Source organism: Vannielia litorea (assembly GCF_018424695.1).
Lineage (GTDB): Bacteria > Pseudomonadota > Alphaproteobacteria > Rhodobacterales > Rhodobacteraceae > Vannielia > Vannielia litorea_A.
Window position 1 is genome coordinate 1 of sequence record NZ_QTNQ01000030.1, and the last position, 43,133, is coordinate 43,133.

46 protein-coding genes and 1 tRNA gene are annotated in these 43,133 nt (G+C 65.4%); 24 read left to right on the top strand and 23 right to left on the bottom strand.

What is annotated here, in order from left to right; all coding sequences use genetic code 11:
- Both DYI42_RS11870 and DYI42_RS11875 read left to right on the top strand, forming a co-directional pair.
- Positions 1-344 (top strand): hypothetical protein (locus DYI42_RS11870; RefSeq protein WP_213546153.1); only part of this gene is annotated, 344 nt, incomplete at its 5' end.
- 4 nt (positions 345-348) lie between these two features.
- Positions 349-558, top strand: a complete 210-nt coding sequence (locus DYI42_RS11875) for a hypothetical protein (RefSeq protein WP_213546154.1) — start codon at positions 349-351, stop codon at positions 556-558.
- Positions 559-1,068: 510 nt separating this feature from the next.
- On the opposite strand, the gene DYI42_RS11880 is transcribed toward DYI42_RS11875, so the two are convergent.
- Positions 1,069-1,144 (bottom strand) — tRNA-Ala (locus tag DYI42_RS11880).
- 78 nt (positions 1,145-1,222) lie between these two features.
- The gene (locus DYI42_RS11885) at positions 1,223-1,552 is read right to left on the bottom strand and encodes a TIGR02300 family protein (protein WP_213546155.1); all 330 of its coding nucleotides are present in this window, start codon (positions 1,550-1,552) and stop codon (positions 1,223-1,225) included.
- Between the two features lie 130 nt (positions 1,553-1,682).
- Here DYI42_RS11885 and DYI42_RS11890 point away from each other — a divergent pair, with 130 nt between their 5' ends.
- Both DYI42_RS11890 and DYI42_RS11895 read left to right on the top strand, forming a co-directional pair.
- Positions 1,683-2,375, top strand: a complete 693-nt coding sequence (locus DYI42_RS11890; RefSeq protein ID WP_213546156.1) for a M48 family metallopeptidase — start codon at positions 1,683-1,685, stop codon at positions 2,373-2,375.
- A 45-nt stretch (positions 2,376-2,420) separates the two neighbouring features.
- Positions 2,421-3,110, top strand: coding sequence for a GntR family transcriptional regulator (locus DYI42_RS11895; protein WP_213546157.1), 690 nt, complete (start codon positions 2,421-2,423; stop codon positions 3,108-3,110).
- 15 nt (positions 3,111-3,125) lie between these two features.
- Here the strand turns inward: DYI42_RS11895 and DYI42_RS11900 are convergent, their stop codons facing one another.
- The 13 genes from DYI42_RS11900 to sucC all read right to left on the bottom strand — a co-directional run bounded on the left by DYI42_RS11900 (position 3,126) and on the right by sucC (position 16,616).
- The gene (locus DYI42_RS11900; protein ID WP_213546158.1) at positions 3,126-3,962 is read right to left on the bottom strand and encodes a TerB family tellurite resistance protein; all 837 of its coding nucleotides are present in this window, start codon (positions 3,960-3,962) and stop codon (positions 3,126-3,128) included.
- A 155-nt stretch (positions 3,963-4,117) separates the two neighbouring features.
- Complete coding sequence (lpdA, locus tag DYI42_RS11905) at positions 4,118-5,512, bottom strand: dihydrolipoyl dehydrogenase (protein WP_213546159.1); 1,395 nt, start codon at positions 5,510-5,512, stop codon at positions 4,118-4,120.
- Positions 5,513-5,630: 118 nt separating this feature from the next.
- Entirely contained in the window at positions 5,631-5,999 is a 369-nt protein-coding gene (locus DYI42_RS11910; protein WP_213546160.1) for a nuclear transport factor 2 family protein, read from the bottom strand.
- Entirely contained in the window at positions 5,996-6,421 is a 426-nt protein-coding gene (locus DYI42_RS11915; protein WP_213546161.1) for a hypothetical protein, read from the bottom strand. The genes DYI42_RS11910 and DYI42_RS11915 overlap by 4 nt, the downstream gene beginning before the upstream one ends.
- Complete coding sequence (locus DYI42_RS11920) at positions 6,418-7,020, bottom strand: hypothetical protein (protein ID WP_213546162.1); 603 nt, start codon at positions 7,018-7,020, stop codon at positions 6,418-6,420. The genes DYI42_RS11915 and DYI42_RS11920 overlap by 4 nt, the downstream gene beginning before the upstream one ends.
- Positions 7,021-7,082: 62 nt before the next feature.
- Complete coding sequence (gene odhB, locus DYI42_RS11925; protein WP_213546163.1) at positions 7,083-8,645, bottom strand: 2-oxoglutarate dehydrogenase complex dihydrolipoyllysine-residue succinyltransferase; 1,563 nt, start codon at positions 8,643-8,645, stop codon at positions 7,083-7,085.
- 3 nt (positions 8,646-8,648) lie between these two features.
- Positions 8,649-11,615 (bottom strand): 2-oxoglutarate dehydrogenase E1 component, encoded by a 2,967-nt coding sequence (locus DYI42_RS11930; RefSeq protein WP_213546164.1) that lies wholly within the window; start codon positions 11,613-11,615, stop codon positions 8,649-8,651.
- A 3-nt stretch (positions 11,616-11,618) separates the two neighbouring features.
- Complete coding sequence (locus tag DYI42_RS11935; RefSeq protein WP_213546165.1) at positions 11,619-12,764, bottom strand: hypothetical protein; 1,146 nt, start codon at positions 12,762-12,764, stop codon at positions 11,619-11,621.
- Between the two features lie 120 nt (positions 12,765-12,884).
- Positions 12,885-13,766 (bottom strand): succinate--CoA ligase subunit alpha, encoded by an 882-nt coding sequence (gene sucD, locus DYI42_RS11940; RefSeq protein ID WP_213546166.1) that lies wholly within the window; start codon positions 13,764-13,766, stop codon positions 12,885-12,887.
- A 64-nt stretch (positions 13,767-13,830) separates the two neighbouring features.
- On the bottom strand, positions 13,831-14,391 hold the full coding sequence (locus DYI42_RS11945) for a hypothetical protein (protein ID WP_213546167.1): 561 nt from the start codon (positions 14,389-14,391) through the stop codon (positions 13,831-13,833).
- Positions 14,392-14,394: 3 nt separating this feature from the next.
- Positions 14,395-14,907 carry a hypothetical protein gene (locus DYI42_RS11950; protein WP_213546168.1) on the bottom strand — a complete coding sequence of 171 codons (513 nt, stop codon included), beginning with the start codon at positions 14,905-14,907 and terminating at the stop codon, positions 14,395-14,397.
- On the bottom strand, positions 14,908-15,411 hold the full coding sequence (locus tag DYI42_RS11955) for a hypothetical protein (protein WP_213546169.1): 504 nt from the start codon (positions 15,409-15,411) through the stop codon (positions 14,908-14,910).
- 11 nt (positions 15,412-15,422) lie between these two features.
- Positions 15,423-16,616 carry an ADP-forming succinate--CoA ligase subunit beta gene (gene sucC / locus DYI42_RS11960; protein WP_213546170.1) on the bottom strand — a complete coding sequence of 398 codons (1,194 nt, stop codon included), beginning with the start codon at positions 16,614-16,616 and terminating at the stop codon, positions 15,423-15,425.
- Positions 16,617-16,846: 230 nt separating this feature from the next.
- Between sucC and DYI42_RS11965 the strand changes: the two genes are divergently transcribed.
- Positions 16,847-17,926 carry a glycosyltransferase family 2 protein gene (locus DYI42_RS11965; protein WP_213546171.1) on the top strand — a complete coding sequence of 360 codons (1,080 nt, stop codon included), beginning with the start codon at positions 16,847-16,849 and terminating at the stop codon, positions 17,924-17,926.
- Between the two features lie 9 nt (positions 17,927-17,935).
- On the opposite strand, the gene DYI42_RS11970 is transcribed toward DYI42_RS11965, so the two are convergent.
- Positions 17,936-18,799, bottom strand: a complete 864-nt coding sequence (locus DYI42_RS11970) for a putative nucleotide-diphospho-sugar transferase (RefSeq protein ID WP_213546172.1) — start codon at positions 18,797-18,799, stop codon at positions 17,936-17,938.
- Positions 18,792-19,754: a malate dehydrogenase gene (gene mdh, locus DYI42_RS11975; RefSeq protein WP_213546173.1), complete on the bottom strand. Its 963-nt coding sequence runs from the start codon at positions 19,752-19,754 to the stop codon at positions 18,792-18,794. Before mdh ends, DYI42_RS11970 begins: the two co-directional genes overlap by 8 nt.
- A gap of 146 nt (positions 19,755-19,900) precedes the next feature.
- On the opposite strand from mdh, the gene DYI42_RS11980 reads away from it, so the two are divergent.
- Complete coding sequence (locus DYI42_RS11980; protein WP_213546174.1) at positions 19,901-20,653, top strand: sulfite exporter TauE/SafE family protein; 753 nt, start codon at positions 19,901-19,903, stop codon at positions 20,651-20,653.
- 20 nt (positions 20,654-20,673) lie between these two features.
- Here the strand turns inward: DYI42_RS11980 and DYI42_RS11985 are convergent, their stop codons facing one another.
- Positions 20,674-20,982: a hypothetical protein gene (locus tag DYI42_RS11985; protein WP_213546175.1), complete on the bottom strand. Its 309-nt coding sequence runs from the start codon at positions 20,980-20,982 to the stop codon at positions 20,674-20,676.
- A gap of 332 nt (positions 20,983-21,314) precedes the next feature.
- Between DYI42_RS11985 and DYI42_RS11990 the strand changes: the two genes are divergently transcribed.
- From DYI42_RS11990 to DYI42_RS12045, 12 genes are all read left to right on the top strand, one after another.
- Complete coding sequence (locus DYI42_RS11990) at positions 21,315-22,181, top strand: HpcH/HpaI aldolase/citrate lyase family protein (RefSeq protein WP_213546176.1); 867 nt, start codon at positions 21,315-21,317, stop codon at positions 22,179-22,181.
- Between the two features lie 42 nt (positions 22,182-22,223).
- A complete protein-coding gene (locus tag DYI42_RS11995) occupies positions 22,224-22,784 on the top strand; it encodes an NnrU family protein (RefSeq protein WP_213546177.1) in 561 nt (186 codons plus the stop codon).
- Between the two features lie 4 nt (positions 22,785-22,788).
- Entirely contained in the window at positions 22,789-22,992 is a 204-nt protein-coding gene (locus DYI42_RS12000) for a DUF1737 domain-containing protein (RefSeq protein ID WP_213546178.1), read from the top strand.
- Positions 22,992-24,026 (top strand): MaoC family dehydratase, encoded by a 1,035-nt coding sequence (locus DYI42_RS12005; RefSeq protein WP_213546179.1) that lies wholly within the window; start codon positions 22,992-22,994, stop codon positions 24,024-24,026. Before DYI42_RS12000 ends, DYI42_RS12005 begins: the two co-directional genes overlap by 1 nt.
- Before the next feature lie 283 nt (positions 24,027-24,309).
- Entirely contained in the window at positions 24,310-24,696 is a 387-nt protein-coding gene (gene sdhC, locus DYI42_RS12010) for a succinate dehydrogenase, cytochrome b556 subunit (RefSeq protein ID WP_213546180.1), read from the top strand.
- Positions 24,697-24,708: 12 nt separating this feature from the next.
- The gene (sdhD, locus tag DYI42_RS12015; protein ID WP_213546181.1) at positions 24,709-25,083 is read left to right on the top strand and encodes a succinate dehydrogenase, hydrophobic membrane anchor protein; all 375 of its coding nucleotides are present in this window, start codon (positions 24,709-24,711) and stop codon (positions 25,081-25,083) included.
- 63 nt (positions 25,084-25,146) lie between these two features.
- Positions 25,147-26,952, top strand: a complete 1,806-nt coding sequence (gene sdhA, locus DYI42_RS12020) for a succinate dehydrogenase flavoprotein subunit (RefSeq protein ID WP_213546182.1) — start codon at positions 25,147-25,149, stop codon at positions 26,950-26,952.
- Positions 26,953-26,994: 42 nt separating this feature from the next.
- Positions 26,995-27,750 (top strand): hypothetical protein, encoded by a 756-nt coding sequence (locus DYI42_RS12025; protein ID WP_213546183.1) that lies wholly within the window; start codon positions 26,995-26,997, stop codon positions 27,748-27,750.
- The gene (locus DYI42_RS12030) at positions 27,750-28,565 is read left to right on the top strand and encodes a sulfotransferase domain-containing protein (protein WP_213546184.1); all 816 of its coding nucleotides are present in this window, start codon (positions 27,750-27,752) and stop codon (positions 28,563-28,565) included. Before DYI42_RS12025 ends, DYI42_RS12030 begins: the two co-directional genes overlap by 1 nt.
- Positions 28,562-28,879: a succinate dehydrogenase gene (locus DYI42_RS12035; protein ID WP_213546185.1), complete on the top strand. Its 318-nt coding sequence runs from the start codon at positions 28,562-28,564 to the stop codon at positions 28,877-28,879. The genes DYI42_RS12030 and DYI42_RS12035 overlap by 4 nt, the downstream gene beginning before the upstream one ends.
- 11 nt (positions 28,880-28,890) lie before the next feature.
- Positions 28,891-29,670: a succinate dehydrogenase iron-sulfur subunit gene (locus DYI42_RS12040; protein WP_213546186.1), complete on the top strand. Its 780-nt coding sequence runs from the start codon at positions 28,891-28,893 to the stop codon at positions 29,668-29,670.
- A 173-nt stretch (positions 29,671-29,843) separates the two neighbouring features.
- Positions 29,844-30,494 carry a hypothetical protein gene (locus DYI42_RS12045; RefSeq protein WP_213546187.1) on the top strand — a complete coding sequence of 217 codons (651 nt, stop codon included), beginning with the start codon at positions 29,844-29,846 and terminating at the stop codon, positions 30,492-30,494.
- 9 nt (positions 30,495-30,503) lie between these two features.
- Here DYI42_RS12045 and DYI42_RS12050 read toward each other — a convergent pair whose 3' ends face one another.
- On the bottom strand, positions 30,504-31,028 hold the full coding sequence (locus DYI42_RS12050; protein ID WP_213546188.1) for a hypothetical protein: 525 nt from the start codon (positions 31,026-31,028) through the stop codon (positions 30,504-30,506).
- 207 nt (positions 31,029-31,235) lie between these two features.
- Here DYI42_RS12050 and DYI42_RS12055 point away from each other — a divergent pair, with 207 nt between their 5' ends.
- A complete protein-coding gene (locus DYI42_RS12055) occupies positions 31,236-32,123 on the top strand; it encodes an urea carboxylase-associated family protein (protein WP_213546189.1) in 888 nt (295 codons plus the stop codon).
- A 47-nt stretch (positions 32,124-32,170) separates the two neighbouring features.
- Here DYI42_RS12055 and DYI42_RS12060 read toward each other — a convergent pair whose 3' ends face one another.
- Genes DYI42_RS12060 through DYI42_RS12075 form a run of 4 tightly spaced genes read right to left on the bottom strand, consistent with a single transcriptional unit; the run spans position 32,171 to position 36,435 of the window.
- A complete protein-coding gene (locus DYI42_RS12060) occupies positions 32,171-33,154 on the bottom strand; it encodes an aldo/keto reductase (protein WP_213546190.1) in 984 nt (327 codons plus the stop codon).
- Positions 33,155-33,166: 12 nt separating this feature from the next.
- Positions 33,167-33,874: a purine-nucleoside phosphorylase gene (gene deoD, locus DYI42_RS12065; protein ID WP_213546191.1), complete on the bottom strand. Its 708-nt coding sequence runs from the start codon at positions 33,872-33,874 to the stop codon at positions 33,167-33,169.
- A gap of 60 nt (positions 33,875-33,934) precedes the next feature.
- Positions 33,935-34,414 (bottom strand): H-NS histone family protein, encoded by a 480-nt coding sequence (locus DYI42_RS12070; protein WP_342344652.1) that lies wholly within the window; start codon positions 34,412-34,414, stop codon positions 33,935-33,937.
- A 41-nt stretch (positions 34,415-34,455) separates the two neighbouring features.
- Positions 34,456-36,435 (bottom strand): protein meaA, encoded by a 1,980-nt coding sequence (locus DYI42_RS12075; protein WP_213546192.1) that lies wholly within the window; start codon positions 36,433-36,435, stop codon positions 34,456-34,458.
- A gap of 188 nt (positions 36,436-36,623) precedes the next feature.
- Between DYI42_RS12075 and DYI42_RS12080 the strand changes: the two genes are divergently transcribed.
- The 5 genes from DYI42_RS12080 (at position 36,624) to DYI42_RS12100 (ending at position 43,028) form a co-directional block, all read left to right on the top strand.
- Positions 36,624-38,078 (top strand): 1-acyl-sn-glycerol-3-phosphate acyltransferase, encoded by a 1,455-nt coding sequence (locus DYI42_RS12080; RefSeq protein WP_213546193.1) that lies wholly within the window; start codon positions 36,624-36,626, stop codon positions 38,076-38,078.
- A 109-nt stretch (positions 38,079-38,187) separates the two neighbouring features.
- Positions 38,188-39,477: a crotonyl-CoA carboxylase/reductase gene (ccrA, locus tag DYI42_RS12085; protein WP_213546194.1), complete on the top strand. Its 1,290-nt coding sequence runs from the start codon at positions 38,188-38,190 to the stop codon at positions 39,475-39,477.
- A gap of 416 nt (positions 39,478-39,893) precedes the next feature.
- A complete protein-coding gene (locus DYI42_RS12090) occupies positions 39,894-40,610 on the top strand; it encodes a helix-turn-helix transcriptional regulator (protein ID WP_213546195.1) in 717 nt (238 codons plus the stop codon).
- 117 nt (positions 40,611-40,727) lie between these two features.
- Entirely contained in the window at positions 40,728-41,366 is a 639-nt protein-coding gene (locus DYI42_RS12095; protein ID WP_213546196.1) for an acyl-homoserine-lactone synthase, read from the top strand.
- A gap of 135 nt (positions 41,367-41,501) precedes the next feature.
- Entirely contained in the window at positions 41,502-43,028 is a 1,527-nt protein-coding gene (locus DYI42_RS12100) for an AAA family ATPase (protein WP_213546197.1), read from the top strand.
- Positions 43,029-43,133: the final 105 nt, after the last annotated feature.

The window sequence follows — 43,133 nt, forward strand, 5'->3', positions numbered from 1 at the left end:
GTGTCGCGGGGGCGGTGGGGCGCGGCCTTACACTCTTCGTGTTGTCGTCTATCGGTGCGATCTATCGCGTCAGCCTGAATGCCCTCCGCAACATGGGACCAGATGGCATTTTGCCAACGGAAGCAGTGGTCGCTGCGATTATCACCGGTGAGGATCGCATCATATCGCTTCCTCAAGTAATCGGTGCCGACGCTTACTTCCAGATACGCACCTACCTGCGCGAACACCCTGAAGCCATCCAGCTACAAGATGCCGAGTTGCAAATGATGCAGGCCGCAATCAACGGTTTCTTCGATTTCATCGCCGATCCGCGTGGTTTTATCAGCAACAACGCACCGGATTGATGAGATGAAGAATATCGGTCTTCTGACGGCCATGGCGGCCCTGCTTGTCGTGATGGGTGTGGCCGTGCCGGTGCTGGTCTTGGCAGGTATCGGTCTCCTGGCGTCGGGCCGCTGGGTGTTCGGGACACTGAGCCTCGCCGGTGCCGTTGTGCTTTTCTATCTCTTCGAATGGATGCGTGCGTTGCGGGCGCGTCTGAAGAGCCGGAACCAATGAGAGTTACTCTCGGCTGATCACTCGGTTGCGCCTACAGCGGTCCAATCCAAGAGCCTTGCCGTCACGCGGCTCAGCGACCCGCAGGCAGATGACCTGCTCCCCTGAAAGTCCGCAGCTTGAAATTAGCCTGTTCTCTACAGAACACGCGCGCCCGCGGCGATGCCCCGCCTACTGACCTCGTTGTGCAGCCCTCGGGCTAAGGGCCCAACTACGTGCTGGCCTGCACCGAGCGGGCCGAGTAGGGGGAGGCTCCCGTCTAACCACTTCGGAAGACGCAACACGAACCAGTCCAACAGCTTCCGCATGACGGGGCGTCTTCTCGCTTGCCGTGGCTGTCTTCATTGTCTTGGAAAGCGGCGGCGCAGTGGTTGCAGACGGTTCAGCGCGGCTAGAGGCGAAGGAGGCCGGGACTCATTGGCGTCCTCACTGCCATGCGCAAGCGTGACAACCCGCGAGAAAACCACCACAAAAAATCAGCAGGTTGCCGATCTTTTTTCTACCAAGGGGAAATGGTGGAGCCTAGGGGAGTCGAACCCCTGACCTCTTGCATGCCATGCAAGCGCTCTCCCAACTGAGCTAAGGCCCCGGTGAGGCGGACGTTTAGGGAATCGCGGCGGGGGGTTCAAGCGAAATTTTCGCCGCCCGCCGCTTTTCCCGCCGCGCCTCAGCTTTCGTCGTCGTCGGAGGCGACGTCGGCGATGTCGTCGAGCGAAACATCGTCATCATCGTCGTCTTCAAGCACGTCGTCGCCGAGATCGACATCGCTGTCATCATCATCGTCTTCGAGCACATCGATGTCGGCGTCTTCTTCCTCGGCCTCGACAGACTTCGGATCGGGCTTGTCGCCCTTCAGGGCCGAGCGGGCCTTGTTGCCGGTATCCAGCTCCACGACCTCACCGGTGTAGGGGCTCACAACCGGGTCGCGCCCCAGGTCATAAAACCGCTTGCCGGTGGTCGGGCAGACGCGCTTGACGCCCCATTGTTCCTTAGGCATCGAAATCCTCACATGCTTTAGGGTTCGAGCGGGGCCAATGCCACGACAACACAAGGCTGTAAAGGGGGTATCGGCCTTTCTTGCGGTGTTGCGGCAGGCTACTCTCGGGCGAGGCAAAACAGGGCAGGCCATGGGCATCATCACGTTACCGGGAAAGCCGGAGGTCGAGGTCACGCTGCGCCGCTCGGCGCGGGCGCGGCGGCTGTCGCTTCGGGTGTCGGGAGTTGATGGCCGGGTCACGCTGACCATGCCGCGTTTCGCGCCCGAGCGGGAGGCGCGCAACTTTGCCGCCGAGAAGGCCGGGTGGATCCGCGACAGGCTGGCCGAGCAGGCTCCCTTCGTGCCGGTGGAGCCGGGCGCGGAGATCCCGGTAGAGGGCGTGCTGCGCCGGGTCGAGGCCGCACCGGTGCGCCGGATTGCCCTTGAGCCACAGGCACTTCTGGTGCCCGAGGGCGCCACGCGTCTGCCTGCACGGCTTGGCGCCTTCCTGCGCGAGATCGCCCGCGAACGATTGGCCGAGGCCTCCGCGCGCCACGCCGCCGCGCTGGGCCGCCCGCACGGGCGCATCACCCTGCGCGACACCCGCTCGCGATGGGGCTCGTGCAGCCATGAGGGCAACCTGATGTATTCGTGGCGGCTCATCCTGGCTCCGCCCGAGGTGCTCGATTACGTCGCAGCGCATGAGGTGGCCCACCTGGCCCACATGGATCACTCCCCCCGTTTCTGGGCGGCCTGCGGCAAGCTCTGCCCGGGCTACGAGGCGCCGCGCCGCTGGCTCCGGCAGCACGGTGCGGCGCTTCACCGCTATGGCTTCAAGGGGTGAGCCTTTGCCGTTGACGGATCGCAGATTCGTGATCACGCTGTCGCCATGCTGATCCAGCCGCCGCCCACTGATGCCGCTCCGCCCAACCGCGAGGCTCCCGCCCCCGCCGGGGCTACCACCGCTGCGCATGACAGGGTCTACCGTGCGCTCCGCACCCGCATCATGCATGGCGAGCTGCTGCCCGGGCATGCGCTAACCCTCAGGGGAGTCGGCAAGGATTTCGGAGTTTCCATGACCCCGGCGCGCGAGGCGGTGCGGCGGCTGGCGGCGGAGGGCGCGCTGACACTCTCCGCCTCGGGCCGGGTGTCCACCCCTGTGCTCTCGAACGACCGGATCGAGGAACTGGCGGCGATTCGTGCGCTGCTGGAGCCGGAGCTGGCCACCCGTGCGCTGCCGAGGGCCCACATCGCGCTGATCGAGCGGCTGGAGGCGGTGAACGCCAACATCGCCGAGGTCACCGCGCGGGGCGATGCGGCGGGTTACATCCGCGCCAACCTCGAGTTTCACCGCACGCTCTACCTGCGCGCGCAGGCTCCCGCGATGCTGGCTCTGGCCGAAACGGTCTGGCTCCAGCTCGGCCCGACCATGCGGCTTCTCTATGACAGGCTCCGGCGCACCGAGGTGCCGCGCCATCACCGGCTCATCGTGGCCGCGCTGAAGGCGGGGGACGAGCCGGGGCTGCGGCTGGCGGTGCGCTCGGATGTCACCGGCGGGTTGCGGATGCTGGCGACCTAGGCGTGCAGGCGGCGCTCAGAGGCTCCGCAGCATCCCCTGCATCTCGATGCCGGAAATCTGAAGCGAGGCGGCCAGCCGGGCCAGAAAGCCCTTCTCCGACTGGCTGATCGTGCCGTCAGACACTGTCACCATCAGGGCCCCGCGCATCAGGGTTTCGCGCTGGTGGGCATCCAGCCCCGTGCCGAAGGCCTTGAACTCGGCATCGGTCACCTTCGTGGCGGCCATGCCGATGAGCCGTTCGATCTGCGCGGCGGAATAGGCGGTGCCGGTCAGCTTTTCGCTGGCGAAGGCAATGAGCTTCACCTCTTCGGGATCCACCACGCCATCGGCCTTGGCGGCATGGCACATCACGTCAAGCACGCGCTGGGCAAAGCTGTTTGCGCCGGTCATGGCCTTGCGACGCTTGCGGCGTCGGCCAGCGGCCAGAAGGCTGGTGAGGCCGAAGAGGCCGAGCGTCGCGCCAATGGCCGCCGAGCCGGCGAATCCGCTGACGAGCTGCGCCACCTGCATCCTGGGCTCAACCGGCAGGTCCGCAGGCACTTCGCCCGCTGCAACCAGGCGGGCCATGCGCTCGGACGACAGAGGCACGTATTGCGCGCCGGTGCACATCTCGTAAGACAGCGCATAGCTCTCCATCTCGCGCCAAAGGCCGATGCCGAAGAAGTGGTGCTTCTTGGTCAGGTGGCAGAGTGCCATCTGCCCGCCCGACCCATTGCCAACGCGGGTCGGTGCCACGAAGTGCAGCTGCTCGCTGACCATGACCGCCCCACCGCCACGGCGGGCTTCTGCCTCATGTGCCGTGGCCGAAAGCGCCACAAGGGCAACGGCTGCGGCGACTCCGAGTTTCTGCATCGGTTCGTCCTCTCGCTTTCCTCAACAATCCGGGCTCTTCGGCCCAATCTTTAAGAAAGCGTTAACAACCGATTGCGGCGCGCCTTTGGCACAACTGGCGCACGAAAAAGGCCGCGACATCTCTGCCGCGGCCCACTGTAACCTTCACATTTGAATCAAACGTGAATGGCCCCGTCGCCGCAGGCCAGCGCGCTCTCGCGCACCGCCTCCGAGAAGGTCGGGTGAGCGTGGCAGGTGCGGGCGACATCCTCGGCGGAGGCGCCGAATTCCATCGCCACGCAGATCTCGTGGATCAACTCGCCCGCCGCCGGGCCGATGATGTGGCAGCCGAGGATCCTGTCGGTCTCCTTGTCGGCCAGCATCTTCACGAAGCCCTCGGCCTGATGCACCGACTTGGCCCGCGCGTTGCCCATGAAGGGGAACTTGCCAACCTTGTAGGCCTTGCCCTTCTCCTTCAGGGTTTCCTCGGTTTCTCCGACACTTGCGACCTCGGGGGCGGTGTAGATCACGCCGGGAATGAGGCCGTAGTTGATGTGCGGCTTCTGGCCCGCCAGCATCTCGGCCAGCGCGGTGCCCTCGTCTTCGGCCTTATGGGCGAGCATCGGGCCGGGGATCGCGTCACCGATGGCATAGACGCCCTTCACCGCGGTCTGGAAGTGTTCGTCCACCTCGACCTGCCCGCGCTTGGTCATCTTCACGCCAAGCTCTTCGAGCCCGAGCCCTTCGACGTAGGGCTTGCGGCCGGTGGCGACCAGCACGGTGTCGGCCTTCAGTTCGTGGGCGCTGTCATCCTTGCGCAGCTTGTAATGCACCGTGGCCTTGCCACCCTTGGTTTCCACCTTGTTCACGGCGGCGCCCATAACGAACGCAAGACCCTGCTTTTTCAGGATCTTCTGGAAGTTCTTGGCCACCTCGGCATCGGCGCCGGGGGTGATCGCATCGAGGAATTCCACCACCGTCACCTTGGAGCCAAGCCGGGCATAAACCGAGCCCAGCTCAAGCCCGATCACCCCGCCGCCGACCACGACCATCTCGCCGGGCACCTTGCCCAGCTCCAACGCGCCGGTGGAGGTGACCACCACCTTCTCGTCGATCTCGACTTCCGCACCGGGGATCGAGGCCGGTTCGGAGCCGGTGGCGATGATGATGTGCTTGGCCTCATGCACCTCGTCACCCACCTTCACCTTGCCCGCCTCGGGGATGCTGCCCCAGCCTTTCAGCCAGTCTATCTTGTTCTTCTTGAACAGAAATTCGATGCCACCGGTGTTCTGGCCAACGGTCTTGTCCTTGTAGGCCTTCATCTGGTCCCAGTCGACGCTCGGGCTCTTGCCCTTCAGCCCCATCTCGGCAAAGTTGTGCTCCGCCTCATGCAGCAGGTGCGAGGCGTGCAGCAGCGCCTTGGAGGGAATGCAGCCGACGTTGAGGCAGGTGCCGCCAAGGGTTTCGCGGCCCTCCACCACGGCGGTTTTCATGCCGAGCTGGGCGCAGCGGATGGCGCAGACGTAGCCGCCGGGACCGGCGCCGATGATGATCACGTCATAAGAGGACATGGGCTCTCCTTTACCAAGATTCGGGGCATGCAGAATCGATACACAATCCATGCACAACCCATGCACATGTCATCCGACATGCGCGATTTTCGGGTGAATTCGTTAACGCGCCGCCCCGTCATGGCCGATGCTCCTGCGGCAGCGGCGTGCCCTGATGGAAGCGGGCCTGCCAGCCCTCGGGCGTTTCGGCCCAGAGGGTGGAGCGGGCGGCCCATTGAGTCTCGTCCGGGTAGCGGGTTTCGGAGGTGTAGGTGACGAGCGCGACGCCGGGCGCGATCTCGCGCGCCTCCAGCCCGTGCAGCGCCACCTTCGAGGGGCGGCCCTCGGAGGTGTCGGTTAGCAACTCCTCGCGGGTATAGCGGCGGCCCGAGCGGGCGAGCTCGAAGAAGTCGGGCGCCAGCAGCCGCTCGATTTCGGCGCGGTCATAGCCCGAGGCAGCGGCCCAGATCGCCTCTTCCAGCGGGGGGAGAGCGGCCAGATCGGTCATCCCGGCACCCGGGCGAAGGCACCCTTGCGGAAGAGGTGCCAGGCGAACCAGGCGAGCGCGACTGTCCCCGTCACTTCCAGCGCAGCGGCGAGGCTGACGAGCGGCGCAAACCAGAAACCCGCAGAGGCCGCGACCATGGCGCGGATCAGCAGCAGAGCAAAGCCGCAGAGCGCCCATGTGAGCGGCAGCGCCGCCACGTTCCGGGCGGGCAGGGCGGCGGAGAGGCCGAGCAGGCAGAGGGCGGGCAGCATGGCCAGCACGGCGAAGATGAGCAACCACGGCTGAAAGCCCCCGCCCGAGAAGGTGCCAAGCGCCAGCACGCCCGAGGTGGAGACCAGCCCCAGCGTAAACCCGCCCCGCCGCAGCGCATCTGCGGTGTCGGGTGAGAAGGTGAGGGTTTCTGCGCGGGTGATGAGGGTCATGATGAAGACCTGTCGCCAAACCCCTCGCGTTCCGGCAAATAGCTCGGAATAAACTCAGGGTAGCTCTTCGTATGAAGGAGCACGTTTATTTCATGCCTGTGAAGGTCTAAGCCCACAAGCATGCAACAAAGGCTGTATCTTTCGCGCCGGTCTTCAGACTCCGTTGAAGCATTAAACCTCTCTCCTAGCTTTTGATAAAGATCGTCTACCACGTCCTTTATGCGTGGATCGTCAAAACGAGTTGTAAGTTCGTGGGCGAACGTATTCCGCACTTTGGCTATGGAGCGCAGAGCCCTAACATCTTCGTCGTTTAGAATCCGCAACGCGCGGCAACATTCGAGGCGAGCTTTGAATGTTCCCAAGCCGTTCGTAGCTTTGAGTAGATCCTCTGCCTCCTTTGTTTCTGCAAAGTAAGATCGCAGGCAATCGGCCAAAAAGTTCTCAAAGTAAGAGCCAACGCATAGAACCAAACCGCGATCAGATTCGCTGTCCAATCCGTCCCAGAAAATGCTGTCCCTCCGATACATGGCCTTCATTGCTTCCTGCAATTGATCGTCGGAACCAAAGAGAGCAGCTTTGAGACTTGTGATCTTGGCCATAGTTAAGACGCTCGGCGGTCGATTGGCGCAGAACTGGCCAACGCCAGTTCTGCGAAGTTGTTTCACAGGTCCATCAGCAACCGGCGCGGGTCTTCCAGCGCCTCTTTCACCCGCACGAGGAAGGTCACGGCGCCTTTGCCGTCGACGATGCGGTGGTCGTAGCTGAGGGCAAGATACATCATCGGGCGGATCTTGATTTCGCCGCCGACAACCATCGGGCGGTCCTGAATTTTGTGCATGCCGAGGATGCCCGACTGCGGGGGGTTCAGGATGGGCGAGGACATCAGCGAGCCGTAAACGCCGCCGTTGGAGATGGTGAAGGTGCCGCCCTGCATCTCGGCCATCGAGAGCTTGCCGTCACGGGCGCGCGCGCCCTTTTCGGCGATGGCCTTCTCGATCTCGGCGAAGCTCATCGCGTCGGCGTTGCGGATCACCGGCACCACGAGGCCCTGTGGCGTGCCTGCGGCGATGCCCATGTGGACGAAGTTCTTGTAGACGATGTCGGTGCCGTCGATCTCGGCATTCACTTCCGGCACCTCACCCAGCGCGTGCACGCAGGCCTTGGTGAAGAAGCTCATGAAGCCGAGCTTCACGCCGTGCTTCTTGAGGAAGAGATCCTTGTACTCGTTCCGCAGCGCCATCACTTCGGTCATGTCCACCTCGTTGTAGGTGGTCAGGATCGCGGCGGTGTTCTGGGCGTCTTTCAGGCGGCGGGCGATGGTCTGGCGCAGGCGCGTCATCTTCACCCGCTCCTCGCGGGCCTCGTCCTCGGCGGCGACCGGGCCGCGCGGCGGGGCGGAGGGGGCGGGCGCAGAGGCGGCGGAGACGCCGGCCTGCACCGCCTTCATCACGTCTTCCTTCATGATCCGGCCATCTTTGCCGGTGCCCTTCACGTCAGACTCCGAGAGCCCCTTCTCGGCCATCATCTTGTTGGCGGAAGGCGCGTTTTCCACATCGGCGCCCTTGGCGGCGGTGGCGGCATCGGGGGCCTTGGGGGCGGCCTCATCCTTGCCGCCTTCGGCAGGCTTGGAGACGCCAGCCCCGCCAGAGGCACCGCCCATGACGGCGAGCTTGCCGCCCGCTTCCACGGTGGCGCCCTCTTCGGCGAGGATCTCGGTGATGGTGCCTGCGGAGGGGGCGGGCACCTCGACGCTCACCTTGTCGGTTTCAAGCTCGCAGAGCATCTCGTCGGCCTCGACACTGTCGCCCACCTTCTTGAACCATGTGGCCACGGTGGCCTCGGTCACGCTTTCGCCCAGGGTGGGTACCATCACGTCAACGCTCTCGCCGCTGCCGCCGGAGCTTTCGGCAAGCGCTTCGGCGGGGGCCTCATCGGCTTTCGGCTCTTCGGGCTTGGGCTCGTCCTTCGCCTGGGCCGCGCCTTCGCCGCCCTCGGAGATGGTGGCGAGCAGGGCGTCAACGCCCACCGTGTCGCCCTCGGCGGCGACGATTTCGCCCATCACCCCGGCAGCGGGGGCCGGCACTTCGACGGTGACCTTGTCGGTCTCCAGCTCGCAGAGCATTTCATCGGCGGCCACGGCATCGCCCGGCTTCTTGAACCAGGTTGCGACGGTGGCCTCGGTGACGCTTTCGCCCAGGGTGGGCACGCGGACTTCGGTGCTCATTGATCAGTTTCCTTCGATTCCGAGCGCCTCGTTCACGAGCGCTTCCTGTTGTGCCTTGTGCTGGGAGGCGAGGCCCGTCGCGGGAGACGCCGAGGTGGCGCGGCCGGCATAGACCGGGCGGCCATGCTTGGCCCCGATCCGGCCCAGCACCCATTCGATGTTGGGTTCGATATAGGTCCAAGCGCCCTGGTTCTTGGGCTCTTCCTGGCACCAGACCATATCGGCCCCCTTGAACCGCTCCAGCTCCTTCACGAGGCTGATGGCGGGGAAGGGGTAGAACTGCTCGACGCGCAGGATGTAGACATCGTCGATCCCGGCGGCGTCGCGGGCTTCCAGCAGGTCGAAGTAGACCTTGCCCGAGCACATCACCACGCGGCGGATCTTGTCATCTGCCACCAGCTTGGTGTCGGAGTTGCCGTGCTCCGCATCGTCCCAAAGCACCCGGTGGAAGCTGGAGCCGGTGGTGAATTCTTCCTTCCGGCTCACCGCCAGCTTGTGGCGCAGCAGCGACTTGGGCGTCATCATGATGAGCGGCTTGCGGAAGCTGCGGTGGATCTGGCGGCGCAGGATGTGGAAGTAGTTCGCCGGGGTCGTGCAGTTGGCGACGATCCAGTTGTCCTGCCCGCACATTTGCAGGAAGCGCTCAAGGCGCGCGGAAGAGTGCTCGGGGCCCTGTCCCTCGTAGCCGTGGGGCAGCAGGCAGACGAGGCCCGACATCCGCAGCCACTTGCTTTCGCCCGAGGAGACGAACTGGTCGAACATGATCTGGGCGCCATTGGCGAAATCGCCGAACTGGGCTTCCCACAGTGTCAGCGCGTTGGGCTCGGCAAGGCTGTAGCCATATTCGAAGCCCAGCACCGCGTATTCCGAGAGCATCGAGTCGATCACCTCGTACCCGGCCTGCCCGCTGCGGATATGGTTGAGCGGGTAGTAGCGCTCTTCCGTCTCCTGATGGATGAAGCCCGAGTGGCGTTGCGAGAAGGTGCCGCGCGTGCTGTCCTGCCCGGCAAGGCGCACCGGATAGCCCTCGGTGAGCAGCGAGCCGAAGGCCAGCGCCTCGCCGGTGGCCCAGTCGATGCCCGCGCCCTTCTCGATCATCTCGGCCTTGGTGCCCAGCATCCGCTGCACCGTCTTGTGCAGGGCATAGCCCTCGGGCGCGGTGGTGAGTGCCTTGCCGACCTCATCGAAGGTCTCCTCGGCAATGGCCGTCTCGCCGCGCTGATATTCTTCGCCGCGCCGGTCGAGATGCGACCAGCGTCCATCGAGCCAGTCGGCCTTGTTGGGCTTGTAGTTCTTCCCGGCCTCGAACTCGTCATTCAGGTAGGCCTGGAAAGCCGCCTTCATGTCTTCGATCTCGCCCTCGGGGATCAGCCCGTCCTTCACCAGCCGCTCGGTGTAGAGGCTCAGGGTCGTCTTGTGGCCCTTGATCCGCTTGTACATGATCGGGTTGGTGAACATCGGCTCGTCGCCTTCGTTATGCCCGAAGCGGCGGTAGCAGAAGATGTCGATCACCACGTCCTTGTGGAACTTCTGGCGGAACTCGGTGGCCACCTTGGCGGCATGCACCACGGCCTCCGGATCGTCGCCATTCACGTGGAAGATGGGTGCCTCGACCATCAGCGCGATGTCGGTGGGGTAGGGCGAGCTGCGCGAGAAATGCGGCGCGGTGGTGAAGCCGATCTGGTTGTTCACCACGATATGGATGGTGCCGCCGGTGCGATGCCCGCGCAGGCCGGAAAGGCCGAAGCACTCGGCCACCACGCCCTGACCGGCAAAGGCTGCATCGCCGTGCAGCAGAATCGGCAGCACCTGGGTGCGCTCCTTGTCGCCCCGCTGGTCCTGCTTGGCGCGGGCCTTGCCCAGCACCACCGGGTTGACCGCCTCGAGGTGCGAGGGGTTGGCGGTGAGGCTGAGGTGCACGGTGTTGCCGTCGAACTCGCGGTCGGAGGAGGCGCCGAGGTGGTATTTCACATCGCCCGAGCCATCCACATCCTCGGGCTTGAAGCTGCCGCCCTGAAACTCGTTGAAGATCGCGCGGTAGGGTTTGGCCATGACGTTGGCCAGCACCGAGAGCCGGCCCCGGTGGGGCATGCCGACCACGATATCCTTCACGCCCAGCGAGCCGCCGCGCTTGATGATCTGTTCCATCGCGGGCACCAGCGCCTCGCCGCCATCAAGACCGAAGCGCTTGGTGCCCATGTATTTCACATGGAGGAACTTCTCGAAGCCCTCGGCCTCGACCAGCTTGTTCAAAATCGCCTTGCGCCCCTCGCGGGTGAAGGCAATCTCCTTGCCCAGCCCCTCGATGCGCTCCTTCAGCCACGAGGCTTCCTCGGGGTTGGAGATGTGCATGTACTGCAGCGCGAAGGTGCCGCAGTAGGTGCGGCGCACGATGTCGATGATCTGGCGCAGCGAGGCGAATTTGAGGCCCAGCACCTGGTCGATGAAGATCGGCCGGTCCATATCAGCATCGGTGAAGCCGTAGCTCTTCGGGTCCAGCTCGGGGTGGGGCGTCTGGTCCTGCATGCCAAGCGGGTCGAGATCGGCCACGAGGTGGCCCCGGATGCGGTAGGCGCGGATCAGCATCAGCGCGCGGATGCTGTCGAGCACGGCGGTGCGGACCGCCTCTTCGCTCACAACAGAGCCCTGCGCGCCGGCGGCCTCCTTGATCTTCTTTGCAGCCCCCTTGCCCTCGGGCGTGGCCTCGGCGGGCCACTCGCCGGTGAGCGCGGCGGTCAGGTCATCCCCGGGCACCGGCGGCCAGTCCTTGCGGGCCCAACTCGGCCCCTTGGCCTCGGCCTTCACATCGGTATCGCCATCGCCCAGCTGCCGGAAGAACTCCGCCCACGCGCCATCGACCGAATTCGGGTCATCGGCGTATTTGGCATAGAGTTGTTCGAGATAGGCCGCGTTGTGCCCCTGCATGAAGCTGGAGGCGTGGAAGAGGTCGTTGGGGCTTTGGTCGGTCATGGTTCAGTTCTTCGTAAGGGCCGAAGTGGTGAGGAACGCGCCAACATCTTCGCGGCCGGGCCGGGCGGTATTGAAGATGGACTGGTTGACGTGGAAGGTTGTGGCGAAGGCGCCCGCAACAGAGAAGGCAGCGGGCTCGACGTCGTGCACCCGGAGGATGGCGTGACCATCGTCGTGCCGCCGATCGTAAGGGCCAGCCGGCAGGGTGAACACGGTGCCTGGCTGGGCGACGAGAGTGCAGGCGATGTGGCCGTGGCGGCTCTCGATGGCCAGAACTTGGCCGGCGGGCGAGGTCAGCAGCGTGGCAGCCTCGGCGCGGGACTGCCCCTGTGCGCGGCTCTCCCGGTAAATCTCCGCCATCCGTGCGGTGACCTCGTCGCTGTTGCGGTCGGACTGGTAGACCGAGGCGATGGTGAGCGCCTCCTCCGCCCGCGCCACATTGCCGCCGGGCGTCCAGCCAAGGGCCTCCAAGGCGGCGGCGGGGTCGGGCGTGTCGGCGGGCGCTGCGAAGCAGAGGTCCATCACCGCGGCGACATCGGCGGCCGCGCCGCTCGGGCCGGGCGGCGCGGCATTGACCGTCATCTGATAGCGCACTTTCGGCGGGAGCCCGTAAAGTGCTTCGAATGCATCCGGCGCGATCCGCATAGACAGGCTGACCCCGCCGTTTTGCATGGCGCCCGCATCGGCTCTCTGGTCGATCCAGCCTTCGGGAAATTGGTATGGCCCCGCATCGGGCAGGTTGTCGTGCAGCGCGGCAAAGGTCGCGCCCTCCGGCAGGGCGATCTCGCAGGTATGGGCAGGCCCGACACCGGGGGGGAACGTGCTGACCATCACCTGCACGTAGCTGCGACCCTGCGGGCCAATGAACTGCGGGCTTTTTGCAGCATGGCGCACCGCCATGGCACTCTTCTTTGCCCGCAGGTCGCTCTCGCTCGCATACATTTCACGGGCCTTGGTTTCCGCACCGGCCACATCCCCGCGCCCGGCGGAGCCAGCCGCGATCGTGTAAAGCGCAACGCTCGTCGACAGCTCGAAGATCGCATCGGCGTCCGCCTCGGTGATCGGGCGATACCCTGCCGCTGCAAGTCGCGCGGCCAGGACCTCCGCTCCCGCGGCATGCTGGCACGCGTCGATCGCCGTTAGGCCCACCGGTTCGGCCGCCGATGCGGGCGTCGTACAGAGCTGCGCGCAGGCGAGCAGGCCGACCGGGGCGAGGGCATTTCGCCCCCCCGGCCGATCCGTCCGCCCTGCGCCGCGCATGCCCATGCTTCAGCCAATCGCCTTCAGCACGGCTTCGCCCAGCGTTGCGGGGCTGTCGGCCACCACGATGCCTGCGGAGCGCATGGCTTCGATCTTGCTCTCGGCGTCGCCCTTGCCACCCGCCACGATGGCGCCGGCGTGGCCCATGCGGCGGCCCGGAGGGGCGGTGCGCCCGGCGATGAACCCGGCGACGGGCTTCCAGCGGCCCTTCTTCTTCTGTTCGGCGAGGAACTCGGCGGCCTCTTCCTCGGCGGAGCCGCCGATTTCGCCGATCATGATGATCGACTGGGTCTCGTCATCGTCGAGGAACATGTCGAGCACGTCGATGTGCTCGGTGCCCTTGATCGGGTCGCCGCCGATGCCCACGGCGGTGGACTGGCCGAGGCCCGCGTCAGACGTTTGCTTCACCGCCTCGTAGGTGAGCGTGCCGGAGCGGGAGACAACGCCGACCGAGCCGCGCTTGTGGATGTGGCCGGGCATGATGCCGATCTTGCAGGCGTCGGGGGTGATGACACCGGGGCAGTTGGGGCCGATGAGGCGGGAGGTCGAGCCCTCCAGCGCGCGCTTCACCGCCATCATGTCGAGCACCGGGATGCCCTCGGTGATGCAGACGATCAGCTCCATCTCGGCGTCGATCGCCTCGAGGATCGAGTCGGCGGCAAAGGGCGGCGGCACGTAGATGACCGAGGCATTGGCCCCTGTCTCATGCTTGGCCTCATGCACCGAGTTGAAGACCGGCAGGTCAAGGTGGCTCTGCCCGCCCTTGCCGGGGGTCACGCCGCCGACCATCTTGGTGCCATAGGCGATGGCCTGCTCGGAGTGGAAGGTGCCCTGCGAGCCGGTGAGGCCCTGGCAGATCACCTTGGTGTTTTCATCGACGAGAATGGCCATCGGTGGTTTTCCTTGCTTCTTGGTCAGTGCGCCGCATCGGGCGTCCGGGTGATTACGGTCATGCTCATTGCGGGATCACCGCATAAGCGTTGAGGCGAAAGACGCCGGGGCCCATCGAGCCCATCATGATTGCCTCGGGCGGGTCCATCGCGCCGAGGAGGGTATATTCGCGCCGGTCGTTCAGGTGGCCCTTGGGCATCATGGCGAAATGGCCGACAGGGGGCATTTCTTCCATCACCTTGCCACCCGACATGGTGATGCCCTCGCCCTCGGGCACAAGGTCGAGAAAGGCGGCTTCGACCGGCTCCACCGGCTCCTGCCCGGCGATCCCGCCCACCTGCTGCACCATGCATTCGCGCATCTCGGTGCCCGCGCCGTAACGGTAGGCGCCGATCACCAGAAAGTCGCCCTCGCCGGTGGCATAGGTGACCCACGAGCCATCGTCGGTTTCGGCAAAAACCTTCTCGCCGCCCGGGCCGGGCACCGTGGCCACCCCGCGCAGCGCCTCGATCCCCTGCATCGCCGGGCGGCAGTAGGCGTCGAACAGCTCGAAGGCGCGGGGCACATCGACTGCGGCACTTGCCGGTGCGGCGGCGAGGAGAAGGAGGAGGGCGGCGGCGCGCATGGCTCAGTTGCCCTCCGGGAAATAGAAGCGCACGTCATTGCTTTCGGGGCCCACGCAGACCGGGTCTTGCCCGCCCGAGGTAAGGCCCACGCTGCTGCCGCTGGCCAGTGTCCAGCCCGCGCAGCCGTCGATCTCGGTTGGCGTGGGGGCGAGGCCGGCGGCGTAGAGGAAGTTTTCCAGCACCAGCGCCGCCTCTGGCGAGGGCTGCGTGGTATGGGCGACCGAGCAGATCTCGCCATCCATGTAGAGCGTGACGTAGATCGGCGCATCGGCGTGGCTGATCTCGATCATGCCCATCCCGGCATCGCCGAACACCCGCCATCCCTCGGCCTCGAACCGAGCCGCCGTCGCCCCCGCATCGCCATTGCCCAGAAAACAGGCCGCAAAGGCCCCCACCTGCGCCTCGATGCCCGCAGGCTCCGAAAGCTGCTCCGTCATCGCCTCAAGCGCGGCAACGTCCTGCGCCGCCGCCGGGAGGGCGGCGAGGCAGGCGAGGAGGGGGAGGGCGCGGTGCATTTACTTGAATACTCCATCGACGCTGACGGTTACGGCCGTTGTTGGGATGCTCTCGATGGTCGATATACCAACCACATACTCGCGCCCGTCCTTGCGGAAAATCCAGCCGTTCGTCATCGCAAATTCGGACACCCCGTCGAAGTTGGCCGTCAGGGATGCCTCCAGTAACGGGCGCAGGCCTTCATGCAGCCGCCCCGAGGACACGCGGCACTCGAACAGGCCAGGCTTTCCGGACAGCGCGGTGATTTTGAGTGAGCCCATGTGCCCCGCCGCATTCTCGTAGGAGCGCACCTTGCCGCCTCTGGCTTCACCGACCTTCGTGAAGCCTTTCCGCTTTGCGGCGGCCTCAAACTCCGTGGCGGTTTTGGCCGCCGGAGAGATACAGAGGCGCAGTGCAGAGGCGACCAAGTCCCGATCGTCGAGCTTCGGAGGCACCACGAGCTGCGCCACCGCCGTGAGGGACAGCCCGGCGAGGATCGGAACAGAGAGCAAGAACGCCCGCACCTGTCTAACTCCTACCCCTTCACCGCCTTCACGATCTTCTCGGCGCCGTCGGAGAGGTTGTCGGCGGCGATCACGTCGACGTCGGAGTTGTTGATGATCTCCTTGCCCTTCTCCACGTTGGTGCCTTCAAGGCGCACCACCAGCGGCACCTGAAGGCCGACCTCTTTCACCGCGGCGATCACGCCCTCGGCGATCACGTCGCAGCGCATGATGCCGCCGAAGATGTTCACCAGGATGCCCTTCACGTTCGGGTCGGAGGTGATGATCTTGAAGGCTTCGGTCACCTTCTCCTTGGTCGCACCGCCGCCCACGTCGAGGAAGTTGGCAGGCTCGGCGCCGTAGAGCTTGATGATGTCCATCGTCGCCATGGCAAGGCCCGCGCCGTTGACCATGCAGCCGATCTCGCCGTCGAGCGCGATGTAGTTGAGGTCGTATTTGCTGGCCTCGAGCTCCTTGGGGTCTTCCTCGGTGGTGTCGCGCAGTTCGGAGACATCGGGCTGGCGATACATCGCGTTGCCGTCGAAGCCGAGCTTGGCGTCCAGCACTTTCAGCTCGCCGTTGGGCATGAGGATCAGCGGGTTGATCTCCAACATCTCCATGTCCTTCTCGATGAAGGCCTTGTAGAGAATGCCCATCAGCTTGACGCATTGCTTCACGGCGGCGCCCTCAAGCCCGAGGGCAAAGGCGACTCGGCGGCCGTGAAAGGGCTGGTAGCCGGTGGCCGGATCGACGCTGAAGCTGAGGATCTTCTCGGGCGTCGCGGCGGCGACCTCTTCGATGTCCATGCCGCCCTCGGTGGAGCAGACGAAAGACACGCGGCTGGTCTGCCGGTCCACCAGCAGGGCGAGGTAGAACTCGGAGGTGATGTCCGAGCCATCCTCGATGTAGATGCGGTTCACCTGCTTGCCCGCCGGGCCGGTCTGGTGGGTGACGAGGGTCTTGCCGAGCATCTTCTTGGCTTCCTCGGCGGCCTCTTCGACTGACTTGGCCAGGCGCACACCGCCCTTCTCTCCGGCGGAGGCTTCCTTGAAGGAGCCCTTGCCGCGGCCGCCTGCGTGGATCTGCGCCTTCACAACCCAGAGCGGGCCGTCGAGCGCGCCGGCGGCGGTCTTGGCCTCGTCGGCCTTCAGCACGGCACGGCCATCCGAGACCGGGGCGCCGTAGGAGCGAAGCAGGGCCTTCGCCTGGTACTCATGGATGTTCATGAAGGTGTTCCTCAAGCTGCGGTTTAACCCGTCATTGGCACAGCCAGCGGCCAAGGCAAACAAAAAACACCTTCAATTGCGGGGGTTGGGTGTGATTAGTGCAATTTGTGATCACAGCAAATAATGGTGTGATCACATCTTAACAGAGTGCTACCGCTATCAGGAGAATCACCCTCTGGGTCGCCGAGCGGGGCTGGCCAGCGCACTGCGGCGGCGGTATCAATGCCGCCATGAGCGAGACCCCAGACACCGATCCGATAACCGCGCAACGCGCCGGACCAGGCCCGACCTTTGCCGTGACAGCCACCGTGCGGGAGCCGGTGGAACTGGTGCTCGCTTTCGTGGCGCATCACCTGGAAATCGGCGCCCGTGAGGTCATCATCAACCTCGACGACCCGGATGACCCGGTGCGCGCGTTTCTCGGCAGGCACCCGCAAGTCAGGGTGGTGAGCTGCACCGATGACTACTGGAACCGGGTGACCAACGGGCGCGGGCGACCGGACAACCAGAACGCCCGCCAGGCCATCAACGCCACACGGGCCTACAGGCGCGGAAGCGCTGATTACCTATTGCATCTTGATGCCGACGAGTTCCTGCACATGTCGCGCCCCTTCGCCGAAGAGGTGGCGCGTCTGGAGGAGGGCGACGTGTGGCTGCGCGTGCCAGCGGTCGAGCGCTGCTGGCTGGCGGGCGATGCCTCCGACCACATCTTCTCCGGCGTCTTCCGCCACCCGATCAAGAAAGCCCCGCGCATCGTCAGCCGGATCTATGGCGAAGAGGTTGCCCCCTATCTCGCCAACGGCCTTGCGGGCGCGTCCCACGGCAAGCCGCTAGTGCGTAGCGGGCACAAGGTGCAGGTGCAGGTGCATGCCGCCAAGCTGGCGGGCAAGGACGGCGGCTGGGCGCCGCACAAGAGGGCGACGGGCCTTCAGGTGCTGCATTTCGACGGGCTGACGCCCCTGCACTGGGCCGCCAAGACCCTGCGCTACGCTGAACAGGGCGACGGCGCGGTGGGCCGGATGCTGCACGATGAGCGCGCGCGTCAGGTGCGGCACGTGCGCGACAACATCTCTTCCATGCCCGAGCTCCTGCGCTTCTTCCGCAAGATCACCGGGCTCACCCCTGAGCAGGCCCGCGCCCTCACCGAGCACGGCCGCCTGAGCGCCCTCAAGATCGACCCGGAAGCGGCCATGCGCCGGGTGTTCCCCGAGGTCGAAGCAGATTTCTCATTCCGCGCGTTCGACATGAAGCTTGGCAGCGAAAACGCGAAACGGCTGATGAAGAAGATCGTGGCCAATCAGGCGGCGTGACCGGGGTCTTCAGTACCGCGCCAGCAGGCGACGCACCCCGCGCGGAATATCGTTGACGAAGAACCGCACGAGGCCCAGCAGCCCGCGTGACAGAAGCGGCCTCGCCCGGCCGGAATTGCCCAGGGTGCGGTCTGCCGCGATCATCCTGTCAATATGGCGGGTGATCCGGGAGCCGCACAGCTCGGTCACGGTGCGCAGCTCGCGGCGGCGGCGCGTTGTGCGCAGGTGCTTGTGCAGCCGGGGCGCGTGGAGCAGCCGCGGCGCGGTATTGCGGCGGCCCTGGGCTTCCAGCACATCGATTTCCATCAGGTTGTATTCTGGCGGCAGAATCGCCAGCCGCAGACCACTGGCATAAAGAAGCTCGCGCAGGATCGGCTGGTCACGGTTCAACCCGCTGTCGCGCAGGGTGCTGGAGAGATCGGCGAAGAAGCCGCGTGTCTGCTCCGAGGCGCGGCAGCCGATCACCCCTGAGTTCACCTGCGGGAAGGCCGGAGGAACCGGGGTGCGGAACATCTGGATCGCCCAATCCGCGTTGCGGTTGGGCTCATGGGCGGCGGCGATGTCGAAGCGGTGCAGCAGCTCGAAGACATCGGCCATCGACGCGGTGCAGATGATATCGGCATCCAGGCAAAGCGTGCGCCCGAAGCGGCTCCTTTGCAGGGCCTCGAACTTGGGGCGGAAAGAGGCCGCTTCCAGCCGGTGCACCTTGGAAAACACCGGGGCGTCGCAGGGCTGGTCTGTGAAGAGGTCGATCGGGTGATCGGCGTGGTGGCGGCGGATGCTTTCCGCCGCCCGGATCGTCAAAGGCAGGTAGGCCGCTCCGCTGGCGGCGAAGACGAAGCCTTCCTGCACTGTCGCGTCGTCTTCAGCCAAGCGAGCTGTCGATCCCCTTGCAGGCCTCCACGAGGCCCTTCACGGCGTCAACCGACTTGTCGAACATCGCCTGCTCTTCCTTGTTGAGCTTGATGTCCACGACCTTCTCGATGCCACCGGCGCCGATCACGGTGGGCACGCCCACATACATGTCCTTCACGCCGATCTCGCCGTCGCAATAAGCCGCACAGGGCAGAACGCGCTTCTGGTCTTTCAGGTAGGCCTCGGCCATCTCGATGGCGGAGGTGGCGGGCGCGTAATAGGCCGAGCCGGTCTTCAGCAGGCCGACGATCTCGGCGCCGCCGTCACGGGTGCGCTGGATGATGGCGTCGAGCTTTTCCTGGGTGGTCCAGCCCATCTCCACGAGGTCGGGCAGGGGGATGCCGGCGACGGTGGAGTAGCGGGTGGAGGGCACCATGGTGTCGCCGTGGCCGCCGAGCACGAAGGCGGTGACGTCTTTCATCGACACGCCGAACTCGAGGCTCAGGAAGTGGCGGAAGCGAGCCGAGTCGAGCACACCGGCCATGCCGCAGACCTTGTTGGCGGGCAGGCCCGAGAACTTCTGCAGCGCCCAGACCATCGCGTCCAGCGGGTTGGTGATGCAGATCACGAAGGCGTCGGGCGCGTGGGCGGCGATGCCCTCACCGACCGACTTCATGACCTTCAGGTTGATGCCGAGCAGGTCATCGCGGCTCATGCCGGGCTTGCGCGGCACACCGGCGGTGACGATGCACACGTCGGCGCCTGCAATGGCGGCATAGTCGGTGGTGCCCGAAAGGGCGGCGTCGAAGCCCTCGGAGGGGCCGCTCTCGGCGATATCGAGCGCCTTGCCCTGCGGCACGCCGTCGGCGATGTCGAAGAGGACAACGTCCCCGAGTTCCTTCATTGCGGCAAGGTGGGCGAGCGTGCCGCCGATCTGCCCCGAGCCGATAAGTGCGATCTTCGGTCTGGCCATTATGGGTTGTCCCTCGTTGGTGACATGAAATCTCGCCACGCCTAGCCAATGGCATGCGGGCGTGCAAGGCTGCATTGCAGCGTGAATGCCGCAGGTGCACAGGCAGCAGGGGCGGAAAGGGCAGAAGATGCAAGGAGTTGGCACCCATGTGGCCTGATCCCTGGGTGATGGCCGTGGCCGTGCCCGCGGTGATCTTCGCGGGCGTGTCGAAGGGTGGTTTCGGCTCAGGAGCGGCCTTCGCCGCGGCCCCGATTCTCGCCCTCGCGATCGATCCGCGCGTGGCCGTGGGCCTGTTGCTGCCGCTGCTCATGCTGATCGACGTCTTCACCCTGAAGAGCTTCTGGAAGCAGTGGCACGGCCCCTCGGCGCTGGCGCTCGTTCTGGGCTCGCTGCCCGGGATCGGCCTGGCGATCTGGCTCTTCCGGGTGGCCGATGCCGACACCTTCCGCCTGCTGATCGGGGCCATCGCCCTTCTGTTCGTGCTCTACCAATTCGCCCGCGCGCGCGGCTGGCTGCACATCCCCGACAGGCCGTTCGATCCGCTGGCGGGCGGCTTGGCCGGGGCGGTGGCGGGGTTCACCAGCTTCATCAGCCACGCGGGCGGCCCGCCGGTGGCGGTGTTTCTGCTGGCGCAGGGCATGGGCAAGACGATGTATCAGGCCACCAGCGTCATCACCTTCTGGGCAATCAACCTGCTCAAGTTCATTCCTTACGCCGCGCTGGGCATCTTCACCCGCGAAACCGTGGTGCTCGACCTCTGGCTGGCGCCCGCCGCGATCCTGGGCGCGTGGCTCGGGGTGAAGGCGCATCACATGGTGCCCGAGAAACTGTTTTTCGCGCTCACCTACGTTCTGCTCACCCTCACCGGCACCAAGCTGATCTGGGATGCGCTGGTCTGACGGCGGCGCGTCCCGCGCGGTCAGGCGTCTTTCTCGCCGGTGGGGATAAGCGCCTCTTCGACCAGTTCGAAGGCCTTGCCGGAGGCGACGAGGCAGGTCATGCCGTTGGGCAGGGTCACCGTCACCGTCCAGGTGCCGCTTTCGAGGTTGGCGAAGGTTTCCACCACCTGGTTGTTCGCGCCCAGACCGATGGCCTGGCGGCTCTCGCCGTAGCCGTCGGCGAGCCGGGCCACCACCTTTTCACGGTGGGCGCAGTTGCGGTTCTGGGCCTCGGCCCCGGTGGCGGCGAGGCAGGCGAAGCCCGCAGCGATGAAGAGAAGTTCTTTCATGGTCCAAACCCTTTTTGACAGCGTGGCCCCATGTCGGGCGTGCCCGGCTTTGCCGGTGGCATGGGTGGCGCATTCGGCGCCGGTCATTCAAGGTCGGACTGATTATTGCCGTCTGTCTTGGCGGCCCTGCCAAGAACGGCCCTCCAGTCGCCCGACTCGGCAATGATGCTGCGCCGGAAGTGGTGAGCATCTCGTTAACCCACCTTGACGGCGCCGCAGGGGTGCATTTGGCAAGACCGAAAGTTGCCATTTCGTCTTAGTTTCAGAAATGATCTTGCGCGGCGGCGCAGCATTTGGTCTTTCTGCACCCGCACCAAGCCCGGAGAGAATCAATGCCCGCCACACGCCCATACCGCTCGCTGCTCTACATCCCAGGCTCCAAGCCTCGCGCGCTGGAGAAGGCGGCCACGCTGCCCTGCGATGCGATCATCTTCGATCTGGAAGACGCGGTGACGGCAGAGGCCAAGGACGAGGCACGTGCCCTGCTGGCCGAAACCCTCCCCGGGGCCGACTACGGCCCGCGTGCCCGCATCGTCCGCGTCAACGGGGCCGACACGCAATGGGGCGCGGCGGATCTTGAGGCCATCTGCCCGGTTGCGCCGGACGCGATCCTGCTGCCCAAGGTCAGCCACCCCGACGAGATCGCGGCGGTGAAGGCGCAGCTCGACGCGGCAGGGGCGACCAACACCAAGATCTGGGCGATGATGGAAACACCGATGGGCATCTTCAACGCGCTTTCCATCGCGCAGGCCCCGGGCATGGGCGGCTTCGTGATGGGCACCAACGATCTCGCCAAGGAGCTGAACTGCCGCAGCCGGGCTGACCGGCTGCCGATGATGTTTGCCCTCCAGCAATGCCTCATGGCCGCCCGCGCCGCCGGGATCGTGGCGATTGACGGCGTCTACAACGCCTTCAAGGACGACGACGGGCTGAAGGCCGAATGCGCACAGGGCCGCGACCTTGGCTTTGACGGCAAGACCCTGATCCACCCCGCGCAGCTTGAGATCACCAACGCTGCCTTCGCCCCCTCGGAGAGCGAGATCGACCTCGCCCGCCGCCAGATCGCCGCCTTCGAGGAAGTCGAGGCGAGCGGGCAGGGGGTGGCCGTGGTGGATGGGCGGATCGTGGAGAACCTCCACATCGAAACCGCCCGCGCCACACTCGCCAAGGCAGAGGCCATTGCGGCCATGGCGGAATGAGGTCAAAGTGAACGCAACAGTTCACTTGTTGAGGATACCCCGATGGCACTCCCCCTCACCCTCCTGATCGCCGGCCTCGCGCTCTGGTGGCTCGCCCACCTCTTCAAGCGGATCTCCCCCGCGCGCCGGGCCGCCCTGGGCAACGGCGGCAAGGGCGCCGTGGCGCTGGCGCTCCTCGCGGCCATCGTGCTGATGACCTTCGGCATCCGCACCGCCGATGCATCGCCAGACATCTGGTATCCGCCCTACTGGCTGCGGCACCTGAACAATCTGCTCGTGCTGATCGCGCTCTACTTCACCTCGCCCGGCCCGTCGAAAGGCGCGCTCTTCTACAGGATGCGCCACCCCATGCTCTTCGGCTTCGCGCTCTGGGCCTTCGCGCACCTGCTCGTCAACGGCGACCTCGCCACCATGATCCTCTTCGGCGCGCTGCTCGTCTGGGCGCTGGTGGAAATGGTGGTCATCAACCGCGCCGAGCCGGAATGGACCCCTCCGCCGAAAGGCTCCATCGCCAAGGATGCGATGTTCCTTGCCATCTCGGTGCTTCTGCTCGGCCTGATCGGCTGGGTCCACGGCCTGCTTGGCTACCCTGTGTTTGGATAACCCCATGAAACTCTACCGCTTTCTCACTGAAGACGACACCTCGGCCTTCTGTCACAAGGTCACCGCCGCGCTAAACAAGGGCTGGTCGCTGCATGGCGACCCGCAATACAGCTTCGACGCCTCCAACGGAGTGATGCGCTGCGGGCAGGCCGTGGTGAAAGAGGTCGAGGGCACCTACACACCCGACACCAAGCTGGGGGAACATTGATGAGCAAAACCAACGCGGGCCGGTTCTTCGAGGATTACAAGCTGGGCGAGGTGATCCGCCACGCCGTGCCGCGCACCGTGGCCGAGGGCGAGCGGGCGCTCTACCACGCGCTCTACCCGGCCCGCCACGCGCTCTATTCTTCTGATGCCTTCGCGGGCGATTGCGGGCTGGACGGCTCGCCGCTCGACGATCTCATCACTTTCCACGTGGTCTTCGGCAAGACCGTGCCCGACATCTCGCTCAACGCCGTCGCCAACCTTGGCTACGCCGAGGGCCGCTGGCTGAAGCCTGTCTATGCGGGCGATACGCTGGCCTCCGAGTCCGAGGTGATCGGCCTCAAGCAAAACTCCAACGGCAAGTCGGGCGTCGTCTATGTGCGCACCACGGGCCGCGACCAGCTTGGCGAGCCCGTGCTGGAGTATGTGCGCTGGGTCATGGTGCGCAAGCGCGATGCCGAGGCCCCGGCGCCGGAAACGGTGATCCCCGATCTGGCAAAGGTGGTGGCACCCGAGGATCTGGTGGTGCCCGAGGGCCTCACCTTCACAGGATATGACTTCACCGCCGCCGGCGAGCCGCACCGCTGGGGGGATTATGCCAAGGGCGAGGTGATCGACCACGTCGACGGGGTGACCATCGAGGAGGCCGAGCACATGCTGGCCACCCGGCTCTGGCAGAACACCGCCAAGGTGCATTTCGACGCCACCTTTCGCGAAGACGGCAAGCGCCTGATCTACGGCGGCCACGTGATTTCATTGGCGCGCGCCCTCTCGTTCAACGGCCTCGCCAACGCCCAGATGCTTGTGGCGATCAATGGCGGGGCGCACGCCAACCCCTGCTTCGCCGGCGACACGGTGCGCGCCTGGACAGAGGTGCTCGATACGGCAGCCCTCACCGAAGACATCGGCGCGCTCCGCCTCCGCCTCGTGGCGGTGAAAGGGGCCGAAACGCTGGCCGGGGATCTGAAGGGCGACGACGGCAAGTACCTGCCCCACGTGCTGCTCGACCTCGACTACTGGGCGCTGATCCCGCGGTAGAAATCGACCGTCTGGCAAAGCCTGAGGCGCGACCGGCGGAAAAGGGCAATAGCGTTCACATTTGTGATCACGCCTCTGAAAATTGTGATCACAAGGCTGAAAAAACGCCCTGTTAGCGCCCGAACTCGGACTGTTTTTCATCGGTTTAGCTCGTGACTCGCCCGGCGAAAAATGCCAATTGAAGAACGCAGCACGCCTGCGCGGCCCCTCCGCGCGGCACGCCACCCAATGCGCCGCGCCCCGGCCGCCCTGGCCCGGAGCCGCGCCAAACAGGAGAGCGTTCATGGCAGATATGAACCGGGACCGCCCGCTATCGCCCTTCATGATCGGCCCGTATTACCGCCCGCAGATGACCTCGATGACCTCGATCATCAACCGCATCACCGGGTCCGGGCTGGCCGTGGGGGCCCTTCTCGTCGTCTGGTGGCTCGTCGCCGCCGCCTCCGGCCCCGATTACTTCGCGTCCATCGACTGGCTCATCACCTCCTTCATCGGAGACCTGGTGATGTTCCTCTCCGTCTGGGCGCTCTGGTGGCACACGCTGGGCGGCATCCGGCACCTGATCTGGGACGCGGGCTACTGCCTTGACGTGGAAACCTCCGAAAAGCTGGGCTACTGCATCATCGGCGGTTCCATCCTCCTCACCCTTCTCACCGTCATCATCGTGTAAGGGGGCAGCACCATGGCATTTCTGACCGACCGCAAACGCGCCGAGGGCATGGGCTCCGCCAAATCCGGAACCGAGCACCACTGGCACATGCAGATCTCCAGCTACGCGCTGGTCATCCTCACCCCGCTCTTCCTGCTCACCTTCGGGCCGCAGCTCGGGAACGACTATGAAACCGTCATCGCCCATTTCGCCCGGCCCTGGCCGGCGATCATCTGCGGGCTGATGGTGGTGGTCGGCATGTGGCACTTCCGCCAGGGCTTCCAAGCGGTGATCGACGATTACGTGTCCACCATGATGACCCGCAAGCTCTGCATCATCGCGCTGGCCTGCTTCAGCTACGGCGTAATGGCCGCCGGGGTCTTCGCCCTGGTCAAGCTGGCGCTCTGAGCGCCGACTGCGCCCCCGAACGAAGGTGCGAAAGCGCCCACGAGAACCGCAAGGACGAAAACGATGGCAGCTTACGAATACGAGACGCACACCTATGACGTGGTGGTTGTGGGCGCGGGCGGCTCCGGCCTGCGGGCCACCCTCGGGATGGCCGAGCAGGGGCTGAAAACCGCTTGTGTCACCAAGGTCTTCCCGACCCGCTCCCACACCGTGGCGGCGCAGGGCGGCATCGCGGCCTCGCTCTCCAACATGGGCCCCGACCACTGGCAGTGGCACATGTATGACACCGTGAAGGGCTCTGACTGGCTCGGCGACACCGACGCGATGGAATACCTCGCCCGCGAGGCCCCCAAAGCCGTCTACGAGCTTGAGCACTACGGCGTGCCCTTCTCGCGCACCGAGGAAGGCAAGATCTACCAGCGCCCCTTCGGCGGCCACACCACCGAGTTTGGCGAGGGCCCGCCCGTGCAGCGCACCTGCGCCGCCGCCGACCGCACCGGCCACGCCATCCTGCACACGCTGTACGGCCAGAGCCTGAAGCACAACGCCGAGTTCTACATCGAGTATTTCGCCATCGACCTGATCATGGGCGAAGACGGCGCTTGCCAGGGCGTGGTCTGCTGGAAGCTGGATGACGGCACGATCCACGTCTTCCGCGCCAAGATGGTGGTGCTGGCGACTGGCGGCTATGGCCGCGCCTACTTCTCCGCCACCTCCGCCCACACCTGCACCGGCGACGGCGGCGGCATGGCGGCCCGCGCGGGGCTGCCGCTGCAAGACATGGAATTCGTCCAGTTCCACCCTACCGGCATCTACGGCTCCGGCTGCCTCATCACCGAGGGCGCGCGCGGCGAGGGCGGCTACCTGACCAACTCCGAGGGCGAGCGCTTCATGGAGCGCTACGCGCCGACCTACAAGGACTTGGCTAGCCGCGACGTGGTCAGCCGCTGCATGACCATGGAAATCCGCGAGGGCAGGGGCGTGGGCAAGGAGAAAGATCACATCTTCCTCCACCTCAACCACCTGCCGCCCGAAACCCTAGCGGAGCGCCTGCCGGGCATCTCCGAGAGCGCCCGCATCTTCGCCGGGGTGGACCTGACGAAAGAGCCCATCCCGGTGCTGCCGACCGTGCACTACAACATGGGCGGCATCCCCACGAACTACTGGGGCGAAGTGCTGAACCCCACGGCGGATGACCCCGATGCCATCGCGCCCGGCCTCATGGCCGTGGGCGAAGCGGGCTGTGCCTCGGTGCACGGCGCCAACCGCCTCGGCTCCAACTCGCTGATCGACCTCGTGGTCTTCGGCCGCGCCGCCGCGATCCGCGCCGCAAAGGTGGTGGACCCGGCCAGCGCCAACCCCGACCTCAACACTGCCTCCGTCGAGGCCGCTTTGAGCCGTTTCGACAAGCTGCGCCACGCCGATGGCTCGATCTCCACCGCCGAGCTGCGCGACGAGATGCAGCGCACCATGCAGGCCGACGCGGCGGTGTTCCGCACCGACAAGACGCTGGCCGAAGGCGTGGAAAAGATGAAGGCCGTGGCCGCCAAGATGGACGACATCAAGGTGACCGACCGCTCCCTCATCTGGAACTCCGACCTGATGGAAACGCTGGAGCTGACCAACCTCATGCCCAATGCACTCGCCACCATCGTCGGCGCCGAGGCCCGCAAGGAAAGCCGCGGGGCGCACGCCCACGAGGATTACCCCGACCGGAACGACGACGAGTGGCGCAAACACTCCCTCGCCACGGTGGAGGGCAACGAGGTGAGCCTCAGCTACCGCCCGGTGCACCTCGATCCGCTCTCCAAGCAGGAAGACGGCGGCATCGACCTCAAGAAGATCGCGCCGAAGGCGCGGGTTTACTGAGGCATCGGTGACAGGGCAGGGCACCATATTCCGGTGGGCGGCATGATCGTCGCCAACCTCGCCACCTATCCACCGCGCGAGAGCAACCTCGCCGATGTGGTCGCGGCCATCCTGCCGCAGGTCAACCGGTTGAACATCGTGCTCAACCAGTATGACGCCCCGCTGGAGGCCTTTGCCGGCGAGGAGAAGATCGCCCAGATCATCCCCGATGAAGACCAGAAGGACGTGGGCAAGTTCTACCCCGATGTGACCGGGGCGGACTGGGTCTTCATGATCGACGACGACATGATCTACCCGCCCGATTTCGTGGCCAACTCCATCGCCGCGATGGAGGCGCTGGGCCCCGGCAAGTTTCTCGGTGGCTACCATGGCTCGCTCTACTACGAGCCGCAGTTCAGCCTCGCGCCCAAGGCGCTGCTGAAATACCTGCGCTACAAGCCGGTCAACATCGCCGATTATCGCAAGCCCTTCCGCTTCTACGAGGCGCTGGAAAAGCCCACCGTGGTTGACCAGATCGCCACCAATGCGGCGGTGATGCGCGGTGAGGATTTTCCGCTGCACAGCTACATGGCCGGCAGCCAGAAATTCGTCGACGTGCGCCTGGCCCGCTGGTGCTTCGAGCGGGGCATCACCCCCGTCTGCCTGCCTCGCGCCGCCGGTTGGCTGGGCGAGGTGCGCTTCGAGGAAACCATCTTTCGCGGCTTTACCCGCCAGAACCCGCCGCATGTGGCCGAGGAAATCTGGACCTACGCGCTCAAGGTGCAGGGCCGGGGCCAACCGGTGGAGGCCGCCCGCTGATGGCCCGCCTCATGTGCTTTGCCACCCACCACAAGTCCGGCACCGTCTGGACGCGGCGGACGATCCAGGCCATGGGCCGCGCCTTCGGGCTGGACTGGCACGGCATCTGGCGCGACGAGGCGATGCGGAAGGTGCCCGAGGAGGGCCGCGCCTTTCTCGTCAACTGGGCGGGCTACTTCCCGCAGGAGCTCTGGGCGCGCGATGACGTGGCCTTCGTGCACATCATCCGTGACCCGCGCGACATCCTGCTCTCGGGCTGCGTCTACCACCACTTCGCCGCCAGGGAAGGCGAGAAATGGCTGCACGAGCCACGCGATGATCTGCGCGGGCAGAGCTACCAGAAGCACCTCAACGCGATTGAGGGCGACGAGGCCAAGCTGCTCTTCGAGATGGAGGGCAAGCACCGCGAAACGGTGGAGGAAATGCGCGCCTGGCCCTGGGGCGATCCGCGCATCTTCGAGCTGAAATACGAAGACATGATGGAAGACACCGACTGCTCCCTCTTCGGCGCCGCCATGGCCCACCTCGGGCTGGAGGGCGAAGAGCTGGAAACGGCCAGGCGGCTGTTCTGGGAGCAGTCGCTCTTCGGCGGCATGGCCAAGATCGATGACCGCCCCCGCCACCTCATGGGCCATGTCGCAAGCGAAGGGGCGCTCAAGCGGTGGCAAAGCGAGTTGCCGCCCGCCGTGGCCGAGGTTTACGCTGAGCGCTACGGGGCCGACCTTGCCGCGCTGGGCTACGAGGCTGACGACAGCTGGCTTGCGCGGCTTCAGGCTCCGGCTCCTGCCGAGCCGCATGAAAGGGCCCACCCATGATCCGCCGCGCCATTCCCCTCCTGTTGCTCGCCCTCGCCGCCTGCGACGCCAACCCCGTGGACATCGTCGCGCGGGAGGCGGCAAAGAGCGTGGTGCGCCCCATCGTGCAGGAAAAGCTGCCCGGCGTGCCGCCCGATCTGGTCACCGAATGCCTGATCGACAACATGAGCGCGGGCGAAATCTCGACGCTGGCGCAGGAGGCCGCCACCGGCATCTCGCCGCGCTCGACCGAAATCGTTGTGGCCACCGCCCAACGCCCCGAAGCTATCAATTGTATCACGCGGGAAGGTCTCCCGCTGATCCTGAACGGATAGGAGCCTGACCCATGGTCCAGCTGACACTGCCCAAGAACTCCCGCATCACCACCGGCAAGACCTGGCCGAAGCCCGAAGGGGCGACCAATGTGCGGAAGTTCCAGATCTACCGCTACGATCCGGACTCGGGCAAAAACCCGGCGGTCGATACCTATTTCATCGACATGGACCAATGCGGCCCGATGGTTCTGGACGCGCTGATCAAGATCAAGAACGAGATCGACCCCACGCTTACCTTCCGCCGCTCCTGCCGCGAGGGCATCTGCGGTTCCTGCGCGATGAACATCGACGGCATCAACACGCTGGCCTGCATCTACGGCATGGACGAGATCAATGGCGACGTGAAGATCTACCCGCTGCCGCACATGCCCGTGGTGAAGGATCTCATCCCCGATCTCACCCATTTCTACGCCCAGCACGCCTCGATCATGCCCTGGCTGGAAACCAAGACGCAGCGGCCCGAGAAGGAGTGGAAGCAGTCTATCGAAGACCGCAAGAAGCTCGACGGCCTCTATGAATGCGTGATGTGCGCCTCCTGCTCCACCGCCTGCCCGAGCTACTGGTGGAACTCCGACCGCTACCTCGGCCCCGCCGCGCTGCTCCACGCCTACCGCTGGATCATCGACAGCCGCGACGAGGCCACCGGCGAGCGGCTGGACGACCTTGAAGACCCCTTCAAGCTTTACCGCTGCCACACCATCATGAACTGCGCCAAGACCTGCCCCAAGGGCCTGAACCCGGCCAAGGCCATCGCGCATATCAAGAAGATGATGGTCGAACGCGTCGTTTGACGGTGGTGCTCCGCTCAGGCGCTTGCGGTGATGCGATGCATCCCCGTGATCAAGAAGATGATGGTCGAGCGGGTGGTGTGATGCGCCTTGCCGTCAGCGCCGTGGGGTGTGGTCAGGGCAAGGCCCGCGCCACTCCCGAAACGCTGATGGTTGCGCCTTTCGCCTAACGCGCCGTGAGTCTCTGGCTCCTTGCCTGTGCCGTTGTGGCATGGCTCGCCGGAGCCGCCGGTTGGCTATGGCTTTGCGCCGGATTCCGCCACCAAGGCGCGCGGGGCGAGGCGGGGCGCATCGCCGTTCAACTCTCGGGCTTTGCCTTGCTGGCAGGCACATTGGCCGGCAGCCCCCTGCTCGCGCTTGCCGGTGCCGCCCTCCCTCCCTCTGCGCTCCTTCTCATCGGCCGAATCCTGCAGGCCCCGGCGCTCGCCGCCGAACTGGCACCATCGGCGCTCGGTGGCTTTCTCTTCGCTGGCGTTGGTGGTTGGCTCTTTCTCAAATGGCGCGGTGCCCGCCCCGTTTGGGCATTGGGCGTCGCGCTGCTTGCGGGCACTTTGGCGATGGTCGTTGCAGGAGAGCTAACAAGCCGCCGGGCGATGTGTGCCGAAGCGGCCAAGCATGGCACACGTGCCTTCATGCGAAACAGCTTTTCGTGGAGCCTGCGCCACCCGAGGCGCGAGTTCAACTTCGAGGTCCACGCGCTGTCGCAGCGAGATGATGTTACCCGGGTCTGGAGCTATCGGCACATGCGCTGGGACGAGATCCCGCCGACGGTCTCGCAAAACATTGACGCGCCGCCGCACCGCTTGGTCTGCCAGCGACAGCCCTGAGTGGGCAGGTCAGTGCCGCATCGCCTCCTCGCGGGAAAACGGCATTCGGCCCCGGAACTCGGCGGGCACCAGTGCATCCACTGCGTCCCCTTCCGCCTGCCAGCGCCAGCCGCGCCAGTCGTGGGTGAAGATCAGGTCTTCGCGCTCGATCTCGGTGCTGGTCTTCTTCAGCTTGCCCAGCACGCCGGGGTGCGTGGGCGAGGCAACACCGATGGTGAAGGCCATGTGGCAGGAAAAGGCATCTTCCCGCAGCCGTTTGCAGGCCCCGCGAAACTCGCTGTAGGTGACGCAGATTTCGACCTCGGGAAACTTGCGAAGGTTGGAGCGGAAGCCGGAGGGGCAATTGTTGGTGGGGTATTGCTTGTTCAGCGCGTTGAGAAACCCGCGCTTCAGATCGCCTGATCGTGGCTCGGGGCTGATGAGCTTGGCCGTGGCATAGGCCGGGATCACCTCGGCCTGGCCTTCAATCGGCGCCTCGACGGCCCCCGTGAAGAAAATTGCGGAGAGGACGGAACCAAGTGCGGGCAGAAGCATTGTACCTCCGTTGACTGCCATTCGGGAGTTGGGTCTTACGTGCTCGACCCCACCCTAAACTGCTGTCTTCCACTCTGTCATCCCTCCGTTACGTTGAAATTACGTAAACGCCCGCCGATTGTGCGCCTGTTCGCGTGCCTGCCCTTTCGCTGGTCGCGGGCCATCGCTTACACTCGGGGCGAGCAGTCACAATTCCCTGAGCGCCCCATGATCACACCCGCCCCCGGCAGCGCGCCGCTGCCCGATGACGCCCCCGAGCACGCAGAGGCCGCCCGCGCGGTGGCACCCGTCATCTGCTATCCGACCGAGAGCCTGCCGCCGCCCGATCTTGCGCTCTACGCCGCGGCCAGGGCGCAGGCCCGCAAGACCGGCGAGGTGGTGGTGCCGCCGCGCGAGGGCGGTTGCGTTCCGGTGCGGGCCGGGCAGTTCCTGCGGATTTCCTGCCCCGAAGGCCCGCAGGTGGGCGACTTGAACCTCTGGAACCTCGCCGACCCGTCAGAGCGCTTCTACTCCGGCAAGACCCGCGCGCTCCATGGCACCCACCTCGGGGTGGGGGACAGGATGTGGTCCGGCTTCCCCACGCTCCGCCCGATGGCCACGATGACGGCCGACAGCCTTGGCTGGTATGGCGTGGACGGATTCGGGGGCCGGGTGCATGACGTGATCGGCACCCGCTGCGATCCCTACACCCACCACCTGCTTTCAGGCGGCGACTATCAGCGTTGCTGCCACTCCAACCTCACCCGCGCCTTCGCGGGCTGGACGGGGCAAAGCGCCGCCGAGGCCGAACCACTGGTGCATGACGTGCTCAACGTCTTCATGTGCACCGGCTTCACCGCCGACACCGGCCAGTATTTCATGAAGGCCACGCCTGCGCGGCAAGGCGATTACGTCGAGCTCTTCGCCGAGATCGACCTTCTCGCCGGCCTCTCCGCCTGCCCGGGCGGCGACTGCGGGGCCGAGCACAGCTCTGACGTGGCCCAGTGCCACCCGCTGCTCTGCGAGGTCTTCGCGCCGCCCCCCGCCGCGCTGGAGGGCTGGGAGAGCCCGCCCGTCAACGGATACGACGGCAGCCACGGGATCGCTGCGCCGTAAACGCGCAGCCTACAGCCGCGTAGGGTGCGCATTCATGGCGCAGCTCATCAGCAATAGCGCTCCACGCCGATGGTCTGGGTGTCGGAGTAGCGGTCGCCATGGGCAAAGCCCACCGGCAGGATCGCTTCGATCTCGGCGTAATCCTCGGCGGTGAGCTCGACGTCTGCCGCATCAACCCAATCCTGCAAATGTGCGCCGGTGCGGGTGCCGGGGATCGGGATCAGGTGGTCGCCCTTGCCCAGCACCCAGGCCATGGCCAGCTTCGAGGTGGGCATGCCCCGCTCCTTGGCATAGGCGCGGAAACGCTCCAGCGCTTGCTGGTTGTAGGCGTGGTTCGGCGCCTGCCAGCGCGGGTTGGCCTTGCGAAAATCGGTGTCGGCCATCCCCGCCGGATCGTGCGGCGCGTCGGTCAGCTCACCGCGCGCCAGCGGGCTGAACGGCACGAAGGCCACGCCCAGTTCGGCGCATGTCTGGATCACCCCCAACTCGGGCTGGCGCGACCAGAGCGAATATTCGTTCTGCACCGCCATCACCGGCGCCACAGCGTGGGCGCGGCGGATGGTGGAGGGGGCCACCTCGCTCAGGCCGTAACCGCCGATCAGCCCCTCTTCCATGAACTTCGCCATGGTCTCGGCCAGCTCCTCCACGGGGCGCTCCTGCTCGCGCCGGTGGGCATAGAACAGCCCCACGCGATCCACCCCCAGCCGCTCAAGGCTCTTCTCCAGCTCGCTGCGCAGGTGGCCCTCGTCGTTGCGGTAGTGCCGCTGGGGCTTGGGCACGATGGAGGCCTTGGTGGCAATCACCGGCTTTGCCTCACTGCCCTTCAGCCATTCACCAATCGCACTTTCCGACCGGCCCATGCCGTAGATGTTCGCGGTATCCAGAAAATCAATTCCCGCCGCCCAGGCAGTATCGAGGCAGGCCACAGAGGTTTCCAGATCGGTTTCACCGAAGAACCCGGCAAATGACATACAGCCCAGCCCGATCGCAGAAACCTCCGGGCCATTTGCCCCAAGTTTGCGCTTTTTCATATGGTACGTCCTCTATTCGGTGAATGCCGCTTCCAGAGCGATTTCGACCATATCGCCAAAGCTCTTTTCGCGCTCTTCGCTGGGAAGGGCTTCATGGGTTTTCAGATGATCGGAAACGGTGAGCACGGCAAGCGCCCTGCAACCGTAGCGGGCGGCGAGGGTATAAAGCTCGGCGGCCTCCATTTCGACGGCGAGAATTCCGTGCCGCTCCATTTGCTGATTCAAATCGGGGCGCTCGTCGTAGAACACATCCGAAGAATAGATGCCGCCCACATGGGTTTTCACCTCTCGCGCTTCAGCAGCGGCAGACGCCGCCCGCAGAAGTGACCAGTCGGCGCAGGGGGCAAAGTTCAATTCGCGGAAGATTCCGCGCGATGGCGTCGACAGGGTGCTCGCGGTCATCGCCAGCACCACGTCACGCACCGCCACCGCCTCCTGCATTGCCCCGCAGGAGCCGATGCGGATGAGCGTCTTGGCGCCATAGTCGCGGATCAACTCGTTCACGTAGATCGAGAGCGAAGGCATCCCCATGCCGCTGCCCTGGATCGTCACCGCATGGCCGCGCCATGTGCCGGTGAAGCCGAGCATCCCGCGCACCTCGTTGATGCACTTGGGTTTTTCAAGGAAGGTCTCTGCCGCCCAGCGGGCGCGATACGGATCGCCCGGCAGCAAGACCACCTCCGCGATCTCGCCCGGCTCCGCGCCGATATGCACTGTCATGCGCTGTCCCTCTTTCTGTCATGGGGCGGCATTCTGGGCCGCCCCCGCACAGAAGATGGCTCAGATGGCGAAATCCTCAAGCGACTTTCCGGCCGCGAGGCCCGACTTAATCCAGGCCGGTTGGCGCCCGCGCCCTGTCCAGGTCTGGCTCTTGTCTTCTGGATTGGCGTATTTCGGCGCGCCTTTGGGGCCAGAGGCCTTTGCGCCCTTGCGGCCGCGTTTCGACGCCCCGCCCGTCAATTCGTCAAGGCTGAAGCCATGGGCCAAAGCGGCCTTTTCGGCAGCGGCTTTGGCGGCTTTCTTGTCTTCTTCGGCAGCCTTCGCCAATGCCTTTTCCACATCCGCCTTAAGCTTTTCCAGCTCTTTGCGGCTCATTCCCTTGAGGCTTACGGCCATTACGAAACCCTTCTTTTCTGTTCCGGTCCAACTGTGAGTGGTTGCGCGGGAAAGTTGAGTAGTGCCAAAAATACAGGCAGCCCGCATGGGCTTACCATAAGCGGAGATAATAAGAATGGAAAGGGCCAGAATTCCGGAGCCCATTTCGCCCCGGAATTCCGGTTAATGGATGCAGTGCCGCGATCTCAAGCTGCGGCTTCGCGTGGTTCGGCCAGCGCGACGATATCCATCATGATCCGGTTCAGCTCGAAATCCTTTGGCGTATAGACCTGAGAAACGCCCATATCTTTCAAGGCTTTGGCATCTTCTTCCGGAATGATCCCGCCGACGATCAGCGGGATATGCGATAGCCCCGCCTCGCGCATTCTCTCCAGCGTTTCGGTAATGAGCGGCAAATGGCTGCCCGAAAGGATCGACAGGCCGATCACATGGGCCTCCTGCTCCTGCGCTGCGGCCACGATCTCTTCCGGCGTCAGGCGAATGCCCTCATAGGCAATGTCCATCCCGCAATCCCGCGCGCGGCAGGCGATCTGCTCGGCGCCGTTGGAATGCCCGTCGAGCCCCGGTTTGCCGACGAGGAACTTGAGCCGCCGCCCCAGCCTGTCCGACACCAGATCAACCGCCTCGCGGATCTCGTCGAGCCCCTCGGTGCGGTTGGAGGGGGAGCGCGCCACGCCGGTGGGGCCGCGATACTCGCCGAAGACGGCCCGCATCGCGCCCGCCCATTCGCCCGTGGTCGCGCCCGCCTTGGCCGCGGCAATCGAAGGCTCCATCACGTTGTCGCCCGCCCGCGCCGCCGCGCGCAGCGCCTCCAGCGCCTTGGTCACGGCGTCGCTATCCCGCGCCTCGCGCCAGGCCTGGAGCCGCGCAATCTGGTCAGCCTCCACGGCCGGGTCCACCGTCATGATGCCGCCATCCTCGCCCATCAGCGGCGAAGGCTCGCCCTCGGCCCAGCGGTTCACGCCCACCACCACGGTTTCGCCGGTTTCGACCCGGCCCAGCCGCTCGGCGTTGCTCTCCACCAGCCGCGATTTCATGTAGTCGATCGCCGCAATCGCGCCGCCCATGCCATCGAGCTGCGCCAGCTCGGCCCGCGCGCCCTCTTTCAACGCCTCCACCTTGGCGTCCACCGCCGGGTTGCCGTCAAAGAGGTCGCCGTATTCCAGCAGGTCGGTCTCGAAGGCCATGATCTGCTGCATCCGGAGCGACCATTGCTGATCCCATGGGCGGGGCAGGCCGAGTGCCTCGTTCCATGCCGGAAGCTGCACCGCGCGGGCCCGCGCCTTCTTGCTCAGCGTCACCGCCAGCATCTCGATGAGAATACGGTAAACGTTGTTTTCCGGCTGCTGCTCCGTCAGCCCCAGAGAGTTCACCTGCACGCCATAGCGGAAGCGCCGCATCTTCGGGTCTTCCACGCCGTAGCGCTCGCGGCAGATCTCATCCCAGAGGTCCACGAAGGCGCGCATCTTGCACATCTCGGTGACAAACCGGATGCCCGCGTTCACGAAGAACGAGATCCGCCCGACCAGCGTCGGAAAGTCCTCTTCCGGCACCTGCCCTTTCAGCGCGTCCAGCACGGCAATCGCCGTGGCCAGCGCAAAGGCCAGTTCCTGCTCCGGCGTCGCCCCGGCCTCTTGCAGGTGGTAGGAACACACGTTCATCGGGTTCCACTTCGGCACGTTCCGGTAGCAATAGGCGGCCACGTCGGTGATGAGCTTGAGGCTCGGTTTCGGCGGGCAGACATATGTGCCGCGGCTCAGGTATTCCTTGATGATGTCGTTCTGCACCGTCCCTTGCAGCTTGCTCACATCCGCGCCCTGCTCCTCGGCCACGGCGATGTAGAGCGCCAGCAGCCACGGCGCGGTGGCGTTGATCGTCATCGAGGTGTTCATCTGCTCCAGCGGAATATCGGCAAACAGCGCCCGCATGTCGCCCAGATGCGCCACCGGCACGCCCACCTTGCCCACTTCGCCCCGCGCGCGGGGGTCATCACTGTCGTAGCCGGTCTGCGTCGGCAGGTCGAAGGCCACCGAAAGGCCGGTCTGCCCCTTGGCGAGGTTGGCCCGGTAGAGCGCGTTGGAGGCGCTGGCCGTGGAGTGCCCGGCATAGGTCCGGAACAGCCAGGGGCGGTCGGCTTGGGGGGCATTATTCTGCGCTTGCGACATGATGGGCCTCCGATGAATCGGTTGAGCAAGATTATTCCGTTCTGCGCGTTTCTGGCGAAAGATTATGCCAATGTCAATTCGCTGCATCGCGGCGAGGGCAGGGCGGTTGCAATTGCCCGCAATCGGGGCACATCCGGCGCGCTCTGCCGGGGATTTACCCGGGCCGCGCCACCTGTAACTCTCCCCCCATGACGCAAACGGTCTCGCTCCCGCTCTGGCTCTTCCTGCTGATCCTGCTGTTTGCCGGCGTCACCTTCGCCTCCCACTTCCTCTTTCCTTCCGTCCGCTGGTTCTTCCGGCGACGGCTGGAGAGGGCGGTAGCGCGGCTGAACACCCGCCTCGCCCGGCCCATCGAACCCTTCAAGCTGGCCCGGCGGCGCGACACCATCCAGCGGGTGATCTACGCGGCTGAGGTGCTCGCCGCCGTCACCGCCCATGCCGAGGCCGAGGGCATCCCCGAAGAGGTCGCCTTCGAGCAGGCCCGCCGCTACGCCCGCGAAATCGTGCCCGGATTCTCGGCCTTCGCCTACTTCGGCTTTGCCATCCGCGTCGCCAAATGGCTGGCCACCTCGCTGTTCCGCGTGCGTCTGGCGCGGCTGGATGAGGCGAAGCTGGCGGCGATCCCGGAGGACGCCACGGTTGTCTACGTGATGAACCACCGCTCCAACATGGATTACGTGCTTGTCACCTATCTCGTGGCCCAGCGCACCACGCTCTCCTACGCGGTGGGCGAATGGGCGCGGGTCTGGCCGTTGCGCTCGCTGATCCGGGCCATGGGGGCCTACTTCATCCGCCGCAAATCCCGTGGTGAGCTCTATCGCACGGTGCTTGCCACCTATGTGTCCGTGGCCACGCGGGCCCATGTGGCGCAGGCGATGTTCCCCGAGGGGCGGCTCTCGCTCACCGGCGCGCCGGGCGCGCCCAAGCTGGGGCTGCTGGCCTACATCACCGAGGCCGCGCGGGATGACACCGAGGTGGTCTTTGTCCCAACTGCGCTCAACTACGACCGGGTGCTGGAAGACAGGGTGCTCATCGCCGCGCAGGGAGGCGGCGGCTTTCCCACCCGCATTCGCGTCGTCTTCCGCTGGCTGGTGCGGCGCCTGGTGCTGCGGCTGCGCGGCATGTCACATCATCTTGGCTACGCGGCCGTCAGCTTCGGGGATCCGCTGTCGTTGTCCAGCTTTCCGGGCGATACCGAGGCGCTCGGGGCCGAACTCATGCGTCGGATCGAGGTGGTGATGCCGGTACTGCCGGTGCCATTGCTGGCCACATTGCTGACCGGGGCCGATGGGCCGCTCCCCCGCGCCGCGTTGGAGCGCTGCTGGAACACCCGCATCCGCCAGCTGGAGGCCGCCGGCGTCGTGCTGCACGTGCCCCGCGCCAATCCGGCCTACGCACTGGAGAACGCCCTGCGAATCCTGCGGGACCGAAACCTGCTCGTGGAAACCGAAAGCGGCATTGCCGCGGCCCCGCAGGAGGGCCCGCTCTTTGCCTTCTACGCAGCCTCCATCGCCCCGCAAATGGCACAGCTTGCGGATGCTGCAACTGCAACCACGCCGCACCCCCGGCTCATGCCTGCGGATGATGCAGCTGCGAAGGGCGCTGCCCTTTCGAGCGCCGAAACTGAATCGGGCGAGACATAAAATTACAAATCCGACGTCAGTCGTATTGCAATCTTGCGCGAGCGTTCGTAGAACCCCGGGAGAGCACGGCGCGATTCTGCGCCGCAGAACGACCTGAGGAGAGAAGCCCATGGCTCTGGACACCACTGAAGCCCCGCAGGCCGCATACGAGGCCGAGGAGAAAGACCTCTACGAGATCGGCGAAATGCCCCCGATGGGCTACGTGCCGCCCAAGATGTACGCCTGGGCGATCCGCCGCGAGCGCCACGGCGAGCCCGATGTCTCGTTTCAGAAAGAGGTGGTGGACACCTGGGAAATCGACAGCCACGAGGTGCTGGTGCTCGTGATGGCCGCAGGGGTCAACTACAACGGCGTCTGGGCCGGTCTCGGCCAGCCGATCAGCCCCTTTGACGTTCACAAGCAAGATTATCACATTGCCGGCTCCGATGCCTCGGGCATCGTCTGGGCCGTGGGCGACAAGGTGAAGCGCTGGAAGGTCGGCGACGAGGTCGTGATCCACTGCAACCAGGACGACGGCGACGACGAAGAGTGCAACGGCGGAGACCCGATGTTCTCGCCCACCCAGCGGATCTGGGGCTATGAGACAGGCGACGGCTCCTTTGCCCAGTTCACCCGGGTGCAGGCCCAGCAGCTCATGCCGCGCCCCAAGCACCTGACCTGGGAAGAGAGCGCCTGCTACACGCTCACGCTGGCCACCGCCTACCGCATGCTCTTCGGCCACCACCCGCACGAGCTGAAGCCGGGCCAGAACGTGCTGGTCTGGGGTGCGTCGGGCGGCCTCGGCTCCTACGCGATCCAGCTGGCCAACACGGCGGGCGCCAATGCCATCGGGGTGATCTCGGATGAGAGCAAGCGCCAATTCGTGCTGGATCAGGGCGCAAAGGGCGTCATCAACCGGAAAGACTTCAACTGCTGGGGCCAGCTCCCCACGGTGAACAGCCCCGAGTATAACGAGTGGCTGAAGGAGGCCCGCAAGTTCGGCAAGGCGATCTGGGACATCACCGGCAAGGGCGTGTCTGTCGACATGGTCTTCGAGCACCCCGGCGAAGCGACCTTCCCGGTGTCGACGCTGGTGGTGAAGAAGGGCGGCATCGTGGTGATCTGCGCGGGCACCTCCGGTTTCAACACCACCTTCGACGTTCGCTACATGTGGATGCACCAGAAGCGCCTTCAGGGCTCGCACTTCGCCAACCTCAAGCAGGCCGCCTCTGCCAACCGCCTGATGGTGGATCGTCGGCTCGACCCCTGCATGTCCGAAGTCTTCCCCTGGGAAGAGATCCCGGCGGCGCACATGAAGATGCTGAAGAACGAGCACAAGCCGGGCAACATGGCGGTGCTGGTGCAGGCCCCCAAGACCGGTCTGCGCACGCTCGAAGACGCGCTCGAAGCCCGCGGCTGACGGCGGCTCCACGCCCCGCCGCGCGCGTCTTCCGCGCAGCGGATTTGCAATTTAAAATTGAATGTCGGGCGCTCCTTTTCGGAGCGCCCGTTTCGCTTTCTCAGGCAGGTTAGTGAACAAGGCAAAGAAATAGCTGCTATTCGTGAGGTCTCCCCATTTCGGGGGACTGCCAATCCGCGAATTTATCGGCGCGCCGCCACATGCTAGGGTTGTGTTAATACATCGTTAACCTTTAGGATTGAGGCTACCTATGAAACACGAGTGGGTACTCGACGTCTTGGCGGATGTGCGCGCATACGCATATCGAAATGGGCTGACCGAGCTGGAGGGCAGGCTGCTGGAGACGATCGAAGTCGCGCGACGGGAAACCGGCTGCGTACCTGCATCGTTCAGGGGAGACGCTTCGGCGGACGGCGATGGCAGCTGTGCTGGAACAGTTTATCGAAGGCTTGCAACAGGCGAGCACGCTTGACGATGTTCAGGCGAGCGTATTCGGCCTGCGCGAGCTCTACGATGTGGAGCATGTCGTCTATCATTCGGTGAACGCCACCGGCGGCCAATACGCCGCGCTCACCTATTCCGATGCCTGGGTCGGGCGTTATGTCTCCGAGGAATACGAGCGGATCGACCCTGTCGTGGTCGGGTGTTACCAGCGCTTCCACCCAGTGGACTGGCGACGGCTCGACTGGTCGGGCAAGGTCAGCCGCGACTTCATGGGAGAGGCGCAGGACGCCGGCGTGGGAAACCAGGGCTACACCGTGCCCATTCGTGGCCCCTCCGGCCAGTTCGCGCTCTTCACCGTTTCGCACAATGCAACAGACGCCAAGTGGACCCGCTTCACCGAGGCCCACACCCGCGACCTGATCCTGGCCGCCCACTACCTCAACCAGAAAGCGCTTGAAATCGAGAACGGCGATTCTGCCAAATCGCCCACGCGCGCGCTCTCGCCGCGCGAACGCGACGCGCTCACCCTTCTGGCGCTGGGCTACAGCCGGGCACAGGCCGCCGAAAGCCTGGAAATCTCCGAGCACACCCTGCGCGTTTACATCGAGGGCGCGCGCTACAAGCTCGGCGCGATGAACACCACGCACGCCGTGGCCCTCGCACTGGCACAAGGGCGGCTGGTTTTCTGAGCAGATTGGCAAAAGGTTGATGCAACCTTAAGGTGCCGCAAACTTAGAATTAACAATCTTAACGATAACTCCCTAACGTGTTTCCCGTTCAAAGCAACGAAGACGGAGGGAGTTACCATGTTGCGCTACATCTACGGCGAAGAGCTTTTTCAATATCCGAAACTGCGGGACACCATGTTCCGCGATCGCGCCCGGCAGTTCCACGAGCGGCTGGGTTGGGACGTCACGGTTGATGACCGCGGCGAAGAACGCGACGAATACGACGCGATGAACCCGCTTTATGTCATCTGGCAGCGGGCAGACGGCAGCCACGGCGGCTCCATGCGCTTTCTGCCCACCACCGCGCCCTGCATGGTGAACGACCACTTCACCCATCTCACCGATGGCGTCACCATTTCGCACCCGCTGATCTGGGAGTGCACCCGCTTTTGCCTCGCGCCCGAGGCCGAGGGCCGGGTCGCCGCCGGGCTGATGCTGGGCGGCGCGGAACTGGGGCAGGGCTTTCACCTCAGCGACGCGGTGGGCGTCTTCGATGCCCGCATGGTGCGAATCTATGGCCGCCTAGGCTGGGCCCCCACGGTGCTGGGCACCTCCGGCACGGGGCGCGATGCCGTCTCGGTCGGCTTGTGGGAAATGTCCGAGCGCACCCGCTTGGCCATGGCCCGAAAGGCGGGCCTCAGCCCCGCGCTCTCGCGCCACTGGTTCGACCGGGCCTTCGGCCGGGTTTCCGATGTGCGCGAAGCGGTTTCGGCCTAGCGGCCCGGGGGCGGAGCATCTAAAGCCTTTCGGGTTCTGATCGAGAATCCCAGTATCGCTTATCGCGTTCGACCGTAGGGAGAGGCAGCGAATAAGCGATTCAATGTGAACCCGAAAGGCTATACTCTCCGCCCCATGAACCTCCCCGCTTTGACCTTCTCCGACGACCAGGCCCAGGCCTGGGACACGCTGGCCGATGTGCTGCGTCGCCACGGTGTCGATCTCGACAACGAGACGACAACGCCAATGGCCGAGGGCAAGGGCAGCGTGACGGCGGTGATGGGCAAGGCGGGCTCGGGCAAGACCCTGCTGCTCGCCCGTCTAGCCGATGCGCTCGCCGAGGCCGGGGTGGATGTGATTTCCGGCGATTGGGAGGGCAAGCCGCGCAAGGATCGCCGCACGCTCGCCATCCTCGCCCCCACGAACAAGGCCGCCTCGGTGCTGCGGGGCAGGGGGGTGGCCGCCACCACCATCCACCGCATCCTCTACACGCCCGTGTATGACCCGGAATACGAGAAGATCGCCGAGTGGCTGGCCGGGCAGGGCGAGCGCCCCGAGCCGATGGAGGGCCTGACCGAAGCCGCGCTCGACCGCGCCCAAGCGGTCTACGAAGTGCACAAATCCATCCCCGCCGCGCTGGCCTCCGCCGGGCTGCGCGGGAGCGATTTCATCACCGGCTGGAAGCGCCGCGAGGAGCCGCTGGATATCGGCTTCATCGACGAATCTTCCATGCTGTCGGATGACCAATACGAAGACCTGCGCGAAATCTTCCAGGCGCTGGTGCTCTTCGGCGACCCGGCCCAGCTCGCCCCTGTCAAGCAATCGGGCAACATGGTGTTCGACCGCCTCCCAGAGAAGCGCCGCCTCGAGCTGCACCGCATCCACCGCCAGGCCGATGACAACCCCATCCTCGACCTCGCCCACGCGCTGGCCGACCCGGCGCTGGATTTCCAGAGCTTCGAGCAGATGGTGTATGAAAAGGCCCGCGCGGATGACCGGGTGGTGGTGTCCGAACGGGTCGAAGCCGCGCTGATGGCCCGCTCTCCGGTGCTGGTCTGGCGCAACAACACCCGCATCCGCCTCATCCACGCCTTCCGCGCCGCTTACCACGCCCCGCCCGATGCGCTGCTGCCCGGCGAGCCGCTGATCTGCGACGGCATCGAGCTGCCGATGAAGCACCGCAAGAAGCGGCTCGATCTGGAGGCGCGCGGCCTCATCAAGGGGGCGCAGGTGGTCTACCTTGGGCCGGGCAAGAAGGCGGGCTTCTCCAAACTGCACGTCATCGGCGCCGAGCAGCCGCAGGTCTCGGCGGCCTCGATCGTCAAGATCGAGCTGCCCGACGAGGAAGAGCCCTTCATCCCCTATGCCGCCCGCATGGGCGCCACCTTCCTGCACGGCGCGGCGGTGACGATCCACAAGGCGCAAGGTAGCCAGTGGCCCACCGTGCAGGTCTTCGCCCCCGATCTCTTCGTCGCCGCCCGGATGGGCCGGGAGGAGGCCGGTCAGCCGCTGTGGAAACGCCTCGCCTATGTGGCGATCACCCGCGCCGAGGAGCGGCTGCTGTGGTGCACCCGCAACCGCCTCGCCCGTCCCACCGAGCCGCTCACCACCGCCGATCTGGAAGCCCCGGTCGCCCCGCTCACGCTGGAAGCGGAAGAGTAGAGCACCGTCATCCTCGGGCTCGACCCGAGGATCTCCCGGCGGCCAGGAGATCCTCGGGTCGAGCCCGAGGATGACGGCGAAACACGCACATCGCCCTCAATACCC

Bases quoted from the DNA above. Each gene is read 5' to 3' on its own strand.
- DYI42_RS11895 (WP_213546157.1), top strand. From the start codon at position 2,421: ATGCTGATCCAGCCGCCGCCCACTGATGCCGCTCCGCCCAACCGCGAG.
- DYI42_RS12000 (WP_213546178.1), top strand. From the start codon at position 22,789: ATGAAACTCTACCGCTTTCTCACTGAAGACGACACCTCGGCCTTCTGT.
- DYI42_RS12055 (WP_213546189.1), top strand. From the start codon at position 31,236: ATGATCACACCCGCCCCCGGCAGCGCGCCGCTGCCCGATGACGCCCCC.
- DYI42_RS12025 (WP_213546183.1), top strand. From the start codon at position 26,995: ATGATCGTCGCCAACCTCGCCACCTATCCACCGCGCGAGAGCAACCTC.
- DYI42_RS11930 (WP_213546164.1), bottom strand. From the start codon at position 11,615: ATGACCGACCAAAGCCCCAACGACCTCTTCCACGCCTCCAGCTTCATG.
- DYI42_RS12100 (WP_213546197.1), top strand. From the start codon at position 41,502: ATGAACCTCCCCGCTTTGACCTTCTCCGACGACCAGGCCCAGGCCTGG.
- ccrA (WP_213546194.1), top strand. From the start codon at position 38,188: ATGGCTCTGGACACCACTGAAGCCCCGCAGGCCGCATACGAGGCCGAG.
- DYI42_RS12030 (WP_213546184.1), top strand. From the start codon at position 27,750: ATGGCCCGCCTCATGTGCTTTGCCACCCACCACAAGTCCGGCACCGTC.
- DYI42_RS11875 (WP_213546154.1), top strand. From the start codon at position 349: ATGAAGAATATCGGTCTTCTGACGGCCATGGCGGCCCTGCTTGTCGTG.
- deoD (WP_213546191.1), bottom strand. From the start codon at position 33,874: ATGACAGTGCATATCGGCGCGGAGCCGGGCGAGATCGCGGAGGTGGTC.
- DYI42_RS11910 (WP_213546160.1), bottom strand. From the start codon at position 5,999: ATGACCGATCTGGCCGCTCTCCCCCCGCTGGAAGAGGCGATCTGGGCC.
- DYI42_RS11920 (WP_213546162.1), bottom strand. From the start codon at position 7,020: ATGGCCAAGATCACAAGTCTCAAAGCTGCTCTCTTTGGTTCCGACGAT.
- DYI42_RS11990 (WP_213546176.1), top strand. From the start codon at position 21,315: ATGCCCGCCACACGCCCATACCGCTCGCTGCTCTACATCCCAGGCTCC.
- DYI42_RS12040 (WP_213546186.1), top strand. From the start codon at position 28,891: ATGGTCCAGCTGACACTGCCCAAGAACTCCCGCATCACCACCGGCAAG.
- DYI42_RS11985 (WP_213546175.1), bottom strand. From the start codon at position 20,982: ATGAAAGAACTTCTCTTCATCGCTGCGGGCTTCGCCTGCCTCGCCGCC.
- DYI42_RS12075 (WP_213546192.1), bottom strand. From the start codon at position 36,435: ATGTCGCAAGCGCAGAATAATGCCCCCCAAGCCGACCGCCCCTGGCTG.
- sucD (WP_213546166.1), bottom strand. From the start codon at position 13,766: ATGGCCATTCTCGTCGATGAAAACACCAAGGTGATCTGCCAGGGCCTC.
- DYI42_RS12070 (WP_342344652.1), bottom strand. From the start codon at position 34,414: ATGGGCTCCGGAATTCTGGCCCTTTCCATTCTTATTATCTCCGCTTAT.
- DYI42_RS12095 (WP_213546196.1), top strand. From the start codon at position 40,728: ATGTTGCGCTACATCTACGGCGAAGAGCTTTTTCAATATCCGAAACTG.
- sdhC (WP_213546180.1), top strand. From the start codon at position 24,310: ATGGCAGATATGAACCGGGACCGCCCGCTATCGCCCTTCATGATCGGC.
- DYI42_RS11890 (WP_213546156.1), top strand. From the start codon at position 1,683: ATGGGCATCATCACGTTACCGGGAAAGCCGGAGGTCGAGGTCACGCTG.
- DYI42_RS11915 (WP_213546161.1), bottom strand. From the start codon at position 6,421: ATGACCCTCATCACCCGCGCAGAAACCCTCACCTTCTCACCCGACACC.
- DYI42_RS12035 (WP_213546185.1), top strand. From the start codon at position 28,562: ATGATCCGCCGCGCCATTCCCCTCCTGTTGCTCGCCCTCGCCGCCTGC.
- DYI42_RS12005 (WP_213546179.1), top strand. From the start codon at position 22,992: ATGAGCAAAACCAACGCGGGCCGGTTCTTCGAGGATTACAAGCTGGGC.
- DYI42_RS12060 (WP_213546190.1), bottom strand. From the start codon at position 33,154: ATGAAAAAGCGCAAACTTGGGGCAAATGGCCCGGAGGTTTCTGCGATC.
- mdh (WP_213546173.1), bottom strand. From the start codon at position 19,754: ATGGCCAGACCGAAGATCGCACTTATCGGCTCGGGGCAGATCGGCGGC.
- lpdA (WP_213546159.1), bottom strand. From the start codon at position 5,512: ATGTCCTCTTATGACGTGATCATCATCGGCGCCGGTCCCGGCGGCTAC.
- sucC (WP_213546170.1), bottom strand. From the start codon at position 16,616: ATGAACATCCATGAGTACCAGGCGAAGGCCCTGCTTCGCTCCTACGGC.
- DYI42_RS11900 (WP_213546158.1), bottom strand. From the start codon at position 3,962: ATGCAGAAACTCGGAGTCGCCGCAGCCGTTGCCCTTGTGGCGCTTTCG.
- DYI42_RS11965 (WP_213546171.1), top strand. From the start codon at position 16,847: ATGAGCGAGACCCCAGACACCGATCCGATAACCGCGCAACGCGCCGGA.
- DYI42_RS11980 (WP_213546174.1), top strand. From the start codon at position 19,901: ATGTGGCCTGATCCCTGGGTGATGGCCGTGGCCGTGCCCGCGGTGATC.
- DYI42_RS11995 (WP_213546177.1), top strand. From the start codon at position 22,224: ATGGCACTCCCCCTCACCCTCCTGATCGCCGGCCTCGCGCTCTGGTGG.
- sdhA (WP_213546182.1), top strand. From the start codon at position 25,147: ATGGCAGCTTACGAATACGAGACGCACACCTATGACGTGGTGGTTGTG.
- DYI42_RS11945 (WP_213546167.1), bottom strand. From the start codon at position 14,391: ATGCGCGCCGCCGCCCTCCTCCTTCTCCTCGCCGCCGCACCGGCAAGT.
- DYI42_RS11950 (WP_213546168.1), bottom strand. From the start codon at position 14,907: ATGCACCGCGCCCTCCCCCTCCTCGCCTGCCTCGCCGCCCTCCCGGCG.
- sdhD (WP_213546181.1), top strand. From the start codon at position 24,709: ATGGCATTTCTGACCGACCGCAAACGCGCCGAGGGCATGGGCTCCGCC.
- DYI42_RS11885 (WP_213546155.1), bottom strand. From the start codon at position 1,552: ATGCCTAAGGAACAATGGGGCGTCAAGCGCGTCTGCCCGACCACCGGC.
- DYI42_RS12080 (WP_213546193.1), top strand. From the start codon at position 36,624: ATGACGCAAACGGTCTCGCTCCCGCTCTGGCTCTTCCTGCTGATCCTG.
- DYI42_RS12050 (WP_213546188.1), bottom strand. From the start codon at position 31,028: ATGCTTCTGCCCGCACTTGGTTCCGTCCTCTCCGCAATTTTCTTCACG.
- odhB (WP_213546163.1), bottom strand. From the start codon at position 8,645: ATGAGCACCGAAGTCCGCGTGCCCACCCTGGGCGAAAGCGTCACCGAG.
- DYI42_RS12090 (WP_213546195.1), top strand. From the start codon at position 39,894: ATGGCAGCTGTGCTGGAACAGTTTATCGAAGGCTTGCAACAGGCGAGC.